Annotated in this window: 52 protein-coding genes (2 of these 52 cut by a window edge); 22 read left to right on the top strand and 30 right to left on the bottom strand. The window is 50.8% G+C overall.

The window, feature by feature from the left end; translation table 11 throughout:
* The 9 genes from AC5JLP_RS04270 to AC5JLP_RS04230 all read right to left on the bottom strand — a co-directional run.
* Positions 1-745, bottom strand: the 5' portion of a protein-coding gene (locus AC5JLP_RS04270) for a hypothetical protein (RefSeq protein ID WP_496066664.1). 104 nt of this gene lie to the left of the window's left edge; 745 of the gene's 849 nt are visible here — the first part of the coding sequence; the start codon lies at positions 743-745; the stop codon falls past the left edge of the window.
* 285 nt (positions 746-1030) lie between these two features.
* On the bottom strand, positions 1031-1195 hold the full coding sequence (locus AC5JLP_RS04265; protein WP_496066663.1) for a hypothetical protein: 165 nt from the start codon (positions 1193-1195) through the stop codon (positions 1031-1033).
* A gap of 734 nt (positions 1196-1929) precedes the next feature.
* Positions 1930-2220, bottom strand: a complete 291-nt coding sequence (locus tag AC5JLP_RS04260) for a type II toxin-antitoxin system RelE/ParE family toxin (protein WP_496066674.1) — start codon at positions 2218-2220, stop codon at positions 1930-1932.
* A 98-nt stretch (positions 2221-2318) separates the two neighbouring features.
* The gene (ureC, locus tag AC5JLP_RS04255; RefSeq protein WP_496066662.1) at positions 2319-4049 is read right to left on the bottom strand and encodes an urease subunit alpha; all 1731 of its coding nucleotides are present in this window, start codon (positions 4047-4049) and stop codon (positions 2319-2321) included.
* Between the two features lie 13 nt (positions 4050-4062).
* On the bottom strand, positions 4063-4242 hold the full coding sequence (locus AC5JLP_RS04250; RefSeq protein ID WP_496066661.1) for a hypothetical protein: 180 nt from the start codon (positions 4240-4242) through the stop codon (positions 4063-4065).
* An 89-nt stretch (positions 4243-4331) separates the two neighbouring features.
* Positions 4332-4937, bottom strand: coding sequence for a hypothetical protein (locus AC5JLP_RS04245; protein WP_496066660.1), 606 nt, complete (start codon positions 4935-4937; stop codon positions 4332-4334).
* A gap of 50 nt (positions 4938-4987) precedes the next feature.
* On the bottom strand, positions 4988-5356 hold the full coding sequence (locus tag AC5JLP_RS04240; RefSeq protein WP_496066659.1) for a DUF2237 family protein: 369 nt from the start codon (positions 5354-5356) through the stop codon (positions 4988-4990).
* Positions 5357-5550: 194 nt separating this feature from the next.
* Positions 5551-6066 carry a rhodanese-like domain-containing protein gene (locus AC5JLP_RS04235; RefSeq protein WP_496066658.1) on the bottom strand — a complete coding sequence of 172 codons (516 nt, stop codon included), beginning with the start codon at positions 6064-6066 and terminating at the stop codon, positions 5551-5553.
* A gap of 126 nt (positions 6067-6192) precedes the next feature.
* On the bottom strand, positions 6193-10851 hold the full coding sequence (locus tag AC5JLP_RS04230; protein ID WP_496066657.1) for a glutamate synthase-related protein: 4659 nt from the start codon (positions 10849-10851) through the stop codon (positions 6193-6195).
* Between the two features lie 533 nt (positions 10852-11384).
* Here AC5JLP_RS04230 and AC5JLP_RS04225 point away from each other — a divergent pair.
* The 14 genes from AC5JLP_RS04225 (at position 11385) to AC5JLP_RS04160 (ending at position 28382) form a co-directional block, all read left to right on the top strand.
* Positions 11385-13253 carry a phosphodiester glycosidase family protein gene (locus AC5JLP_RS04225; protein WP_496066656.1) on the top strand — a complete coding sequence of 623 codons (1869 nt, stop codon included), beginning with the start codon at positions 11385-11387 and terminating at the stop codon, positions 13251-13253.
* A gap of 305 nt (positions 13254-13558) precedes the next feature.
* Positions 13559-13969, top strand: a complete 411-nt coding sequence (locus AC5JLP_RS04220; protein WP_496066655.1) for a phosphomannose isomerase type II C-terminal cupin domain — start codon at positions 13559-13561, stop codon at positions 13967-13969.
* A gap of 150 nt (positions 13970-14119) precedes the next feature.
* Positions 14120-14458, top strand: a complete 339-nt coding sequence (locus tag AC5JLP_RS04215; RefSeq protein ID WP_496066654.1) for a HesB/IscA family protein — start codon at positions 14120-14122, stop codon at positions 14456-14458.
* A 139-nt stretch (positions 14459-14597) separates the two neighbouring features.
* Positions 14598-14972 carry a 30S ribosomal protein S12 gene (gene rpsL, locus AC5JLP_RS04210; protein WP_496066653.1) on the top strand — a complete coding sequence of 125 codons (375 nt, stop codon included), beginning with the start codon at positions 14598-14600 and terminating at the stop codon, positions 14970-14972.
* Between the two features lie 189 nt (positions 14973-15161).
* Positions 15162-15632 carry a 30S ribosomal protein S7 gene (rpsG, locus tag AC5JLP_RS04205; protein ID WP_496066652.1) on the top strand — a complete coding sequence of 157 codons (471 nt, stop codon included), beginning with the start codon at positions 15162-15164 and terminating at the stop codon, positions 15630-15632.
* A 105-nt stretch (positions 15633-15737) separates the two neighbouring features.
* A complete protein-coding gene (fusA, locus tag AC5JLP_RS04200; RefSeq protein ID WP_496066651.1) occupies positions 15738-17813 on the top strand; it encodes an elongation factor G in 2076 nt (691 codons plus the stop codon).
* Between the two features lie 23 nt (positions 17814-17836).
* The gene (tuf, locus tag AC5JLP_RS04195; protein ID WP_496066650.1) at positions 17837-19066 is read left to right on the top strand and encodes an elongation factor Tu; all 1230 of its coding nucleotides are present in this window, start codon (positions 17837-17839) and stop codon (positions 19064-19066) included.
* Between the two features lie 169 nt (positions 19067-19235).
* Complete coding sequence (gene rpsJ / locus AC5JLP_RS04190) at positions 19236-19553, top strand: 30S ribosomal protein S10 (RefSeq protein ID WP_008179644.1); 318 nt, start codon at positions 19236-19238, stop codon at positions 19551-19553.
* Positions 19554-19753: 200 nt separating this feature from the next.
* Entirely contained in the window at positions 19754-20407 is a 654-nt protein-coding gene (locus AC5JLP_RS04185; RefSeq protein WP_496066649.1) for an LON peptidase substrate-binding domain-containing protein, read from the top strand.
* Positions 20408-20687: 280 nt separating this feature from the next.
* Positions 20688-21023, top strand: a complete 336-nt coding sequence (locus AC5JLP_RS04180) for an STAS domain-containing protein (protein ID WP_496066648.1) — start codon at positions 20688-20690, stop codon at positions 21021-21023.
* A 248-nt stretch (positions 21024-21271) separates the two neighbouring features.
* Positions 21272-21817, top strand: a complete 546-nt coding sequence (locus tag AC5JLP_RS04175) for a hypothetical protein (protein ID WP_496066647.1) — start codon at positions 21272-21274, stop codon at positions 21815-21817.
* Between the two features lie 201 nt (positions 21818-22018).
* Positions 22019-24766, top strand: coding sequence for a TIGR03936 family radical SAM-associated protein (locus tag AC5JLP_RS04170; RefSeq protein WP_496066646.1), 2748 nt, complete (start codon positions 22019-22021; stop codon positions 24764-24766).
* A 527-nt stretch (positions 24767-25293) separates the two neighbouring features.
* Complete coding sequence (rne, locus tag AC5JLP_RS04165) at positions 25294-27582, top strand: ribonuclease E (protein WP_496066645.1); 2289 nt, start codon at positions 25294-25296, stop codon at positions 27580-27582.
* A gap of 107 nt (positions 27583-27689) precedes the next feature.
* Entirely contained in the window at positions 27690-28382 is a 693-nt protein-coding gene (locus tag AC5JLP_RS04160) for a ribonuclease HII (protein ID WP_496066644.1), read from the top strand.
* A 61-nt stretch (positions 28383-28443) separates the two neighbouring features.
* Here AC5JLP_RS04160 and AC5JLP_RS04155 read toward each other — a convergent pair whose 3' ends face one another.
* Entirely contained in the window at positions 28444-29028 is a 585-nt protein-coding gene (locus AC5JLP_RS04155; RefSeq protein WP_496066643.1) for a DUF1997 domain-containing protein, read from the bottom strand.
* Positions 29029-29342: 314 nt separating this feature from the next.
* On the opposite strand from AC5JLP_RS04155, the gene pheA reads away from it, so the two are divergent.
* Positions 29343-30197, top strand: coding sequence for a prephenate dehydratase (gene pheA, locus AC5JLP_RS04150; protein WP_496066642.1), 855 nt, complete (start codon positions 29343-29345; stop codon positions 30195-30197).
* Positions 30198-30214: 17 nt separating this feature from the next.
* Here pheA and AC5JLP_RS04145 read toward each other — a convergent pair whose 3' ends face one another.
* The 6 genes from AC5JLP_RS04145 to tig form a co-directional block, all read right to left on the bottom strand.
* Positions 30215-31123 carry an alpha/beta fold hydrolase gene (locus AC5JLP_RS04145; RefSeq protein ID WP_496066641.1) on the bottom strand — a complete coding sequence of 303 codons (909 nt, stop codon included), beginning with the start codon at positions 31121-31123 and terminating at the stop codon, positions 30215-30217.
* 28 nt (positions 31124-31151) lie between these two features.
* On the bottom strand, positions 31152-31307 hold the full coding sequence (locus tag AC5JLP_RS04140; protein ID WP_496066640.1) for a hypothetical protein: 156 nt from the start codon (positions 31305-31307) through the stop codon (positions 31152-31154).
* 596 nt (positions 31308-31903) lie between these two features.
* Complete coding sequence (locus AC5JLP_RS04135; RefSeq protein WP_496066639.1) at positions 31904-32260, bottom strand: hypothetical protein; 357 nt, start codon at positions 32258-32260, stop codon at positions 31904-31906.
* 132 nt (positions 32261-32392) lie between these two features.
* Positions 32393-33739, bottom strand: coding sequence for an ATP-dependent protease ATP-binding subunit ClpX (clpX, locus tag AC5JLP_RS04130; protein ID WP_496066638.1), 1347 nt, complete (start codon positions 33737-33739; stop codon positions 32393-32395).
* Positions 33740-33748: 9 nt separating this feature from the next.
* Positions 33749-34354 (bottom strand): ATP-dependent Clp endopeptidase proteolytic subunit ClpP, encoded by a 606-nt coding sequence (gene clpP, locus AC5JLP_RS04125; protein ID WP_496066673.1) that lies wholly within the window; start codon positions 34352-34354, stop codon positions 33749-33751.
* A 296-nt stretch (positions 34355-34650) separates the two neighbouring features.
* Positions 34651-36249, bottom strand: coding sequence for a trigger factor (gene tig / locus AC5JLP_RS04120; RefSeq protein WP_496066637.1), 1599 nt, complete (start codon positions 36247-36249; stop codon positions 34651-34653).
* 415 nt (positions 36250-36664) lie between these two features.
* Between tig and AC5JLP_RS04115 the strand changes: the two genes are divergently transcribed.
* From AC5JLP_RS04115 to AC5JLP_RS04105, 3 genes are all read left to right on the top strand, one after another.
* Positions 36665-37705 carry an aspartate-semialdehyde dehydrogenase gene (locus AC5JLP_RS04115; RefSeq protein ID WP_496066636.1) on the top strand — a complete coding sequence of 347 codons (1041 nt, stop codon included), beginning with the start codon at positions 36665-36667 and terminating at the stop codon, positions 37703-37705.
* Between the two features lie 120 nt (positions 37706-37825).
* Positions 37826-38707: a 4-hydroxy-tetrahydrodipicolinate synthase gene (gene dapA, locus AC5JLP_RS04110; protein ID WP_496066635.1), complete on the top strand. Its 882-nt coding sequence runs from the start codon at positions 37826-37828 to the stop codon at positions 38705-38707.
* Between the two features lie 380 nt (positions 38708-39087).
* Entirely contained in the window at positions 39088-40851 is a 1764-nt protein-coding gene (locus AC5JLP_RS04105; protein ID WP_496066634.1) for a ribonuclease J, read from the top strand.
* Positions 40852-41057: 206 nt separating this feature from the next.
* On the opposite strand, the gene AC5JLP_RS04100 is transcribed toward AC5JLP_RS04105, so the two are convergent.
* Positions 41058-41261, bottom strand: a complete 204-nt coding sequence (locus tag AC5JLP_RS04100; protein WP_496066633.1) for a hypothetical protein — start codon at positions 41259-41261, stop codon at positions 41058-41060.
* A gap of 314 nt (positions 41262-41575) precedes the next feature.
* Positions 41576-42262, bottom strand: coding sequence for a 5'/3'-nucleotidase SurE (surE, locus tag AC5JLP_RS04095; RefSeq protein ID WP_496066632.1), 687 nt, complete (start codon positions 42260-42262; stop codon positions 41576-41578).
* A 309-nt stretch (positions 42263-42571) separates the two neighbouring features.
* Here surE and era point away from each other — a divergent pair, with 309 nt between their 5' ends.
* Complete coding sequence (gene era / locus AC5JLP_RS04090) at positions 42572-43633, top strand: GTPase Era (RefSeq protein ID WP_496066631.1); 1062 nt, start codon at positions 42572-42574, stop codon at positions 43631-43633.
* 24 nt (positions 43634-43657) lie between these two features.
* On the opposite strand, the gene AC5JLP_RS04085 is transcribed toward era, so the two are convergent.
* On the bottom strand, positions 43658-44014 hold the full coding sequence (locus AC5JLP_RS04085) for a hypothetical protein (RefSeq protein ID WP_496066630.1): 357 nt from the start codon (positions 44012-44014) through the stop codon (positions 43658-43660).
* A 237-nt stretch (positions 44015-44251) separates the two neighbouring features.
* On the opposite strand from AC5JLP_RS04085, the gene AC5JLP_RS04080 reads away from it, so the two are divergent.
* Positions 44252-45250: a zinc-dependent alcohol dehydrogenase family protein gene (locus AC5JLP_RS04080; RefSeq protein WP_496066629.1), complete on the top strand. Its 999-nt coding sequence runs from the start codon at positions 44252-44254 to the stop codon at positions 45248-45250.
* A 314-nt stretch (positions 45251-45564) separates the two neighbouring features.
* The gene (locus AC5JLP_RS04075) at positions 45565-46653 is read left to right on the top strand and encodes an S-layer homology domain-containing protein (protein ID WP_496066628.1); all 1089 of its coding nucleotides are present in this window, start codon (positions 45565-45567) and stop codon (positions 46651-46653) included.
* A 21-nt stretch (positions 46654-46674) separates the two neighbouring features.
* Here AC5JLP_RS04075 and AC5JLP_RS04070 read toward each other — a convergent pair whose 3' ends face one another.
* The gene (locus AC5JLP_RS04070) at positions 46675-47580 is read right to left on the bottom strand and encodes an EI24 domain-containing protein (protein WP_496066627.1); all 906 of its coding nucleotides are present in this window, start codon (positions 47578-47580) and stop codon (positions 46675-46677) included.
* A gap of 293 nt (positions 47581-47873) precedes the next feature.
* On the opposite strand from AC5JLP_RS04070, the gene AC5JLP_RS04065 reads away from it, so the two are divergent.
* Positions 47874-48128: a hypothetical protein gene (locus AC5JLP_RS04065; RefSeq protein ID WP_496066626.1), complete on the top strand. Its 255-nt coding sequence runs from the start codon at positions 47874-47876 to the stop codon at positions 48126-48128.
* Positions 48129-48165: 37 nt separating this feature from the next.
* Here the strand turns inward: AC5JLP_RS04065 and AC5JLP_RS04060 are convergent, their stop codons facing one another.
* The 10 genes from AC5JLP_RS04060 to AC5JLP_RS04015 all read right to left on the bottom strand — a co-directional run.
* Entirely contained in the window at positions 48166-49158 is a 993-nt protein-coding gene (locus AC5JLP_RS04060; RefSeq protein ID WP_496066625.1) for an ABC transporter permease, read from the bottom strand.
* Between the two features lie 58 nt (positions 49159-49216).
* A complete protein-coding gene (locus tag AC5JLP_RS04055; protein WP_496066624.1) occupies positions 49217-49474 on the bottom strand; it encodes a type II toxin-antitoxin system RelN family antitoxin in 258 nt (85 codons plus the stop codon).
* A 662-nt stretch (positions 49475-50136) separates the two neighbouring features.
* Positions 50137-51219, bottom strand: coding sequence for an ABC transporter permease (locus AC5JLP_RS04050; RefSeq protein WP_496066623.1), 1083 nt, complete (start codon positions 51217-51219; stop codon positions 50137-50139).
* 262 nt (positions 51220-51481) lie between these two features.
* Positions 51482-51610 carry a hypothetical protein gene (locus AC5JLP_RS04045; protein WP_496066622.1) on the bottom strand — a complete coding sequence of 43 codons (129 nt, stop codon included), beginning with the start codon at positions 51608-51610 and terminating at the stop codon, positions 51482-51484.
* Positions 51607-52140 carry a caspase family protein gene (locus tag AC5JLP_RS04040; protein ID WP_496066621.1) on the bottom strand — a complete coding sequence of 178 codons (534 nt, stop codon included), beginning with the start codon at positions 52138-52140 and terminating at the stop codon, positions 51607-51609. Before AC5JLP_RS04040 ends, AC5JLP_RS04045 begins: the two co-directional genes overlap by 4 nt.
* A 95-nt stretch (positions 52141-52235) precedes the next feature.
* On the bottom strand, positions 52236-52589 hold the full coding sequence (locus AC5JLP_RS04035; protein WP_496066620.1) for a Pepco domain-containing protein: 354 nt from the start codon (positions 52587-52589) through the stop codon (positions 52236-52238).
* Positions 52590-53081: 492 nt separating this feature from the next.
* The gene (locus AC5JLP_RS04030; protein WP_496066619.1) at positions 53082-54575 is read right to left on the bottom strand and encodes an ABC transporter ATP-binding protein; all 1494 of its coding nucleotides are present in this window, start codon (positions 54573-54575) and stop codon (positions 53082-53084) included.
* A gap of 90 nt (positions 54576-54665) precedes the next feature.
* Positions 54666-55943 (bottom strand): BMP family lipoprotein, encoded by a 1278-nt coding sequence (locus AC5JLP_RS04025; protein ID WP_496066618.1) that lies wholly within the window; start codon positions 55941-55943, stop codon positions 54666-54668.
* Positions 55944-56283: 340 nt separating this feature from the next.
* Positions 56284-56757, bottom strand: a complete 474-nt coding sequence (tsaE, locus tag AC5JLP_RS04020) for a tRNA (adenosine(37)-N6)-threonylcarbamoyltransferase complex ATPase subunit type 1 TsaE (RefSeq protein ID WP_496066617.1) — start codon at positions 56755-56757, stop codon at positions 56284-56286.
* A gap of 147 nt (positions 56758-56904) precedes the next feature.
* On the bottom strand, positions 56905-57671 hold the final stretch of the coding sequence (locus AC5JLP_RS04015) for a DUF8728 domain-containing protein (RefSeq protein ID WP_496066616.1). It continues 859 nt past the right edge of the window; 767 of the gene's 1626 nt are visible here — the last part of the coding sequence; the start codon falls outside the window, past its right edge — the gene reads right to left on this strand; it ends in the stop codon at positions 56905-56907.

Here is a 57671-nt window from a genome sequence, read left to right as displayed (position 1 = left end):
TGTGAACTGGTTGAGCATTCGCGTCTAGTGAACCGCGCAGCGTCTCAACCTGAGACATAATTTGCTTGAGTTGGTCTTGCAACTCTTGCAGCGTGATATTAGCAGCAGACGGCTTTGCGATCGACTGACCATCGTCGTTAGCAGAAACGGCCACATTAGAGCGGGCAAAGCTTAAAAAGGCTTGAGCGGCTGACAGGGTAGAAACCACCGATTGCACAGCAGCCTGAGTCGGTTCCGCATCGAGAACCGATGAACTGGACTGGGTATGAGCTACAGGAGTCGAAGCAACAGGTACTTTCGTTGTCGCCACCATTGACTGAGTCTCGGTTGTCAAAGCATCCACGGCCGGGTTAGCAGATGTTTCATCTTGAAGAAAGAAATCAAGCCCCGATGTTTGCAGACGCTGCTCTGATAGCATTGCCGCCTGTAGATGCAGTTCTTTTTCTTCCAACGTCCGCTGTAAGTTGGAGAGCTTTGCTTCTACATGCTCCGATTTGCGAGAGGACTGTTGCCAACCTGCGATCGCAACCCCAGCAACCCCCATACCAACGCTGAGAATACCGACAACTCCTACATAAGGTGCTGCCAGGTCTTTAATTGTTCCAGAGAAAACTGGCTCCTGGCCTAGTTGAATATCCACAGGTTCTGAACCAAAGATGGCTAGAGGCACCGTCAGTGAGGAGAATACTGCTCCAGCGAGTACAGTAGCGGGTAATACAGAGTGCTTCAGTGGAAAGACTGACATTCTAGGTAACCTCTAGTATGGAATGCGACGATAGGCGTTCAGGTTAAGACAATGGGTAGAACTTTGCACTACGAACCGTTTCATGACTTTAAGTTAGCCTTCGATAATTAGTGACGCTACCAATCAGCTCTACGCTTCTTCATGGCTTGAAAAAATCGATCGGTGGGTAAAGTTCACGTAAATCTACGAAACATTACGTAAGTACGGAAGTCTTTCTCAAGGCGAGGCTTAAAACACCCTTTGCTGAGCTTGAATGCTGTTCTCAAAGTACGGAGCGATCACTAGTCAGCGATCGCCATACTGCGCCTGTTTGGTGGATGGATCAAACACCACAAGGAATGTTGCCTCTGGTTCCAACCGACGCAATGCTTGAGCAAACCCGTCTGCATCCGACTCGTGGACAAATTGAGCGATTGTCACTCGCTGCATGTTTGTAAGCAAGTGAACCACAGCTCATCGCGTGAGGCGATCGCCATAGGCCATAATTAGATGTCGATCGCGCTGTTGTAAATCGCTGGTTTCACGAATAAGTAGACCCCAACGCCGAAACGGTTGCTGATATCGTCAAAGCACTGCACATTCTCAGTCCCACTGCTGCTGAGACGTTTATCAACCTCTGTTTGGGCGATCTAATTTAAGATGAAAGCGAAGATGGGAGCGATCAAACCTTTACTACGCACATTGAAACTTCGCTGGTTAAGGCAAAAGTCTATTCTGCTCTTCGTAAGTCTTAACCAAAAGTTCCAGTATTTTCCGAGCGTTTTTAGTCGCTTCCTCGTAAGTATCACCGTGAGTATGGACGTAAGGACCAAATTCAGGAAGCTCACAATGTATTTTCGATCTTCTCAGACCACTGAATCGAGATGCTGTAGCGAAGTTTCATCTATTCGTGTTCTTGCTCTGCAACTGTCACCGTCAGCTTAAGTCCCAACTCATTGAGCCATTGCGATAGCCCATAGATTACGTCACTCCCCTGTTGAGACAGAATTTGATTTAGCTTCTGAGAGTGATGTTCAGCTTGTTCAGGAGATAATTTCGATCAACTTAAGGCTTCAGATACATTACTTAGTGCCAACTTAAGCAAACCAGGATCAGGGGTTTCTTCTTCTTCAAAGTGTGTTTCTAAATAGAGTGCCGCGTAGCTCTGAGCTTTAAGACGAGAAACAAGGTAATCGTGATAACTATCACTGGTTGGCGTTTTCACGTTCTTCATAATCTGCCCAGTATGCTTTCGCTTTACGAATATCGCGCTCTTGCGTCTTTTTAACTCCTCCATGAAGGAGTACAACAGTTAAGCCTTTCTGACCATAGTAAATTCTGTAGCCAGGACCACTATCAACCTTAAACTCAGAAACTCCTTCACCAAGAGGCTCAGAGTTATTATCAGTTAAAAGACCACGACTAACTTTATCGATTGCCTTGTCAATGAGAGTCTGCGTCTTTTCACTTTTCAGCGAATTAAACCACTCATCAATCGGCGTTATACGACTGCTGACGGCAAGGTTCCTTATTAATGCAATGTGTCAACCCTTTTCGACATTAGGTAATGCCAATTTTGAGTTTCACAGAGCAACTAAAACAAGAAGTAGCGTTGTGCCATGGGTAGGACGGTAGCGGGTTCGCAGGTAAGGAGTTCTCCGTCAGCGCGGACTTCGTAGGTTTCGGGATCGACGTCCATCTTGGGTGTGGCGTCGTTAAGCTTCAGGTCTTTTTTCGTGAGCTTGCGAATGCCAGACACTGCGACGGCTTTCTTCTGCAAACCGAGTTGGTCAGGGATGCCTTTTTTAAGGGCAGTTTTGGAGACAAAGGTAAGAGAGGTTGCCGCGATCGCGCCGCCAAAGCTGGCAAACATGGGACGCATATGGATTGGCTGTGGGGTCGGAATGCTGGCGTTCGCATCGCCCATTTGTGCCCAACCAATTAAGCCACCTTTGATGACCACTTCGGGCTTCACGCCAAACATTGCGGGTCGCCACAGGCACAAATCTGCTAACTTTCCAACTTCAACGGAACCGACGTGGGCAGCAATGCCGTGAGTGATGGCAGGATTGATCGTGTATTTGGCAATGTAGCGTTTGGCGCGGAAGTTGTCGTTGCGGTTGTGGGATTCAACGGTGCCTTCGGTGTGCGGAGCGAGCCAGCCACGATCGAACTTCATTTTGTGAGCGGTTTGCCAGGTGCGGATGATGACTTCGCCAATGCGTCCCATTGCCTGCGAGTCGGACGACAACATGCTGAACGCGCCAATATCGTGCAGGATATCTTCAGCGGCGATCGTCTCACGGCGAATGCGGGACTCAGCAAAGGCTACATCCTCGGCGATTGCCGGATCAAGGTGATGGCAGACCATCAGCATATCCAGGTGTTCGTCGAGCGTGTTTTGGGTATAGGGACGAGTAGGGTTTGTGGAGGATGGCAGCACATTGAGTTCGCCACAGATTTTAATAATGTCGGGTGCATGTCCGCCGCCTGCGCCTTCGGTGTGATAGGTGTGGATGACACGATTTTTGAAGGCTGCGATCGTGTCTTCCACAAAGCCTGCTTCGTTTAGCGTATCGGTGTGGATGGCGACCTGCACATCGTAGTCATCGGCAACGCTCAGGCAGGTGTCGATCGCGGCAGGTGTAGTGCCCCAATCTTCGTGGAGCTTTAGCCCTATCACGCCTGCTTCTACCTGCTCGACCAAACCTCCGGGTTTCGCACTATTGCCTTTGCCCGTAAAGCCAATGTTGATAGGAAAGGCGTCTGCCGCTTGTAGCATCCGATAAATATTCCAGGGACCGGGAGTACAGGTGGTGGCGCTGGTGCCTGCGGCTGGGCCTGTACCGCCACCGACGAGCGTAGTAACACCGGACGCGATCGCCACTTCAATTTGTTGGGGGCAGATAAAGTGAATGTGGGTATCGATGCCGCCAGCCGTGAGAATCATCCCTTCGCCCGCGATCGCCTCGGTACCGGGGCCAATGATGATGTTTACATTGTCTTGAATGTGAGGATTGCCCGCTTTGCCGATCGCATGAATTTTGCCGCCCTTGAGGCCAATATCGGCTTTGACAATGCCCCACCAGTCGAGAATGAGCGCGTTGGTGATCACCGTATCAACGGCACCATCGGCATTGGTAATCGGTGACTGACCCATGCCTTCTCGAATGACTTTGCCGCCGCCGAATTTAACCTCATCGCCGTAGGTGGTGTAGTCCGCCTCGACTTCAATGATTAAATCCGTATCGGCCAAACGGACGCGATCGCCCACGGTAGGGCCATAGGTTTCCGCATAGGCGCGGCGGTTCATTCTGTAGCTCATGGTGACTCCTCACTCAAATTCTCTGCCCCATTGGAAACCCTGCACAGTATTGATGATCACGACGACACACTGCTGTTGGGTCTTCAGCTTCATTAGAATACCGCTCTGCCAATGGCTTTCGAGTTAAATCTACGACAGAATCGACTATAAACTGTAGGTCAACCTCTAAATTGGTTAGCCAAGACTTACGCATTTTGACCAAAACCTCGGAGGTTTGAGCGAGTACCTTTGGTGACGACGCCTGATGCTTGGTTAAAACCTCCGAGGTTTGCGCAAGTCCTATTAGCTTGCTTTACGGCAGGTTTCCTTCAGCACAGGTTGCCAGTCTTTTTTCACCGGATCAGATTGGTCATAGGTGGCTTCAAACGCGCGATCGCCCTTTTTCACGATCGTTTCTCGCAGTCCACTTCTCTGAGTGCCACGCACCACGCTGCCTTCCCAGATCCAACGTTCACCTGACCAACCATCAGAGAGCAGATTGATAAATTGACCGTCGCCTGTCAGAATGGTGCGCCCAAAGCGTTTGGTCAAGGTGTTGTACCCCAAGGTATCGTGCGTAATGGCAACGTTCTGCTTAGTGGCTGCTTGCCCTAAAAACCAAAAGTTATTGAGTTTGCGCTTGATGCTCCACATAAAAGGCTCTGCGGACTTGTCAGCAGGGGCAACCGCTGGTCTGACTGCACACGACCACGTACCCTCAAAGTATTGCAGTTGCTCAAGTTGCGGATCGGGCTTGGGTAAAGCAGTGGCAGGTGGTTCAGCCGCGTGGACAGGAAGGCGCGCAACGGTAAGGGCGATCGCACTGACATAGCTCACCAAGCGGACGAGATCACCGATTGTCAAACTAACTGTTCCCGCCTTAACGCAACCATTCGTTCTGTCGTTCATTGGATCGTCTTAGCTAAATCTTGGTTCAGAGCTTCTACTCACGCTTTCTGCTATGGGGTCATGACGTGTTCTTGCAGAACTTCTAACGGTACTACGTTCAGTGTGGCTTCATGGGTTGCAGATAGGACGATCGGCGGAGCAACGCCTGCATCAAGGGCTTCTTTCCAGCGCGAAACGCACAAACACCACTGGTCACCAGGGTTTAAACCTGGGAAGCTGTAGGCTGGAACGGGTGTACTCAAGTTATTTCCTCTGGCTTTTGTAAAGGCCAGAAACTCTTCGGTGACTTGAGCGCACACGACATGCGTACCTGTATCTTGTGGCCCCGTTTCACATGCGCCATTCCGGTAAAAGCCAGTCATGGGATTGGTGCAGCAAAGCTCAAGTTTTTTTCCCAGCACATTCTTTGCGTCTGTCATGCCCTTGCTCCTGATGAATGGGTTCGCTACGTTGATCGTTAAAGTTAATGCCTGGAAGACGATCGCCTACCATTCTATAAGCCACCCACTTTTGGTAGACCGACTCTGCCGTTTTTGATGCTGTTATTAGAGCCATATTTACATGATCGCACCCTTGATCTGCCCTTTTCAAATCGCTCCAGGATCTCCAATTTTCATAGCTTGGCAGGGGTTGATTCAAACGTAAGCTTTGACTGCTGCGGGTCAATTTGGGGTGCAAGTTCGTAAACATTACGATAGCCGTAATTGTACAGCGCAATGTAGGTTGAGAGATTGAGCGCTGCTGCTGGAGCTTTTGTCGGAAAGGGTGCCTCAGCGTTGACGAAATTATTGTTGCAATAAATGAGAATCCGCGTTGCTTTGTTGGGCAAGGTGCGTTTCAGGCTGTCTACCGTGATGTCTGGAAAACTCAGGTTGATCGCACCTTTGATATGCAAAAGATCATACTTTTCACGACTACGGGCATCCAGGACGATCGTACCTGGTTCACGGCTTATGCGAATGAAATCAGCTTCCGAAAGTCTGCGTGTAGCTCGATGCTTTGCAGCCTCAGACGAAACGCGAAGATACCCATCCATATCGATCGCTGGGTTTTCAGGAGGCTGGGGGGCAGCCAGGATGCCGTCTGAAAAAGCGACGCAAAAAAGGAGCGCGATGACGAGAGGTTTCATAAAGTGACTTTGTTGAACAGGCGTTGACGAGGGCAAAGTCATTCAGCACCAAGAGGCAGAACTACTTCACTATTCCTGCTTCCTGGTGCTCAAATGTTTCTGCCGTTGTCTCAAAATAGCGCATGCTTACTGCACTTGCGTGAGCACTTTTTCAGTGATGGCTTCGGGGTTTGCTTCGGGGGAGTCTTTTTCAGAGGGTGGCACCAGTTGCCAGAACTTAGGTAGGTAGTCTGCCCAGTTCGCCAGGATGGTTTTGGCGTTTTGGCTACCCGTGCGATCGGCGTGCGCCTCAATCAACTCTTTCAACTGTTGCTCTCCGGCAGGTGCTGTCATGCGCTGGACTTTCACAATTTCAGGGTTAACTTTCGTGGGGAACGTGCCATCTTCGTCCAAAAAGTAGGCCAGACCGCCCGTCATGCCTGCACCCACGTTGCGTCCGGTATGACCCAGCACAACGATGATACCCCCCGTCATGTATTCGCAGCAGTGGTCGCCCGCCCCTTCGACGACGGCCTGTGCTTTGGAGTTGCGCACGGCGAAGCGTTCACCCGCCTGACCATAGGCAAAGAGCGTGCCACCCGTTGCGCCGTAAAGGCAGGTGTTGCCAATAATGACGTTTTCGGAGGGGTTGTAGGTGGCAGCAGCAGGCGGGACGATGACGATATCGCCCCCGTGTAAGCCTTTACCCACATAGTCGTTGGCCTCCCCTTCCAAATGGAGCGTCATGCCTGGAAGATTAAAGGCACCAAAGCTCTGACCCACGCTCCCTTTGACGTTCAGCGTAATGTGCCCACCAAAGCCGTTATTGCCGTATTGACGCGCGATCGCACCTGCCAAACGGGTGCCGATCGTCCGATCCGTGTTAACTACATCGATCGTTTTGGTCACGCTGGACTGGTTGGCGATCGCGGCCTGAATGTCTGGATCGCTCAAGAGTTGATCATCCAGCACAAAGCCGTTGCTGTGTACCGATTCATGTACCAGCCAGGAGCGATCGTCCCGCGTATCGGGCAGTTGCGTCAGGCAATCGAGGTTCAAGCGTTGGGTTTTGGGAATGGTGACACCTTCCCGCACTTTCAAGAGGTCAGCGCGACCAATGATGTCATTCAAGGAGCGGTAGCCCAGCTTTGCCAGCAGCGATCGGGCTTCTTCGGCAATGAAAAAGAAGAAATTGACGACCTGCTCTGGCATTCCAGGAAACCGTTTGCGTAGCTCATCGCGCTGGCTGGCAACCCCAACCGGGCAGTTGTTGGTATGGCAAATGCGGGCCATAATGCAGCCTTCGGCAATCATCGCAATGGAGCCAAAGCCAAACTCTTCACCGCCCATTAATGCTGCCATGACAACATCCCAACCCGTTTTAATGCCACCATCGACTCGTAGCAGCACTCGATCGCGCAGTTCGTTTTGCATCAGCGCCCGATGGACTTCTGTTAGCCCCAGTTCCCACGGACTCCCCGCGTGTTTGATCGAACTCAGCGGCGAGGCACCTGTACCGCCGTCGTGCCCCGAGATCTGAATAATGTCCGCATTAGCTTTGGCTACCCCAGCAGCGACTGTGCCAATTCCCACTTCTGCAACGAGCTTGACCGAAACCTGCGCTTCAGGATTGATTTGGTGTAAGTCAAAGATGAGCTGTGCCAGATCCTCGATCGAGTAAATGTCGTGATGAGGCGGTGGCGAAATCAGGGTTACACCGGGCTTTGAGCGACGCAACATGGCAATATACGGACTCACCTTCGGTCCAGGAAGTTGTCCGCCTTCACCGGGTTTTGCACCCTGCGCCATCTTAATTTCAAGCTGTTTGGCGCTCATTAAATATTCGGGTGTCACGCCAAAGCGACCCGATGCCACTTGCTTGATGGCAGAATTCGCGGTGTCACCATTCCGCAAACCGTTGAGATGGGGAAACACGGGAGAATGCCCCTGGTTATCCACATCGCTCAACACCTGGAAGCGCGTCGGATCTTCGCCCCCTTCACCAGAGTTGGATTTGCCACCAATCCGGTTCATGGCGATCGCCAGCGTTTCGTGTGCCTCTCGTGACAACGCGCCTAACGACATGCCACCCGTACAAAAGCGTTGCACGATCGCACTCGCAGGCTCTACTTCGTCTAGCGGAATCGAGGGGCGATCGCTCTTCACATCCAGCAAATCTCGTAAGGCTGTCAACGGACGCTCTTCCAGATACTTCTGGTACAGCGTGTAGTGGTCATAGCTTTTGTCTGCAACGGCTTTGTGCAGATATTTCGCCATTTCGGGGCTGTTCATGTGATATTCGCCGCCGGGACGATAGTTGAAGAAGCCGTAGTTTTCCAGCTTCTTGCCGTGGAGTGCTGGAAACGCCCGCTGGTGAAACGAAACCACTTCTTGCGCCAAATCTGCCACGCTCAAGCCGCCTAAGCGTGAGGCCGTGCCAGAAAAGCCGAGGTGTAGCAAATCGCCACCAATGCCGATCGCTTCAAAAATTTGGGCACCGTGGTAGCTGACCAGGAGCGAAATGCCCATCTTGGAGAGAATTTTGAGCAGTCCGTCTTCGATCGCCTTACGGAAGTTGCCCTGTGCGGCTGACAGGGTAATCGCCTTGAGCTTGCCCCGCTCCATAAAGCTCTGGGTTTTGGGGTCAGTCCACCACTGACGCACCGTTTCTAACGCTAAGTACGGACAAGCGGCACTGGCTCCGTACCCAATGAGACACGCAAAATGATGGGTACTCCAACACTGAGCGGTATCGGCAATCAGCGAGGCTTTCATGCGTAAGCCCTGACGAATCAGATGATGATGCACCGCTCCGATCGCCAGCAGCGGCGGAATGTAGGTATAGTCCTCACTGAGGCCGATATTCCCCGCGTGACCTGAGCGATCGCTCAAGATCAGAATTTTCTTGCCTGCACGAACCGCTTCTGCGGCGTTTTGGCAAAGGGCCGTGACGGCTCGCTGCAACCCATCAGGCCCTTGCGAGAGTTCGAACAGCGTGGAAAGGTCAGCCGTTTCAAACCGAGAGTGACGAATCTGATCGAGTTCGGCATCGTTTAGAACAGGCGATTCCAGCTTGAGCAGATGGGCATACTTCGCACCCTCTTCAAGCAAATTGCCCCGTTCACCTAGTTGAATCGCTAGTGACATTACCAGCTTTTCTCGCAAGGGATCGATCGGTGGGTTTGTCACCTGAGCAAACCGCTGTTTGAAGTAGTCGTACAGCAGGCGCGGTTTTTCAGACAGCACCGCCAGCGGAATATCATCCCCCATACAGAAGGTCGGCTCCTTGCCCTGAGCGCCCATCTCCTGGATAATCATTTCTACGTCCTCTGCGGTGTAGCCAAAGGCTGTTTGATAGCGCAGCAAGTCCCCTTGTAGAATAGAGGGCACATTTTCAGCAAACGGCTCGTGCTTCAGGTCATAGCGATTTTGCTTGAGCCACTCACCGTAAGGCTTGGCGCTGGCAACCCGCTGCTTGATTTCCCAGTTTTTCTGAATTTCGTGCGTCTCCAGATCAACGGCAATCATCTGACCAGGCCCTAAACGCCCCTTCTCAATCACGTCTGCTTCGGGCAGATCGACCACGCCTGCTTCAGAAGCCACGACGATGTAGCCATCTCGCGTAATGCTGTAACGAGCGGGGCGCAACCCGTTGCGATCGAGCGTCGCACCCACTACCTTACCGTCACTAAATACCAATAGCGCTGGCCCATCCCAGGGTTCCTGAATGCCGCTGTAGTATTCGTAGAAGTCAACAATTTCGGGATGATCGGCCAGATCCGGCTGATTTTGATAGGCTTCGGGCACCATGATCATCATTGCTTCTTGAGGGCTGCGACCCGATCGCACCAGCAGTTCAAACACGTTATCCAGGTTCGCAGAGTCGCTATTGTCGAGGTTAACGGCAGGCTTTAAGTCAATGAGGCGATCGCCCCAGCAAGAGTGCTCCAAATCGGCTTCCCGCGCCATCATCCAGTTGACGTTGCCCAACAGTGTATTGATTTCGCCATTGTGCCCCAGCAAGCGCATAGGCTGTGCCAGAGGCCATTTGGGCAGCGTATTGGTGCTAAAGCGACGATGATAGACTGCAAACGTACTTTTGTATTCTGGTTGTTTGAAATCAAGGTAGAACTCACCCAGCACTGCCGATCGCACCATGCCTTTGTAGATGATCGTGCGGTTCGAGAATGAGCAGATATAGAGATCTGAAACCTCATCTTGCAGAGCAGAACCTTGAACCTCGGTAGGTGCCTTCGCATGAGCGCGTTTGCGGGTCAGGTAAAGCTGCCGTTCCAGCGCTTCACCCTCCAGCGACGATCGCACCAGCACCTGTTCAATCTGCGGTAAATTTTCGCGGGCTTGTCTGCCTAAAAGGTTCGGCAACGTCGGTACAACCCGCCAGCCAAGCACAGTCAGCCCTTCCTCTGCGGCAACCTGCTCAAAGACTCGACGGGCGACAACGGCAGCCTCTTCTTTTGCGGGTAGAAAGACCATGCCAACCCCTACCTGCTTTCTGGGCGGCATCTCAAGCCCCTCATTTGTCAGCCACTGAACTAGAAGTTCCCAGGGAATAGCCGTCATTAACCCAGCCCCATCGCCTGAATCCTGATCGGCGCTACAGCCACCGCGATGCTCCAGACAGGCCAAGGCTGAGAGCGCTTTCTCAACGAGATCGTGACTTGTGCGACCCTGGCGATCGACAATGAAGCCTACCCCACAGGCATCGCGTTCTTCTACTAACCAGCGCTGACCAGCATACCCACCTGTTTCCTGCTTTTGGTCTTGATTCACAGTTGTTCTATCCATGAGATGGCTTGGTTCCGTTTGTTGATCAAAGGTGCGGTGTAACTGATTAGCGCTGAGCTAGCGCTTTCATTGCGAGTCCAAAGCTAAACCTTTGGGCAAATCCTCAAAGTGTGGAGAATGTCACCCTATTCTTTCAAAGGATTCAAAATCTGTATATGGGTTCACCTTAAGAGCTGAATGACATCCAACTCTCTCACGTTCTAAACTGCAATGCTCTTCACTGAAAGACTGAAGCACCGTCGATCGCTAGCAGTCTTTGAAACCCACGAGTGAATCTATTCTGATTCTACATAGAATCTATACGGTAAGGAGAACAGCCCCTTTGCCCACGTAGTTTGTGAAAGGTGCTCTAGATTGGTTTGCGGCTTTTAGCGGTTGGACTTCAGCGGTTGAACATCAGCGGTCAGCCCGAAATTTAAAGCTAAAAGCTGAAAGCTAAGCCAAAATCATGCATCAGCGGTCAGCCTGGAATTTAAAGCTGAGAGCTGAAAGCTAAGCCAAAATCATGTTCACAAATCAAATAGGATCGCTATATGAACAATTGGTTTAAACAATTTGAGTCTCCGATCGACGATCGCACGGGGCGATCACCGATTAATTGCTGGTTCTCCCTTACCGCTAGTTTTCTTTGCGTCAGTTGGTTGAGCCAGCCAGGTGCAATGGTCATTGCCGCACCTCGTGATCAATCATCCCCAAGCCATCACAACCGTCTCAGTCAAGTGCCATCACTTCCTGTACAGAGTCAGACAGGCACTCAAATTCTATTGAACGGTCGCCCCTTAACTGCTGCCTGGACACAATGGACTGCGGGTGGGCCACGCTTTGGCATCACAGACGCAGGACTTTCACAGGCGATCGGGGTTGAGTTACTCAACACAGCCGATGCTACCAGGCAACCTGTGCAGTGGTTTTCTGATCCCGTTGCCGCTCCACTGAATCTTGGTACACGGCTTACAGGGGCCTTACGATATCTAGACATCACCGATCTGGCGCAGCGATCAGGCTGGCAATTGCAACCCAACGGTGCCACCCTCCAGATCACTTCACCACCAGCAACCGTGACAGCCGTGCGGCAGGGCAGGCAACCCTGGGGCGATCGTCTCGTGCTTGAACTCGATCGCGCCACACCCTGGCAAGTCGATCAACAAGATCAGCAGGTTGTTTTGACGCTGGACGCTCAAGTTGCCGCTACGGTCTTACAAAGCTTTAAATCGGTTATGGGCAATCGGCTCAGCTCTATCAGTATCGAACCTGGTGCAAGCCAGTCGCGCCTTCGGCTGACGCTCTCCAGTGCTTTGCGTCCGCGCGCGTGGAGCCTACCCAACCCCAACCGACTCATTGTCGATATTCGTCCAGATACACTGGTTGATCGTGACATTCTTTGGGCACCAGGGCTTCGCTGGCGGACTCAAACACTCACCCTTGGAACCGCACGCTTTCCAGTCATCTGGCTAGCCGTTGATCCCCGACAACCTGGTATTAGTCTGAAACCGATTCTGCCAAATCCTGGCACTCTTATCGGCACAGCCCCTCTACTGCGAACCGCTCAACAAGCTCAAGTCGCAGCCGCCATTAACGGTGGGTTTTTCAATCGTAATAATCAATTACCGCTCGGTGCTGTGCGGCTAGATGGACGCTGGCTCTCTGGTCCCATTTTGGGTCGTGGCGCGATCGCCTGGAATACCACAGGTGACACAAAGTTTGCCCGCCTCACCCTCCAGGAAACGATCGTGACTCCGAACGGACAGCGACTACCGCTTACCCATCTCAACAGTGCCTACGTTCAAGCGGGCATCGCCCGGTATACCAGTGATTGGGGTAACAGCTATAGCCCCTTTACAGATAATGAAATTCTGGTTACGGTGCAAAATGACAAAGTGATTAACCAGCAGCCTGCGGGTAGTGCTGGCAGCAATGCTGTACCAGTTCCGGCAAATGGGTATCTGCTAGCCGTGCGATCGAATCGCAATGCCGCTACAGTGCTCACAGTCGGAACAGGGTTGAAACTAGAAACGACTATTACACCACCCGAATTTAGCCGTTACGACCAAATCATTGGCGGTGGGCCGCTGCTGCTCCAAAACCGTCAGATCGTCTTAGATCCCAAAGCCGAACAATTTAGCAATGCCTTTGCGATTGAGAAAGCAAGCCGTAGCGCGATCGGGCAGACCGCTGATGGCAATCTCCTCATCGCTGCTGTACACACAAATTTAGACGGAACCGGAGCCACACTGACTGATATGGCTCAAATTATGCAGCAGTTAGGTGCTGTCAATGCGCTCAATCTCGATGGAGGTAGCTCTACCACGCTATATCTGGGCGGACAACTCCTCGATCGTCTACCTCGGACAGCAGCACGCGTTCATGACGGCATCGGCATCATCGTTCAACCAGGCCGTTAACCCTGCTGCTGTGAACGGTCTGGTAAAAGCAGTCTATTTTTATACCTTCACACATAAATTCTATAAAGATTACGTGTGTATTCAGTTAAGCCAATGAGATACAGGCTTAACAAGGTGGGGGAATTTGCTAGGGTTATCGTCGGAAGTATGTTGATGTCTGTCACCACTACACGCTTACTGTGCCTTTCCATATCCAACTCTAAGCTTTGGTTCATAACTCCGTTTGGACAAAGGCACGGAAACTACGTCCCGCATTCAGCGTCTTGATTACTTCCAGTAGAACACCTCTTAAAGAGACAGCAATCATGGTTCAATCCCAAGACCTCCAAACCTCTTCCCTGGTGCCTCTTGCCAGTACTCAAAAAATAGTTGCAGCCACAGAGTTAAGACCTTGGGGCGCTTTCACGATTTTGGAAGAAGGGCGAGGCTACAAGATTAAGCGTATTGAAGTAAAGCCTGGTCATCGCCTGAGCCTACAGATGCACCATCACCGCAGTGAACACTGGATTGTTGTCTCCGGAACAGCAAAAGTTGTCTGTGGCGATCAAGAACACGTTCTGAGCAGCAACCAATCTACCTACGTACCTCAATGCACGGCTCATCGGCTAGAAAACCCTGGTGTGATTCCCCTCGTCTTGATCGAAGTGCAGAATGGGGAGTATCTAGGAGAAGATGACATTGTGCGGTTTCAAGATGACTACGCTCGCGCCAAATAGCTCACGTACAGCGTTAGCTTAACCTGTGGCTTGTGTTAGCTTCAGTTCTTGTGTCTTCAAAGCTACTCAAAGCGCTTCACCTTAGCAATCCTATCGCCTCAGATTGCTGTAGGGTAAGTTCAGAGTAGCTTTCTTTTTTGACTTCCGGCGATGATACACCTCAGCCAAGCTGCAATTAGCGAGATTCTGCGCCTGAAAGCCAAGCGAAACAATCCCGAACTGTTGTTTCGCCTTGGCATCCAGCCAAGTGCCTGCTTATCGCTCTCCTACGTGATGACCTTCGACATGGTTGTACATTCAAACGACGAGTTGTTTAGCTGTAGCGGGATTCAGGTTGTAATAGACGCTCACAGCCTTTCAGCCGTTACAGGTCTCACATTAGACTACTCAGAAGACTTGATGGGGGGAGGCTTTCGCTTTCACAACCCAAACGCAATCCGAAGCTGTGGGTGCGGAAACGCCTTCTCTCTAGGCGAACCAACCCCTTGAACGGCTTAAGCGTGTTACGCAAGCGCTCCCCTTTGCAGCTTGCACTTCAAATAAATCTTTGGTTGACATTCGCCAGAACTTGTCGGTACTATTATAGTTTGTAAAAAGTTAGCTAACCGCACCGCACGCGTCTCGTACCATGCCCACTATTCAGCAACTCATTCGCACTGAGCGTCAGAAAACGCAGAAGAAGACTAAATCCCCCGCTTTGAAGAGTTGCCCTCAACGCCGTGGTGTTTGCACGCGGGTCTATACAACCACACCCAAGAAGCCTAATTCAGCACTACGCAAAGTGGCTAGGGTTCGATTAACGTCTGGTTACGAGGTTACCGCCTACATTCCAGGGATCGGCCATAACCTGCAAGAGCACTCTGTTGTGATGATTAGAGGTGGTCGCGTAAAGGATCTCCCAGGTGTGCGATATCATATTATCCGCGGTACCCTGGATACGGCTGGTGTTAAAGACCGCAAGCAGGGTCGCTCTAAGTATGGTGCAAAGCGTCCTAAGAAGTAGGTCAGGCTTTTCATACTTTTAATCGTCAACACGTTCCGCAACCTCGTTTTGCGTTTGGCGCAATCTCTGGTCTTAGTAGGCTTTTGTTAGTCTCCAATCGAGTGAGCACTCTGATTGGCTAGACCGTCAGTCCAAATTAATGCTTTATTGCAGCGCTAGTCCTTCACGTTTTACTTTTCAAGGTCTACTATGTCTCGTCGCACTTCCATTCAGAAACGCACTGTTCCCCCTGATCCGGTTCATAATTCTCGTCTGGTCAGCATGATGGTTCGACGCATCATGCACCACGGTAAGAAGTCCGTTGCTTCACACATTATTTACGATGCGTTTGAAGCGATCGCACAACGTACGGGGGCTGATCCGATTGAGGTGTTTGAACGGGCTGTCAAGAATGCGACGCCTTTGGTAGAAGTGAAAGCGCGCCGTGTCGGGGGTGCTACCTATCAAGTGCCGATGGAAGTTCGGTCTGACCGTGGTACGGCGTTGGCACTGCGCTGGCTGATTCAATATTCGCGTCAGCGACCAGGACGTGCGATGGCGAGCAAGCTCGCCAATGAGTTGATGGATGCTGCCAATGAAACGGGCAGTGCTATCCGCAAGCGTGAAGAAACACATCGTATGGCTGAAGCCAACAAGGCATTCGCTCACTACCGCTACTAGGCTCTCTGTGCGGGAATCACCACCCTCAATTCCACTGAGAAAGTATAAAATCTTAATAGAAGCAGTGAAGCAATAGCGACTGCGGCAAAGACTAAGGAGGTAGTTGTGCCACGTACCGTTCCGATCGAGCGAGTCCGCAACATTGGGATCGCCGCTCACATTGATGCTGGCAAAACCACAACGACTGAACGGATTCTGTTTTATTCCGGTGTGGTTCATAAAATTGGAGAGGTTCACGAAGGAACCGCTACTACCGACTGGATGGCGCAAGAGCGGGAGCGTGGAATCACGATTACGGCTGCTGCGATCAGTACGAGCTGGAAGGATCATCAAATCAACATTATTGATACGCCTGGGCACGTTGACTTCACGATCGAAGTCGAGCGTTCGATGCGCGTTTTGGATGGTGTCATTGCTGTTTTCTGCTCGGTTGGCGGCGTGCAGCCACAATCGGAGACTGTTTGGCGGCAAGCTGATCGCTACAAGGTGCCTCGGATCGTGTTTGTGAACAAGATGGATCGCACCGGAGCAAACTTTTACAAGGTTTACGGGCAAATTCGCGATCGTCTGCGTGCAAATGCCGTGCCGATTCAATTACCGATCGGCAGTGAAAATGCTTTAAAAGGGATTGTTGACCTGGTGCGCATGCGTGCGTTCATTTACAACAACGACCTTGGAACCGATATTGAGGAGCTAGAGATTCCTGAAGAGATGCAGGCTCTGGCGGCAGAGTATCGCTTAAAGCTTGTCGAGTCTGTGGCGGAAACGGATGACACCTTAACGGAAAAGTATCTGGAAGGCGAGGAATTAACTGAGGCTGAAATTAAAGCAGCTTTGCGTAAAGGAACCATTGATGGCGCGATCGTGCCGATGCTGTGTGGTTCTGCCTTTAAAAACAAAGGGGTACAACTGCTGCTAGACGCGGTGATTGACTATCTGCCTGCGCCGATCGATGTGCCGCCTATTCAAGGCCATTTAACCGATGGCACGGTGGCTGAACGTCATGCGGATGATGAAGAACCGATGTCTGCTCTGGCCTTCAAAATCATGGCTGACCCTTACGGCCGCCTGACATTCATCCGGGTTTACTCCGGTGTGTTGAAGAAAGGCAGCTATGTGCTGAACTCCACGAAGGATAAGAAAGAGCGGGTGTCCCGTCTGATTATTCTCAAAGCAGACGATCGCATTGAAGTCGATGAAATGCGGGCGGGTGATTTGGGTGCTGTGCTGGGTCTTAAGGACACCTTCACTGGCGATACCATTTGTGATGATCATGCACCGATCATCCTTGAATCGCTCTTTATCCCTGAACCAGTCATCTCAGTCGCGGTAGAACCCAAGACCAAGCAAGACATGGAGAAGCTTTCCAAAGCACTCCAGTCCTTATCCGAGGAAGATCCCACCTTTCGAGTCAACGTTGATCCCGAAACAAACCAAACGGTGATCGCTGGGATGGGCGAACTCCACCTGGAGATTCTCGTCGATCGGATGCTGCGGGAATTTAAGGTCGAAGCGAATGTCGGTGCCCCGCAGGTGGCGTACCGTGAAACGGTTCGTAAGCCAGTTAAGGCCGAAGGTAAGTTTGTACGCCAAAGTGGTGGGAAAGGGCAATACGGTCACGTTGTGATCGAGCTAGAGCCTACTGAACCTGGTAGTGGCTTTGAATTTGTCTCGAAGATTGTCGGTGGTACTGTACCGAAAGAGTACATTGGTCCCGCAGAACAAGGGATGAAAGAAGCTTGCGAATCGGGCATCCTGGCTGGCTATCCTGTCATTGACCTGAAGGCGACTCTGGTTGATGGTTCGTATCATGATGTCGATTCTTCTGAAATGGCGTTTAAGATTGCGGGTTCGATGGCAATCAAGAGCGCTGTGATGAAGGCTTCACCCGTTCTGCTAGAGCCTATGATGAAGGTTGAAGTTGAGGTTCCCGAAGACTTTTTGGGTCCTGTCATGGGCAATTTGATTTCGCGTCGAGGTCAGATTGAAGCACAAGGAGTCGAGCAGGGACTTGCCAAAGTGACCACAAAGGTTCCACTGGCAGAGATGTTTGGATATGCTACAGATATACGGTCAATGACGCAGGGTCGAGGCATATTCACAATGGAGTTTAGCCACTATGATGAGGTGCCTCGCAGTGTGGCTGAGACTATCATTGCTAAAAGTAAAGGGAACGCATAATCAGGAAGAGGAATAAGTAACTCATGGCACGTGCAAAGTTTGAACGGAATAAACCCCACGTCAACATTGGTACCATTGGTCACGTTGACCACGGTAAAACAACGCTGACGGCTGCAATTACAATGACTCTATCGGCTTTGGGTCAGGCGGCTGCTAAAAAGTACGATGAAATCGATGCAGCACCCGAAGAAAAAGCGCGGGGCATCACGATTAATACGGCTCACGTTGAATACGAGACAGCCGATCGTCACTATGCACACGTCGATTGCCCCGGACATGCTGACTACGTGAAGAACATGATCACGGGAGCCGCACAAATGGATGGTGGCATCCTGGTCGTGTCTGCTGCTGATGGTCCCATGCCTCAAACGCGTGAACACATCCTTCTGGCAAGACAGGTCGGCGTACCCCGCCTGGTGGTCTTCCTGAACAAGAAGGATATGGTAGACGACGACGAGCTTTTAGAACTGGTTGAACTGGAAGTACGCGAGCTACTAAGCTCCTATGATTTCCCTGGTGACGACATCCCAATCGTGGCTGGTTCTGCGCTGCAAGCGTTAGAAGCCATGACTGCCAACCCCAAGACAAAGCGTGGCGAAAACGAGTGGGTTGACAAAATCTATGAATTGATGGACAACGTCGATTCCTACATCCCCACTCCAGAGCGTGACATTGACAAGCCCTTCTTGATGGCAGTGGAAGATGTCTTCTCGATTACGGGTCGAGGCACGGTGGCTACAGGCCGGATTGAGCGGGGCGAAGTCAAAGTTGGCGATACTGTTGAGCTGGTTGGTATCCGTGACACTCGTTCGACGACCGTGACGGGTATTGAAATGTTCAAGAAGAGCCTTGAGAAGGGGATGGCTGGCGACAATGCGGGTGTTTTGTTGCGCGGTCTACAAAAAGACGATATTGAGCGCGGCATGGTCATTGCTAAGCCAAAATCGATTACGCCTCACACCAAGTTTGAGTCTGAGGTGTACATCTTGAAGAAGGAAGAAGGTGGCCGTCACACTCCGTTTTTCCCTGGCTACCGCCCTCAATTCTATGTGCGAACCACGGATGTGACGGGTACGATCAGCGACTTCACGACAGATGAAGGTGGCGAAGCCGAAATGGTGATGCCGGGTGATCGCATCAAGATGACTGTTGAACTCATCAACCCGATCGCGATTGAGCAGGGCATGCGCTTTGCCATTCGTGAGGGTGGTCGTACCGTTGGTGCGGGTGTCGTCGCCAAAATTCTCAAATAATAGCTAGCAGCGGTCAGCTAGCAGCGGTCAGCCTTGTTTCTGCCTGCTGCTAGCTGACTGCCTGTTATCGAAACTCCAAAGACGACCATGATACGCTTTTAGCTACATTACTCTGATAGCTGTCAGCTATCGGTTAGGCAGTACCTTGACAATTTAGACTTAACTCCAAATGGCAACTATCCAGCAGCAAAAGATTCGGATTCGACTGAAAGCCTTTGATCGCCGTTTACTTGACACGTCGTGTGAAAAGATTGTTGATACGGCCAATCGGACGAATGCAACCGCGATCGGCCCCATTCCTCTTCCCACAAGGCGACGCATTTATTGCGTGCTTCGTTCGCCTCACGTCGATAAAGATTCCCGTGAGCATTTTGAAACCCGTACACACCAGCGGATTATCGACATTTATCAGCCTTCTTCAAAAACGATCGATGCATTGATGAAGCTGGATTTGCCTGCGGGTGTTGATATCGAAGTGAAGCTTTAGAGGCGGTAGGGTAAGCAATGCTTACTCTGCCTTGGTTTACTAGTCGATTGCCACTAACTACGTACTCACACAAATCGACAAGTCTATTTCGATCTTTTTTATACCTTAAAGGCATCAGCAAGAATCCCGCTACTGCTGCCCCGCTTCAATCTAGATACGGTACAGTAGGTGAAGAAGTACTGTCTCTGACTTGATAACTAATGGCACCTTCTTCATCGATCGCGGTTCGAGAACTCCCTCTTTTTCCCTTGCCTGAAGTGGTTTTATTCCCAGGGCGGCCCCTACCACTCCACATTTTTGAGTTTCGCTATCGAATCATGATGAATACGATCCTCGAAGGTGATCGTCGCTTTGGCGTTGTCATGTGGGATCAAGCTCAAGGTAAACCCGCTGCGATCGGCTGCTGCGCTGAAATTATTGAATTTCAGCGGTTGCCAGACGACCGCATGAAAGTTTTAACGCTAGGACAGCAACGTTTTCGTGTCCTAGAATATGTCCGCGAAAAGCCCTATCGGGTTGGCTTGGTTGAATGGATTGAAGACAACCCTCCCGAAGCTGATTTAGATCCATTAGCAAGCGATGTGTCGCAGTTGCTTCAAGATGTTGTTCGGCTTTCGGCAAAGCTCACCGGGCAAGAGATTGAACTGCCGGAAACCATGCCAGATTTACCGATCGAGCTATCTTACTGGATTGCCAGTAACCTCTACGGCGTAGCAGATGAGCAGCAAGCGCTTTTAGAATTACAGGATACTGCCGCTCGTTTAAACCGCGAAGCGGAGATTCTCACATCAACACGTAACCATCTTGCAGCTAGAACAGTGCTAAAAGATACATTAGACGACACATCGCCTTGAACAATGAACTGTAGGGTTCAAACTTCATCCGTCGCGTTCATTCCTTCTTGTTAATATGCGGTTGGCAATAGGTACTTCGATGCCTACAGCCAGCCGCATCATTGGTATTTTGATATATACTTGCGTGAAATTACTTAGCAAGAACTTTAAATAACTCAGGGTGGCACATAAAGTTTCCGCGAAATGACGGGTAACCACTGGGCATAACCGAGAATCCACGGCTATTGTTGGGTGCATGAGCTGAAAATTTTTGGTTACTACTCCCAGTTAAGGTTTTCTTATGCAGAATGTCCTCGTTCGTCCTCAAACTGCGGTTATTCAACCCTCTGGCCCTCTTCATTCTGGGAACGTGACTGCGTTTCAACAGCAATTAGATATGGCTGTCTTGTCAAATCAGCATTCTAGCCTGCTTGTTGATATGGGTCAGGTCGAATCGATTGATAGTGCTGGTTTGATGGCACTGGTCTCTGCATTAAGCTTGGCTCAGCGACTGAACAAGCGCTTTAGTCTTTGCTCCATCTCACACTCTGTCCGCATTATCTTTGAGTTAACTCAACTTGATCGTGTATTTGATATTTTGGAGGGACGGCACGCTGTTGATGAAGCGATCGCCTAATTAACTTAGCTTATAGCTTTGGCTAGCAGCCAAGACAGAGCCAACAGCTCAAATGCTGAGTTTGAGAAAGCTTTCGACTCGCTTCTGCCACACCTTACATAACGACGGCTATAAGTTCTGACATCTCTATAACCAGCAGGAATGAGCAAATCTGGGTGCTCCTGCTGGTTTTGTTATTTGGAGTTGACGACATATCTTAACCAACGTTAAACGGCAATATTCTACAAAGCGGTAGTAAGGTTTGTGTCATGATGCCAAAATTTGTCGAGCTTATCTGCTTGCCTAAGCGTCAGTGGAAGTCGCTAAGTACTGTACGTTTATTCTCAATCGTTGTAACACTTTGCTTGCCAGCATGCGATTCAAGTCATAAGGCAGAGCCAAATGCTATTGCTAACGTTTCTACTATGAGCCAGCGACAGGTAAATGAGTATACGACTTCGAGACAGTTCTCATCCTCCTTGAAGGGGCGCGCTGACTGCTATCGTTTTTACTCTAATCTTCAAATGGCTCGTGCGTTCAACTACGCTATTCAGGATGAATGTGGTGGAAATTTGGGTGTAAGGATGTCTGCCTATGTGAGCGGTACACTTGTTATTCGTAATCGATATGGGGGACTATCTAGAATCATTACTATCGTCTGTGCTTCAGATGTCGGTAGGCTCAGAAAGGATATTGCTGATTCAGAAAATCCTCGTATTATTTCAAATGGTCGAGCCCAGTGTGCAGATGGCTGGTCGGAAATTAGTTACAAAACGATTGAAGTTGATAAAGTGGTAGAGGGAAGTCGGTCTTGACTCCAGTTGCCAATGAACAAGCTCGTATAGGTTTCTGTACGATTGCTGATAAGGTTTCGGCTGGCAGTCAGCATGCAGCATACCAAGTCGCTGTACTGGAACGCCCAATCTGATGCATTGAGTGTGTAAGTTACCTGCGTCTGGCGAACCTGATTGTGATGCTACAACCCATTAGCGACTGAATGTTAGGAGAGAACGAATGTGGCTGTAGCTGTTGAAGCGTTACTGACTCCAGAAATTCTGAAGCCCGCTCGATATTTGGGCAACGAGTTGGGTGCCGTTCATAAGCCGTGGGAAACAACGTCTATTCGTTGGGTGCTGACGTATCCAGAAGTCTATGAAGTCGGTGCTTCTAATCTAGGGCACATTATCCTCTACAACATTTTGAATGCTCAGCCTCGTCAGTTGTGCGATCGAGCTTACCTACCTGCACCAGATCTGGCACTAAAGCTGCGGGAGACCCAAACACCGCTCTTTGCGGTTGAGTCACGCCGTTCTCTCATCGACTTTGACATTCTGGGCTTTAGTCTGAGCTATGAGCTTGGTGCAACTAATATCCTTGAAATGCTGACGCTGGCGAGTATTCCATTAACCTGGCGAGAGCGGCAGTCGGTAGAAAACCGCAGAGACGCGGAGACGCGGAGTAGCGTTGCAGATGGTTCACACTTGGCGTTAAAGCAGCCAAGTCATAAGGCTTACCCGCTCATTTTTGCTGGGGGACAAACCGCAACGTCGAACCCGGAGCCTTACGCTGATTTTTTTGATTTCATTGCGTTGGGCGATGGGGAGGAATTGCTGCCAGAAATCGGCCTGGTTTTGGAGGAGGGAAAGGCTGCTGGTTTGAACCGAGAGGCACTTTTGCTGGATTTGGCTCAGATTCCCGGTGTGTACGTGCCTCAATTCTATGAGTCTGCGGCAGATGGCTCTGTGCAACCAGTTCGATCGGAGGTGCCTGCCCGTATTTTGCGACGAGTAGCCGATCCAATGCCAGCCTATGCAGTCGGTCTGGTGCCGTATGTGGAAACGGTGCACGATCGTCTGACCGTAGAAATCCGTCGAGGCTGCACGCGGGGTTGTCGCTTCTGCCAACCGGGGATGCTGACGCGGCCTGCACGGGATGTAGAGCCAGCAGCGGTCGTGGATGCGATCGAACAAGGTATGCGTGCAACCGGCTACAACGAGTTCTCACTACTGTCACTGAGTTGTTCAGACTATCTGGCGCTGCCTGCGGTGGGCTTGGAGATTAAAAACCGACTGAAGGACGAAAACATTTCACTCTTGTTGCCAAGCCAACGGGTCGATCGCTTTGATGAAAACATTGCCAATATCCTCGGTGGTACTCGCCAATCTGGGCTAACGTTTGCGCCTGAAGCGGGAACTCAGCGCTTGCGGGACATTATTAACAAGGGCTTAACCAACGAGGAACTTTTGCAAGGAGTGAAAACGGCCTGGGAACAGGGCTGGGAGAAAGTCAAACTGTATTTTATGATTGGCCTTCCTGGTGAGACCGATGTTGATGTGGTAGGGATTGCAGAAACTGTGCGCTGGTTGCAACAGGAATGCAGTACCAAAGGCCGAAAACGGCTGCACTTTAACCTCACGATTTCTAATTTCACACCGAAGCCTCACACGCCCTTTCAATGGCATTCTGTCTCAACCGCAGAATTTGTACGCAAACAACGGTTGCTTCAAGAAGAGTTTCGTCGTCTGCGCGGTTTGAAGGTCAATTTTACCGATGTCCGCATCTCGGCAATGGAAGATTTTGTGGGCAGAGGCGATCGTCGCCTGTCTTCAGTGATTCGGCGAGCCTGGGAACTGGGTGCTGGTATGGATGCCTGGTGGGAAAGCCTGGATCGAGCCTTTGCTGCGTGGACGCAGGCGATCGCAGAATCTGGGCTGGATTGGAAGTATCGCCAAGTTGAGCAGGGTGAGTGGAATGTGTTTGGCAAGGATGAAAGGGATGAAATTGGAGGGATGAAAGATGAAAAGAACATTCATCCCTCATCCCTTATCCCTCATCCCTTTTTCGACGCTCCTCTCCCGTGGGATCATTTGGATACAGGTATTGATAAACAATGGCTGAAAGACGATTTGCAACGGGCGCTACAGGCCGCTACTGTGCCAGATTGCTCGTTTGACGGTTGCTCTCATTGTGGGGTCTGTAGCACCGAATTTGGACACAACGTCGTTGTAACGCCCCCGGCAATGCCACCGTTTGCAGGACATTTTGTTCCTAATCAGCAGCGTGTGCAGCGGTTGCGGGTATGGTTAGGGAAACAGGGCGAAATGGCGCTAGTGAGCCATCTTGATTTGATTCGCTTGTTCGATCGCGTAGTGAGACGGGCCGCCTTGCCGATCGCGTTTACTGGAGGCTTTCATCCAGGGCCACGCATTATTCCTGCCAGTGCATTGCCGCTGGGCTGCACCAGTTCTGGCGAAATTGTTGATTTTGAGCTTACTCAACCAATGGAGTTAGCGGCTTTTTGGTCGAAACTCGAAGCGCAACTTCCGGCTGAAATCCCTGTCTACCAAGTGGAATCAGTAGCGGTTAGTGCGCCTGCTGCCACCCAACTGCTAGAGCAGGCAGAGTACGTGATTACAGTTGGCATTGCAGACGATGAAACTAAGACCGCTGCCCTACCTTCCCTACAGATCTGGCAACAATGGCTAGACGACATACAGAACACCGATGCCATCTGGTTTGAGCACACTACAAAGTCTGGTAAAACGCAGACCATTAATCTACGCGATCGCCTGTTTAGCCTGTCGGTAGATGCACTCAAAGAGGAAGCCTCGATCGCCATTCGTTACATTGGCAGTCACCGCAACGATGGCACGCTGCTACGTCCCGACCATGTTATTTATATGCTAGAGCAGTCGTCTGGACAAGAGTTGCAGTTATTGCATGTACATCGCGATCGTCTGATTTTGGCACCATTGGAGCATTAAGGGAAGGCAGAGGGCAGAAGGCAGGAGGCAGGAAGAAGCAAAGGGTACGGGGGAAAGTCGGGGAAGCAGAGGAAGCTCAACTCAAAACTCCCTACCCCTCACCCCTCTCCTCCCTGCTTTCAGGTATCGATTCTTCAATTTTAGTGGCAGAGAAATCTGTACACGCTATAATGCAACTCAACAGAGGCTGCTGCGGGTTGAAGACTCTTAGGAGTACCGCTCAGTGATCAGCACTTGGTGTTGGATGCAGCTTTCTTAGCCAGACTTCCCGTTCATTTTTTACAGAGCTTGATGCCTACTTACAAGAGAAGGTATCAGGTTAGTCTAATTGATCGTTACTTCAGTGGTCTTTGCCATAATTCACCATTCTGAGGCTGCTAGAGACGGCGTTGCCTCGGAGTCAGCGTCGCTTCGCAGTCACTGCGTCATTTTAGAGCTTATACACGACGCAGGGGCTTATCTGCACGAGCCGCGAGGGGATGACGAACTGACCTCCTCCCGCAGCCGACAACTTTTGAGGAAATTGAATGTCTAAGCAAATTGTTATCGCAGAGCAGCATCGGATTGCTGCGGTTTTTTCGGAAGATCAAATTCAAGAGCTTATTGTTGCGACGGGTAGCCATCAAGTAAGTGATGTCTATCTTGGTATTGTCGAAAACGTTTTACCTGGTATTGATGCGGCGTTTGTCAATATTGGTGACAGTGAACGTAACGGGTTTATCCACGTCACCGATTTAGGCCCGTTAAAACTACGCCGGATGGCTGGCTCGATCACTGAATTGTTGGCTCCCCAGCAAAAAGTGCTGGTGCAGATTATGAAGGAGCCAACGGGGAATAAAGGGCCACGATTGACGGGCAACATTTCACTGCCAGGGCGTTACTTGGTACTGATGCCTTATGGTAAAGGCGTCAATCTTTCTCGTCGCATCCGGAGTGAGAACGAGCGCAATCGGCTACGGGCGCTGGCAATTCTAGTGAAGCCCGAAGGCATGGGCATTGTGGTTCGCACCGAAGCAGAAAACATGCCTGAAGATGCCATTATTGAAGACTTGGAAGCGCTGCAAAAGCAATGGGAAATGGTCTTGCAAGAGGCAAAAACGACTCGCGCACCCGCCTTGTTGAATCGAGATGATGACTTTATTCAACGAGTGCTACGAGATGTATATAGCGCCGATGTGAACCGCATTGTGGTGGACTCTCATACTGGGTTAAAACGGGTTCGGCAACAGCTAACGAATTGGGGTAGCGGTGAGCTACCACGGGGTGTCTTGATTGACCACCATCGCGATCGCGCTCCCATCATGGAGTATTTCCGTATTAATGCAGCGATTCGTGAGGCACTGAAACCTCGAACTGATCTACCATCGGGCGGTTATGTGATTATTGAGCGCACCGAAGCCTTGACGGTGATTGATGTCAACTCTGGCTCTTTTACCCGTTCCGCGACTGCGCGTGAAACCGTTCTCTGGACAAACTGCGAAGCCGCTACTGAAATTGCTCGCCAGCTTCGATTACGCAACATTGCAGGCATCATCGTGGTCGATTTTATCGACATGGATCAGCGCCGTGACCAACTGCAAGTGTTAGAACACTTCAACAAAGCTTTACGAGCAGACAAGTCACGCCCTCAGATTGCACAATTGACTGAACTTGGCCTGGTAGAGCTAACGCGCAAACGCCAGGGCAAGAATATCTACGAAATTTTTGGTCGCCCCTGCCCAACCTGCGGTGGCTTGGGTCATCTGGTTCATCTACCCGGTGAGAGTGAGACGGCAGAGGGAGACATTGTGGAACGTCCGGCTGCTGTGTCGCTGCGAGAATCACGCACGGGCGATCGCAGTGGTAGTGGACGGGGGCGTGGGCGAGATCTTGTCTTACCTAGCCCTTTAAGTGTGCCTGAGCAGACCTGGGAAGACCGTAGCGAAGACCTGGATGATACCGATGATATGCAAGAGCTTGGGCTGAATCATCCGAGCTATCAAGAGCTTGGCGGCAATAATCGTCGCCGTCGCCGTCGTCGTCCCGGTGAGGATGGGCGCACAGAAGGCCGAGCAGATGGTCGGCTTGGCACGCCATCATATCCCAGCGCACCCATGCTCAAGCTTGACCCAGGCAATGATGGAGAACCCTCGCTAGCGACAGATATACCGTTCAGCGGTCGTTCCGATCGTCCAGAACGTCCAGCGCGGGGACGAAGCGGTCGGGGACGAAGCGGCCGCGACAACGGTGTGCCAGAATTACTGCCCAACCGGGATGGTGGATCTGCTAAAGAGTCGGGAGCCGCGCTCGATGCCACCTACGTGCAGGAAGGGACTCCAGAGGTTGGCTATCCCGAAGAGCGGCGTGGTCGATCGAGACGCGAATCATCACGACCACCGCAAGAGCCACCGGAAATCATTGCGGTCGAAATGACTCCAGAAGAGCAAGAAGTTTACGCATGGATGGGCATTTCGCCGCTAGTACTATCTAATCAGGAGGTGAAAAACCCTAAAGCTGCCGTTATCTCGGTGGTCTTACCGGGAGAAGCACCTGTTGCAATGGCAGAACCCGAACAAATGACGCTGGCAACCTCAGTAGAACCAGTTCCAGTAGAACCAGTAGCGTTCTCGTCCAAACCGAAGCAACGGGTGGTCATTGAGCGCCCTGTGATTGACGAACTAGACCCTGCCCCTCCTCAGGTTCAACCAGACGTAGAAGAAGCGCTAAACCTAGAACCAGTTGCAGTAGAGGCATCAGACATCGATTCTGTTGATGCGAATGACACACCTGTGACTCGACGCCGTCGCCGTCGCTCTTCGGCAGCCACCTCTGATTAATGCTGATTAAGCGTCTACTGAAGGCGATGAGATGAGCGTGATAAGAGGCTAGCGCTTTGTCCCAAGCATTCATTTCAAATTGCAGGATAAGCGCCATCTTGTAGGGAATGGAACAGCTACAGATTGATTGTGCTATGAAACGCGTCTGCCAACTTCAGATACAGCAGCTAGAACTCTCTAACGAATTGCAGACGTGCTCTTCGACGATCATGGCAGGTGTGGATGAAGTCGGGCGAGGGGCGCTGTTTGGACCTGTTGTTGCGGCTGCGGTCATTCTATCGCCTGAAACTGCAGCTAGTCTTGCTGAAGCGGGAGTGACTGATAGCAAGCTATTGTCCGCAGAGCGACGGCTTGTGTTGGCTCAGCAAATTCTAGCCAGTGCGGTGGCTGCTCAAGTGCGCTATGCCTCTGTTTGGGAAATCGATCGCTTAAACATTCTGCAAGCCTCGCTCTTAGCGATGAAACGGGCTGTACTCAAGTTATCCGTTGTACCAGAGTTGTGTCTAGTCGATGGGAACCAGCGCATTCCAGGTTTAACTATCCCGCAGCAAACGCTGGTGAAAGGAGACCAACGATCGCTGGCGATCGCGTCTGCCAGCATTCTTGCCAAGGTTTGGCGCGATCAATTAATCACTCGGCTGGCAATCAAGTATCCCCATTACGATCTAGCAGCCAACAAAGGCTACGGCACAACAGCCCATCGGGCAGCGCTGCACGTACATGGCCTATCACGCTGGCATCGCCGCTCCTTTAGCCCGTGTCGTCTAGCCGCAAAGCTAGGAGACGAACCGCTGCTGTGAATAGCTCAATCTTCCATATAGCCTTTCTCCTAGCCAGTTTCTACACCGGGCAAGTTCCACATTATGCAAGTGGGCTATGGGTAGGTAAGACAGAGGCAGGTGCAACTGGAACTGCTGGTGTTGAAACAGCCCAGGCTTCGTAATCCGCCAATAAGTGATGCATCAAGCGTTGTTTAACAGTCAACAGAACACTTTTTAATAAACCGTTTGTTGTGGCTTCAAGGATTGGCTTCGGCGTAAACGCGATCGGGGGTGGTACATCGACCTGCACTTCCAGATCCACCCTGCCTTTAAGAACCGCTGCCCCGTTGCTTTGATGCGGTTGAAGTTTGCCCACTAGGCTGAGCTTAAACCGCTGATTAATATAGTCAACTCCTCGAATTTCACACCCAGTTGACTGCACGTGGACTGTCCCATCGCACTCTGCCCAAACACGCAGATCCACGATCGGCTGGATAGTCAGCATCATAAAATTGAGCGGACGCATTTTGAGGCGAAAGCGTTCATCACCCAATAGCTCAATTTGACTTGAAGCGGCTAAAGCACTCACTACCCGTTGAGGCTGGCGGAGATAGTGTTGAATGGGAATCGGTTGTTTTGAAACCACCATTTCAACCGTCTGAAAGGCAGTGAAGCGACTATACATGGGTGAGCAACCTAAAAATAGGCAGGAGATTTAGATTTCGGTATTCTTTCTAATCTTAAACAAATGTGAAGGAAGTTTTCACATCTTTTTCAGTAGATACACGTTACGTCTTATGACAGATCATTCTTGCAGAATTCTGGCTCACAAAGCTTGTTTATCTGAGAATAATGAGAAGAATTGTTGCTGTCAGCGGTTAGCGGTCAGCCGTCAGCCTGGAATTTAAAGCTGAAAGCTGAAAGCTAACCCAGAAGCATGTTCACAAATCAAATAGGATCACTATTATGTTGAGTTTCAGGCTGTAAGGAGTAAGCGCTTTGACAGTATTGATCGCCCATTTAGGTCCCTCTGGCACCCATACCGAAGCCGCCGCCCTCCAATATGCCGCCTGGTTTACTCAAACCAGTGGTCAAACAACCCAGTTGCGTCCCTATCCCAGCATTGCGCTGTCTTTACGTGCCGTTGCTGAAGGAGACGTGACTGTTGCCGTTGTGCCAGTCGAAAACTCTACCGAAGGCAGCGTTGCCATGACGTTGGATGGCTTGTGGCAGATTGGTAGTCTACAAATTCAGTCAGCGTTGGTTTTACCCATTCGACATGCGCTTTTGTCTTACGCCATCACCACCGAAACGATCGAGACGGTTTACTCTCATCCGCAGGCGTTAGCTCAATGTCAGGGTTGGCTCGAAACCTTTTTGCCTAACGCCAAGTTGATTCCCATTAATTCGACTACTGAAGCGCTGCAATATCTGGCAGAAGACCCCACGATCGCAGCAATTTCTTCCCAACGTGCCGCTCAACTCTACAACTTACCGACTTTGAGCGAGGCAATCAATGACAACCCCGATAACAGCACCCGCTTCTGGGTTCTCAGCCAGCAACCGTCTCCTGGCGGTCACCACACATCTCTAGCCTTCACCGTGCATGATCTACCCGGCTCTTTAGTCAAACCACTGCAAGTTTTTGCCAGTCGGGGGATGAATCTGAGCCATATTGAATCTCGCCCCGCTAAGCGATCGCTCGGTGACTACATGTTTTTTATTGATTTGGAAGCCGATGCCCGTACACCTGCGGTACAAGAGACCTTAGCAGAACTCGCTGAAAGTACCGAAACGCTGAAAGTGTTTGGTAGCTATGACGTTTTGCTAACGGAGGAGAGGGGTGAGGAGTGAGGAGGCAGGGGAGAGAGTTAGGAGTTTTGAGTTAAGAGTTTTGAGTTGTCAGTAACGCCTAAAAACTCTCGCACCAGTTGAAGGTAGGTTGGAGCATCTTCCAGCATGGGAAAATGCGCTGTATCGGGAATGACCACGTATTGAATGCGATCGTTTAGCGCCGCGGCTTGCCGTCCCATTGTGGCAGGGATGATAATGTCACGATCGCCCGAAATCAGTAGCGTTGGCACCGTCAGGCGTGCAAATTCTTGAGGCATGACTTCTGTTGCTTTCTTGCTGACACAGGTAAAAATGGTGCCTAAAGCCGCATCATAGTCTGCCATGAGAAAATCATTCAGGAACGAGCGGCTGATGGCTCCAGGTAAGGAGCGGTGCAGAAAGCGCTGCATGAAGAGCCGATCGACAAACGGCAGCCCATAAAGCCAGCGAGGACGAAACTTGACCACGTAGCCGCCAAATTTGTAGAAGGCGTTAAATGCTTTCTCGTCGTAAGCAAAAATGCCGCTACAGGTGAGGATGGCACGATCGACGCGATCGGCATACAGGTTTAAAAAGAATGTAGCGACCGACGCGCCCATTGAGTGAGCGTTTAGAAACACACGCTGCAACCCAAGCGCATCTAGAAGACCTGCAAGATCATCAGCGTAGCCTTCTAGTTCGTAGCTCAACTCAGCCGCCGTTTCCGGTGGGTCAGACAGAGGCGGTGCTTCATGGGTGTTAGAGCGCGATCGCCCAAAGCCGCGCATGTCGTAGAGAAGGCAGTCGAAGCGATCGCACAATGCTTTAGCCGTACTTTCCCAGTAGCGGGCAGAACCACCCCACCCATGTACAAAAACCAGAACGGGCTTGCCAGAAGGTTCGGCACTTCCCGACGCTGTAATCCATTCGTAGTAATGATTAAAGCCGCGAACGTTAACGTAAGGCATTTCTAAGCAGAATAATTAGCGCTACTTACTACGCGCCGGTACTCCAGGTGAAAAGAGCGTATGCATCCGTTGTTTGTGCAAACAGTTCAAGGTCATTCCGATCACGTCTGATTGCTACCGCCTCGACCAATTCATCAATCACAGAGCGCTGATAACCAATTTCTTCGGGAACAGGCTTGTCCATCCTCGAAAACACTCCAATACGTGCCTGGATTTCGCACATCTAGAGGTACATCCAGAATTTGTACACCTCGCCTGCACGCCTAATGCTTACCGCTTCTAACATCCTTGATCGCATCGACAATCCCACGAGTAATCCGAGATATTTCTTCATGCCATTCATCTTCACTGCACGGCGTGAATACTGCTGCATCTCCGTAACCACCGTTAGCGGCAAATGACTAGAGAAACATTGTCAAGCAAGAAGCGCCTAACTCAAACTCCTCTACCTGTTCTAAGTAACATCGCCAGAGACATACAAAGGCATGTAGCTCATCCTGGCAGTCACTATGTGCGATCCAACGGAATTGAGCATCACACCAAAACTCATCAAACGTACCGAACCAGAGAGTATGAACACGTGGTCTAGATGCTTCCAACCGTTGCCTTACCTCATCCGATCGGGCTTGTAGTTTTGAAAGAGAAAGAGGCATTCAGCTTGTAAGAGTAACAGTAGTGCCACCGAGGGGCGACATTCATCGGCTGCAAATAGCCTTTCAATCCTAGCCGAACGCTTCTAGCAGTCCGGTGCAATGAAGGGTTGAGGGGCGGTGAACGAAACTAGGCTTCACCATATTCCTGCTTAAGGTTCTCGTAGTAACGCCGCTGTTCTTTAGCCACAAAATCAGGATCTCGTCTCTCTTTGCGTATAGGTGGGGTTACTTCATCTGATTCAACAACACGGATTTTGATTGTATCTCCTATCTTGAGAGAACGTTTTACCCAATCTAAATATTCATAGTCGTGCTTCCCATGATGAATAAGCCCGCCAGCTGATAGACAAAGGTCATCATCTTTATTATCTTCATCTTCTGGATCTGCTGCTCTATAAGACAAAATAGCTGTAAGTACTCTAACCTCATCAAAACCAGCAATAATTCTTGGTTCGTTGTTGATGATGACTTCAAAGCGGAGCATTCTGTTCTCCTAGACAAGGATTGTAGTCATGCTGGAATTTCCATACAACTATTGCAGCACCAAAACTGGCTATTTCACAGATAACCTTCAAGTACTGCTCAAGCAAATGACTGAAAGCAGCCCAACTAGCAACTAGGCAGATTCAGGTTTTGGTAACGATGAGGGATGGATGATGAGTTCGGCGGTCGATCGCTTCTCAACCATTTCGCGGGTGATGCTACAGCGAGTCACATCTTTACGCGAAGGCAGCTCGTACATCACATCTAACATCAGTTCTTCGACAATGCTACGGAGGGCACGAGCGCCTGTTTTGCGGCGGTAGGCTTCCTGGGCGATCGCGCGGATTGCGTCTTGCCGGAACTCTAGCGCCACATTGTCCATCTTCAAGAGCTTTTGGTACTGCTTCACCAAGGCATTGCGTGGTTCGGTCAGAATCGCCGTCAAAGCATCCTCATCTAGAGGATTGACAACCGCCATCACGGGCACACGGCCAATGAATTCAGGAATCATGCCAAACTTAACCAGGTCATCTGGCTCCATGTGGCGCAACACGTCTGCGGTTCGTTTTTCCTTCGGCTGTGCTTCGCCCGGTTGAATAAAGCCCATCGACTTCTTTCCAATGCGCTGCTCCACCGCTTTGTCTAGCCCAACAAAGGCACCACCGCAAATAAAGAGAATATTGCTCGTATCAATCTGAATGCAGTCCTGGTAAGGGTGCTTACGGCCTCCTTGAGGGGGCACATTGGCAACCGTACCTTCTAGCATCTTTAGTAGCGCTTGCTGCACCCCTTCACCCGATACATCGCGTGTAATGGAGGGATTTTCGCTCTTCCGCGCAATCTTGTCGATTTCATCAATGTAGATAATGCCGCGTTGGGCTTCTTCGACATCCAGATCGGCCACTTGCAGCAGGCGCAAAAGGATGTTTTCCACATCCTCACCCACATACCCCGCTTCGGTCAGTGTGGTTGCATCGGCAACGGCAAAGGGTACGTCCAGAATCTCTGCCAGAGTTTGCGCCAGCAGCGTTTTGCCACAACCTGTGGGGCCAATGAGAAGAATGTTGGACTTTTGTAGCTCAACGGGATCTTCTGCCTGCGCCTTCCCATTGCTTTTGGACTGAGTAAAGCTCAGACGCTTGTAGTGGTTGTAAACCGCAACTGAGAGTACCTTTTTGGCATCATCTTGCCCAATGACATGCTCATCCAGGTACTTTTTAATCTCTCTTGGCTTTGGGATCTGATTAAGGGAGAGATTGGCAGACCGCGCCTTGCGCTTTTCAGGCGATTGCTCACGGCGCGGCACAGGTTGTGGAGCGGCGGCACTGGAGTCAAACAGCTCTTCATCCAGAATTTCGTTGCAGAGGTCAACACATTCATCACAAATGTAAACTCCCGGTCCGGCTATCAGCTTACGAACCTGCTCCTGCGATTTTCCACAAAAGGAACATTTGAGATGGGAGTCGTACTTGTTAGGCATATCTACCTCTTAGTGAACGGCGGCAACAGCCTCTCCCGCTTTAGGAAGATTTTGTCTGGAAATAACCTGATCAACCAGTCCGTAGTCTTTTGCTTCGGCAGCGGACATAAAAAAGTCGCGTTCTGTGTCTATTTCTACCCGCTCCAACGGCTGCCCTGTATGGTGAGCCAGCAGTTCGCTCAGCTTGCGCTTATGGTAGAGAATTTCTTTGGCCTGAATTTCGATGTCAACGGCTTGCCCCTGTGCACCCCCAAGGGGTTGGTGAATCATGATGCGGGAGTTAGGGAGAGACATGCGCTTGCCCTGTGCTCCTGCCGCTAGTAGAAATGCGCCCATGCTAGCAGCTAAACCAAAGCAGATGGTCACTACATCAGAGCGTACTTGCTGCATGGTGTCGTAAATTGCCATGCCTGCGGTGACAGAACCACCAGGAGAGTTGATATAAAGCTGAATATCCTTTTCAGGCTCCTCAGCTTCGAGAAACAGCAGTTGAGCCACGATCGAATCCGAAACCATGTCGTCGATCGCAGTACCCAGAAACACGATGCGCTCTCTCAGCAGTCGAGAGTAGATGTCGAACGCACGATCACCTCGACCTGACTGTTCGACCACCATCGGTACGACGTTACCGGGGTCTATCGAGGTGACATCCAGGGAGTTGAAGCTGCTGATGGCGTAGTTAGGAGAGCGAGATACAAACATAGTCGGTATTGCCTGAAATCACTGTAAACCGGATTCGCAAGTTAGCGCGAGTGCCTCATGCGTAAAATCGCAGCATCTATTCAAACATTATGCCTCAACTAACCAAGGACTTGTAGGCACCCAGGCGAAATGCTCTGCTATTGTAGCCTTGGTGTTTCAAGGCGTAACGCATTCTATTCAGAGAATAGACAAAATGTTATTTCAAAATATCATTCAATGTCAGAGGATTCTGCTTTGGCCTTCGCTTTACGGGCCTTTTTAGGCTTTTCGGCTTCGATCGCGTCGGGTATTGCTTGGCTGTCGGTTTCAGCGCCCACGACTTCAGGAACAGTTGGTGCTTCAGGCGCATCTTCATCCGGTGCTTCAACGACTGATGATGTCACATCAACGGTAGCAGTAGCGGCTTCGAGATCGCTCGTGGCTGCTTCAATAAACCCTTCGTCCTCTAATGACGCTTCAAGCGCCTCCTCTTCTTCGGGTGTTGCCAGCGTTCCTTCAGGGACAAGCTCAATCGTGGAGTGTTCGATCAGCCAGTTGACAATCTTTTCCTTCAGCAAATCCTCGGCAACAACTGCTTGTAAGCGATCGGGATCAATATCTCGATCGCCCAGTTCTTTAAGCAGTTCGGTTGCTTTGGCGGTAACTTCTGCTGATTCAACTTTGAGCGATTCGCGTTTGGCAACTTCGCCCAAGGCTAAAGTCCGTTTGATGCGATCGAGCGCTTCTGGGCGCGAGCGCTCCTTCAGCATGGGAATGGTGTCCTGGTTGAACAACCGCTTCACATCAATGCCCTGGTTTTGAAGCTGCATCGCGGTCTGATTCAAAAGATAGCTGAGTTCCCGTTCCACCAACGTTTCTGGCAGATCGACCTCAATGTGTTTCAGCAACTCATCCAGAATGGCCTGCTCTTTGTTGGCCGTTGTTTTGGTTTCGGCTTCTTCGGTGTAACGGGTTTCAAGAGACGATCGCAACTCTGCCAGCGTTTCAAACTCGCTAACTTCTTGAGCAAAATCATCGTCAAGGGCAGGCAGTTCTTTTTCCTTAATTTCTTTAAGCGTGATGGTAAAGCGGGCCGATCGACCCGCCAACGTCTCTTGCGGGTAGTCTTCAGGGAAGGGAATCGGCAGATCCTTGGTTTCACCGGGGTTCATACCCACAATGCCGTCAATGAACCCTTCGATAAATTTGCCTTCGGTTAGTTCTACCTGAAAATCTTCGGCCTCACCACCCGGAAAGGGTTCGGGTTCAGTGTCAGGCTCATCGCTGAGAAGCACACCTTTATAGTCAACGATCGTGACATCGCCCAACTGAGCCGCACGCCCTTCTACAGGAATGAGGGTCGCGGTTTGCTCCTGATACTGTTGCAGCACCTTGTCCACCTGCTCCAAGTCTGGCTTGATTTCTTCGGCCTGAAGCTGAAACTCGGTGTACTGAGCAAGGGTAACTTCGGGCTGCACGTCTACCGAGGCGGAGAAGGTGAGGGCTGCTCCCGGCACAAACTGGCTCACCAGATCTTCAAACGACGATCGCAACTGGTAGTTGCCCAACGCATCGATCTTTTCTTGTTCAATCGCCTGTTTCAGCGTTTCGTCAATCAGTTCTTCGAGAGCAGTCGCCTTAAGCTGCACCGAGCCAAAGCGCTGGATAAGTACCTGGCGTGGCACTTTGCCTTTGCGAAACCCAGGAATATTGGCAGAGCGGGTAAATTTTTGGATGACCTGCTCGTAAGCCTTTTGAGACATTTCCGGCGTAATTTCAATTTCCAAGCCAATTTGGCTGGCGGGAAGTTTTTCCTGGGTAACTTTCATCGGTATATTTGCTACAGACAATTACTTTTAGTGGGCCGCTAGCTTTACTCTACTGGGTTGCTAGCGTGACATGTCGCGCAGGAGGCACAAAGTCACTCAACGTCACACAAACAATCGAAATAGGCGATCGCACTCACTGCATCGCCGCAGTAGATCATCGTAACTGATCCTGCTCCAGAATTGCTTACTTAGTCTAAGTGAATCTTAAAAGTGGAACCACAATTGGATTTACGAAAAATTTCGTTAGAATGCTGAAACTCCCTGAAGGCGTATGCTGGAATGATGTCGTTTCGCGCGCCTGACGCTCTACTATTCTGTATACGTTGTTTTTTGTACATTTATGAACGTCTTTATGTCCTAACAATCAGGAACAGGCTTAGAGACAGTCGTTTTTATATTTTTGGAGGAAATTCCATTGGTTCATCCTTATCGGGTCGCCATTTTAGGAGCGACGGGTGCAGTTGGTACCGAGCTTTTGTCACTGCTGGAACAGCGGGATTTTCCGATCGCCGACTTGAAGTTGCTGGCATCGGCGCGATCGGTCGGTCAAACGCTCTCGTTTAAGGGTGAACCGTTGCCCCTTGACGCCGTGGATGACAAGAGCTTCAAAAATGTCGATCTGGTGCTAGCTTCAGCGGGTGCGTCTGTCTCCAAGACCTGGGTGAAAACGGCGATCGCGTCTGGAGCGGTGTTTATTGACAATTCTAGCGCCTTTCGAATGGACCCAACCGTACCGCTGGTAGTGCCAGAAGTGAACCCTCAAGCCGCTGCCACCCACCGGGGACTCATTGCCAATCCCAACTGCACGACGATTTTGATGGCCGTTGCGGTGTATCCTCTCCACCAAGTGCAGCCTATTAAACGCATCGTGGCTGCTACGTATCAATCTGCCAGTGGTGCAGGTGCGCGGGCAATGGAAGAGGTTAAAACGCAAACGCAGGCAATCTTGCAAGGGCAGGAACCCGTTGCAGAGCTTTTCCCCTACCCGCTGGCCTTCAACCTGTTTCCGCACAACTCCACTCTTAACGCTCAGGGGTATTGTGAAGAAGAAATGAAGATGGTGAACGAAACGCGCAAGATTTTTGGTGCCCCTGATTTACGGGTAACAGCCACCTGTATACGGGTTCCCGTACTGCGGGCACACTCAGAAGCGCTTAACCTGGAATTTGACGAACCGTTTGATGTGGCACAAGCACGCGCCCTCTTAGGTCAAGCTCCGGGTATAACGTTAGTGGAAGATTGGCAAGCAAATTACTTCCCCATGCCGATCGATGCTAGTGGCAAAGACAATGTGCTAGTTGGACGTATCCGTCAGGATCTTTCCCATCCATCCGGCCTGGAACTTTGGCTGTGTGGCGATCAGATTCGTAAGGGTGCTGCGCTCAATGCTGTGCAAATTGCCGAACTGTTGGCGCAACAGAATCTCATTCAGCCCTCGGTCGCGCTTGCAAATTAGAGCCGTTAGCGATTAGCTATTAAGCAGTACTCGTCATGTGGACTGGAGACTGCTTCTAATTAGCAATGAAGCGACGTAGCTAGCAACCAACAACTAACAACCAACAACTGTATTCGTGTGGTGAATTTTGGACGTGTTTTAACTGCAATGGTCACGCCGTTTAAGGACGACGGCAATGTTGATTTTGCGATCGCAGCCAAGCTTGCCTCTCATCTCGCCGCCAACGGCACAGACACGCTGGTCGTCTGCGGCACAACAGGCGAATCGCCCACCCTAACCTGGGATGAAGAGTACGAGCTTTTTCAGGTCGTGCAGCATGCAATCGCGGGCAAGGCAAAAATTATTGCAGGCACTGGGTCAAACTCGACGCGAGAGGCGATCGCAGCGACCCAAAAAGCAGCTAAACTAGGGGTAGATGGTTCTTTGCAAGTCGTCCCCTACTACAACAAGCCACCACAGGAAGGGCTTTACCAGCATTTCAAGGCGATCGCAGAAGCTGAGCCAGATCTGCCAATGGTGCTTTACAACATTCCTGGGCGTACTGGGCAGAATATGCAACCCGAAACCATTGCTCGTCTGGCTGCCATTCGTAATATTGTGGCAGTTAAGGAATCAACGGGTAATCTTGATCAAGCAAGTGAGATTCAACGTTTGACACCTCCTGAATTTGCACTCTACTCTGGAGATGACTCTATGACCCTGCCGCTGCTAGCGATCGGTGGAATTGGGGTTGTCAGTGTCGCTAGTCATTTGGTTGGCCCGCAGCTTCAACAAATGGTTCATGCCTTTGAGTCAGGCCAGCATCAACTCGCTACCAAGATCCACCTTGAGCTTTTTCCACTCTTTAAAGCCTTGTTTACGACCGCGAATCCTATTCCTGTGAAGGCAGCCCTGCGGTTGCAAGGTTGGCAAGTCGGCTCTACCCGACTTCCACTGGTAGATGCTTCAGCTGATTTGACAGCAGTTTTAAAGCCAGTAATGACCCACTTATCGTTGCTTTAAGCGCCTGCGGCTCCCTCTCCTTATCGCTACAAAGTTTCTAGACAACTGAATACGTTTACGACCCGCACTCACCGTTGTGCTAGAGGCATTCAACTGACTGGCGATCGACCGTGCTTGTTGATTGATCGAGTCTTCGCACGGTTGTTGCTTTGGTAGGCTCTACGCTCAGATACTTTGACGCTTGACGTAAACAGCTTTTCCAAAAAACGTACAACTGGCTCACCACGGATGCATCGCTGGCTGCACGATTTTCAACCCTTAAGGCTTTCCTCAATGACCCACTCTTCAACTAAGTAGTTCTCAAGCAACCAAACTTTCAACCAAACAAGCTTTCAAGCAACCAATTTTCTTTACTCTGTACACGTTCGATAAGGATGCCCATGACTCAAAACAACTCTTCACCCGCGCTGAAAATCATTCCCCTCGGTGGTTTGCATGAAATCGGCAAAAACACCTGCGTCTTTGAGATTAACGACGAAATTATGTTGCTCGACGCAGGTCTTGCATTCCCAACAGATGGGATGCATGGGGTGAATATCGTCCTGCCAGATATGACCTATCTGCGGGAAAACCGCCATAAAATTAAGGGCATGATTGTCACGCATGGTCACGAAGACCACATCGGCGGCATTGCCTTTCATCTCAAACAATTTGACATTCCCGTCATCTATGGCCCTCGTCTGGCGATGGCGTTACTTAAGGATAAACTGAGTGAGGCAGGTGTCACGAAGCGCACTGAACTTCGCACGGTTGGCCCACGTGAAACCGTCCGGGTTGGTAAGTCCTTTTTTGTAGAGTTCATCCGCAATACGCACTCGATGGCCGATAGCTTTACAGTTGCCATTCGCACCCCTGTAGGGGTTGTCATTCATACGGGTGATTTTAAATTTGACCATACGCCCGTTGATGGCGAGTATTTTGACTTTCAACGCTTGGCAGAATATGGCGAAAAGGGCGTGCAGTGCCTCATTAGCGATTCGACAAACTCTGAAGTGCCAGGTACAACCCCTTCAGAACGAGCGGTGTATCCAAACCTTGATCGCATCTTTGGGCAGGCACAAGGGCGCTTACTGGTGACCACCTTTGCCTCATCGGTACACCGGATCAATATGATTCTGGAACTAGCGAAAAAGCATGGTCGGGTGGTGTCGGTGGTGGGGCGATCGATGCTTAACCTGATTGCTCATGCGCGAAATCTGGGTTACATCAAATGTGACGACAACTTGTTTCAACCGCTTAATGTGCTTCAAAAGCTCTCTGATGAGCATGTGCTGATTCTGACAACAGGTTCTCAAGGCGAACCCATGTCGGCAATGACCCGCATTGCCAACGGCGAACATCGTCAAATTAAAGTGCGGGAAGGCGATACGGTAGTCTTCTCGGCTAATCCGATTCCTGGCAACACGATCGCGGTGGTGAACACGATCGACAAGCTCATGATGAAGGGTGCCAAGGTCATTTACGGGAAAGAGCAGGGTATCCATGTCTCCGGTCATGGCTGTCAGGAAGACCAAAAGCTGATGATTGGTCTGACCCGCCCTAAATTCTTCTTGCCCGTGCACGGTGAACACCGGATGCTGGTCAAGCATGCTCAAACGGCTCAAAGCGTGGGGGTTCCGGCAGAAAACATGGTCATTATCGACAACGGCGATGTGATCGAACTGACGGAAACCAGGATGCGCGTTGCTGGCAAGGTACCCTCCGGTATTGAATTGGTCGATACCTCCCGCTCTGGTGTTGTGAACAACAAAGTGCTGAAAGAGCGCCAGCAGTTGGCGGGGGACGGCGTTGTAACGGTAGCCGCGGCGATCGGTTGGACAGGAGCGCTGATGGCGAAACCCCAAATACATTTGAGCGGTGTGGTGACATCACTGGAGCGATCGAAGCTTCAAGCCAGCATCGAAACTGCCATTGGCATTACCCTGCGCGATCGGTGGAATGAGTTTGCTCGTCCCTTGGGCAACGAAGGGCAGCTTGAGATTGATTGGGTCGGGCTACAAACACAAATTGACCGTGAGATTCAGCGGACGTTGCGGCGTGAACTGCAAAGCAATCCGATGCTGGTGTTTTTGATGCAAAACCAAGAAGAGCCGCCCGTAAGAGATGTTAGCCGTGAGCGCCGAACGACTGCGATCGCCTCTTAGTCTGCTCAGAGCCTGAAGCTCAAACTTCAAACCCAAAAAGCAAGCGGGCCATTCTAATAGGGATGGCCCGCTTGCTGTGTTAAAAGTGATGGTTCGCTAAGGATCGTGGATTGAATCACTTCGACAGTGAGATGTTCTGTAGAGGGCGCACGGCCGTGCGCCCGTACCTCAAGATCACACTTTAATTAATTCTCGTTCCTAAGGCCTCAAACAAGCACGCGATCGCCCCGCCGTTCGCGCGATTCTTGCCGTACAGAGCCAGACATCGCGGCCTGTTGTAGCTGCATAAACGCCTTTAGGTCGTTAGCATCATACTTCGTTCGCAAAAGCTGGCGCAGTTGGTTCTCTGCCTGAATCGTCAGGCAACCAGTGGCGAAGGCATGTTGGACGATTTCACGAATCAGCATCATGGTAGGACCTTGCGTTTACCGACAGTAGAGAGATAAGCAAATCACAGGGGGCTAAAGTTACTTATCACCAGAGAGCAATCAAAGAATGTCATTGCAGCAGGGAACAGATTTATTTGCGTAGAGCCAATAATATAAAGTTTTTCTAAAAAGATCCTGTTAACCAGGTAACAAAACTGTAGGTTGATCAAATCAGCGGCTGAGGCAATAACCTCAAGAATTACATTACCTTGGCAAGAGTTCCTTTAAGTACTCCTAAAGAAAGACCCAGATCATTCTCTAAGAAGACTGTTGACTGCTAACGTATGTGATCCACGTCAAAGCATGATGCGCGTGATGGCAATACGGCCAGAAAAGCACACATCCACATCACTATTTGCATCGCGTCGTCTTTTGGCATACTCCCCTGCGTAATAGAAGTATTCACCCTCTACTCGGTAATTTCCGGGTAACGGCTGAGTACAGGGGGAACAAAAAACGATTTCTGGCATCGGTACGCCCGAAACCAGATGGGGAAGATTGACGTTCCAAAACGTTCCAGGTTCCCAGGTACGATCGAACAGGGTTTGCAACACATAAGTGGTTAATTGGGTCGCAAGCTCCCAGTCGATCGCGCGCCCGCCTTGGCGGTAATGGGAAAGCGCAATGCCAGGAAGTCGGTAAAACGCCGCTTCCCGCACGGCTGCGACCGTGCCGGAGATATAGACATCTGAGCCTAGATTACCGCCAGCATTGATGCCAGAGAGTATCCAACGAGCCTCTGGAGCCAGGTAATTGAGTGCAATCCGCACACAATCGGCGGGTGTTCCCCCGATCGCATATTCCGTTGGCGATCGCGGCTGCACATGCACTGGCTTTGTAGTAGTCACTTGATGACCACAGCCAGAATGGGGAGCTTGAGGTGCAACAATCATCGCTTTTGTGTCAAATTGGCTCACCGCTTGTAGCAAAGCTTGAATGCCTGGCGCATCAATGCCATCGTCGTTGGTCAAAATGAAGGTCATAAGAGTAATACCAGTTTTGAGTTTTGAGTTTGAGTGACGAGCCTACGCATCGTTGGTTGAAGTGCCCCATCTGTAGCTCAATGAGAGGGACTTGGTATAAGAGTCGGTTTAGTGGTCTTCAAGTCAATCACAGTTTCATTGAGACGAGTACTGAATTTAGGGTGCAAGGCATACAAACAAAACTGGTTGTCATGTGAGTGCTGGCGGTTGAGCGTTCGTGCGTAGACTTAAAGTGATCACATGAATGATTAGAAGTGATCAATAGATAAACCGTGCGTTACGCATAAAAAGGAATCGCTGAGGGACTGCATGAGTGAGTTTAACAACAATGAGCAAGCAGACGGCTATGGACTCATTCCCGCCTCTCCACCTGGCTTCCGCTCAGGCTTTGTGGGTATTATCGGTCGCCCAAATGTGGGCAAATCTACCCTCATGAATTATTTGGTGGGGCAGAAAATCGCTATCACATCGCCGATCGCGCAAACAACGCGCAATCGGCTGCGGGGCATTCTGACCACGCCAACTGCCCAACTCATCTTTGTTGATACACCCGGTATTCACAAGCCCCATCACGAATTAGGCAAGGTGCTTGTTAAGAATGCGCAGGTTGCCATTCAGTCAGTGGATGTTTTGCTGTTCGTCGTTGATGGCTCGGTGGCAGCGGGTGGGGGCGATCGCTTCATTGCCAACTTGCTCACCCATTGTCAAACACCCGTTATTTTAGGCATCAATAAGGCGGATCAGCAGGCTGGGCTGGGGGAGGCCGGGGAGGCCAGGGAAGCAGGGGAGGCAGAGGAAGCAGAGGGAGACGCACCCCTCACTCCACACTCCACACTCCACACTCCACACTCCACATCCCACATCCCACATCCCCTCGATCGCACCTACCACGAACTTGCTACTAGTCAGCAATGGCAGGTTGCTAAGTTTTCAGCACTGACTGGAGACGGCGTAGAGGCGCTACAGGAGCAACTTATTCAGTCTTTGGAACCAGGGCCTTACTACTACCCACCCGATCTAGTTACGGATCAGCCAGAGCGGTTCATTATGGGAGAACTGATTCGAGAGCAGGTGCTGTTGTTGACTCGTGAGGAAGTACCGCACTCAACGGCGATCGGCATTGATCGCGTGGAAGAAGAGCCAGCTATTACCCGCATTCTGGCGACTATTTATATTGAGCGTCCGTCCCAAAAAGGCATTCTTATTGGTAAGGGAGGCGAAATGCTTAAAGCGATCGGATCTGCTGCGCGTCAACAAATTCAGAAGCTAGTGGCAGGCAAGGTCTACCTGGAGTTGTTTGTTAAAGTGCAGCCTAAATGGCGACAGTCCAGCGCTCGGCTCGCTGAATTAGGATATCGGGTAGAAGAATAGAACAGCCAATGGATGTGTCAGAACTCAACCAATGCCGAGTTGCTTTAGGGCAGTCGCACGCGCTCGTTCGGATAGCTTATCTAATAAAATATGCTCAGAGTCGTCAATCAGCTCTTCTTTTTGCATCAGTTCAATCATCGTTTGGTGGAGCAAGGCTTCTACTTTTGCCCCTTGTTCCGCCAGCCAAAAGTGAGTTTCAGCATCTTGGGGAAACTGTTCGATACAGGTCATGGTGTAGTTACGAAATGTTCTAACCTGACGCAAAAGTCGGGCCAGGTAGCCAGGGCATTCACAGGCAACAACTTCTGCGGCTCGACAAATTTCGACAAGCGCCTCGTCAGAAACATCAGAGATTTTAATCGTTTGCTTGGTGTCAGTCATTGTGGAGGTTCATTGGGATCATTGTCTATTCAACCCGAATGGGTCTTAAAGCTATCAGAGTCAGAAGGAGTATTTTTTTTTGCTTAAGCCTGTAAATTTAATCACATCAGCAAAACATACTCTCACTAGACTCACGGCTATTGCCTCAACGTAAAAAACAGAGGCTTCATTTTACTTTACATGTAGTTTTTGACCTGTATTACACGTGCAAGACGATCGTTGTTTGGGAGGGGCTTTGTGAAAGCGGCTTTAATGACTGCTGCTGGAGACCCTAGTGTCTTACAGATCGGTGAGTTGCCAGAGCCAACGCTACAGCAAGAAACGGAATTGCTCGTGCGGTTAAAGGCTGCTGGCGTGAATCCAATTGATACCAAGTTACGTCAGCGTGGCACATTCTTCCCTGATCGCTTGCCCACGATTTTAGGCTGCGATGGGGCAGGCATTGTCGAAGCAGTCGGCGCAGCGGTGCATCAGTTCCAACCCGGAGATGAGGTGTATTTCTGCAATGGCGGGTTGGGTGGGCACCCCGGCAATTATGCGGAGTGGGCGATCGTCGATGCCCGTTTTGCCGCTCGTAAGCCAGCAACAATGAGTTTTGCCGAAGCGGCTGCGGCACCGTTGGTATTGATTACGGCTTGGGAAGCGCTGTACGATCGGGTAGCCCTGCAAGCGGAACAACGTATTTTCATCCATGCAGGGGCTGGCGGCGTTGGGCATGTGGCCCTTCAGCTTGCAAAATTGCGTGGTGCTGAGATTTGTACGACCGTCAGTACGGAGGAGAAAGCACTTTTTGCTAGAAATTTAGGGGCGAGTCAGGTCTTTTTCTACCAAGATACAAACGTTGTGCAGGCCGTGATGCACTGGACGCACGGGCAGGGTGTGGATGTGACGTTTGATACGGTGGGTGGCGCAGCTCTGGGCCAATCGTTCGCTGCAACGAAGGTTTACGGTGATATTGTGACTATTCTAGAGGCCGACCCAGCAACGAACTGGAAAATGGCTCGTTCCCGCAATCAACGGGTAAGTTTTGAACTGCTGCTGCTGCCAATGCTGCAAGGGCTGGAGGCGGAACGACAGCGGCAGGCTCACATTCTGCAACAGTGTGCAGAGTTAATCGATGCGGGTCAACTGACGCTGCACATCAGCCAAACGTTTCCTTTAAGTGAGGTGGCAGCGGCGCATCGATCGCTCGAAGCGGGTTCGACAATGGGGAAGCTCGTTTTGGTGATGGCTTAGACAGGAACAGGGAATAGGGGACAAAGAGAAAAGGGAAAAGGGAAAGGGGAGACTGGAGCGATCGGTGCGTGGGCAGAAGATACAGAGCGAGTGGGCTGACCTTGATTGCTGATGCCAGACAGGGCAGGGAAGCAATGTCAATTCAGGTTTCCGTCCTGATGGTTGGGCAAAGTACCGTATTGGGTAGTAGTTCTTGTGCCTTGTTGATTGTTCACGCATGAACCCTGCTGTTTGCCTCTCATGATCATTGCTGGCTGCGAAGGGTCTCGATCGCGCAGCCAGGTTACTTACCTCCCAATACTGGTCTAAGTTTTATGCGTATCTCTACGGCAACCACGCTTGTGTGTAGCTCTCTTGCTACTGTGGCGTTCTATCAAGGCTTTGTAGCACTTTTTCCTCATCTTGCACATCCTGATGATGCAGATTCTCAGTCAAAGCAGGATGGTACTAAAACAGAGGCCGAAAAGACAGCCAAGCCTGCGATCGTCGCACCTGAGTCTATGCCAGCCGTAAGCATTGATGCTGGGGCGAAGGTACCCACTCAAGCAGAACCAGCGGTGGCTCAACGTCAGGCGGTAGCGCTGAGAAAGCTACCGAAGGTCAACCTGCCACCAACGCTGCGCTCGATGCGCTCAACAATGGCTGAGCGTGCAGGGGAGGTTTCTACACAAATGCCAAGTAGCGTTGCCTTGCCGGAAACCATGTCTACTGGTGACACCGATTTTGGGGCTAGCCGGGAAGTCTCTTCGATCACCGCACCTGTCGCCGCTCTCACTGATGTGAAAGGGCATTGGGCAGAAGGATACATTGAGTCGCTAGCAGTCAAGGGAATTGTGCGAGGGTTTGTCGATGGCAAGTTTCACCCGGATGAACCTGTGACATCGGGGCAGTTCACCATGATGGTGGAGAAAGCCTTCCAGGTTGCGCCCATTACCTATGGTGATCTACAGCGGCTTAAGGGCGATCGACCCACGCGTGCCGATGCTGCTGCTTTGATTTACAACACCCTCGCGAAAGCTGGCCCATCGCCTGTCGCAACGGCTGTACAAATTAGTGGTGCAGTGCCTCGCCCTGGCATTTATGCCGTTCCCAGCAGTAGCGCAACGTCACGTCCAACGGTTGGTTTGCCCACGGTTTCACAGGCAATCCAGCAAGCGGGTGGTGCTTTAACGGGGGCTGATCTGCGTCAGGTGCAAATTCATCGAGTGAACGATGTCACCGAACGCCAGGTGATCAATGTGGATGTGGCACACGCGCTGCAAACAGGCGATCGCAATCAAGACCCCGTTTTGCACCAGGGCGATAAGCTCTTTATCCCAGCAGCGACTGCAACCACTAGCGAAGTCACCAGTCCATTACCAAAACCAGCACACTCGATTAGTCTGGCTGAGCCTTCTAAGTAAATAGCGATCGATGCGTGTTGCTCATGCTCTTTCATCGCGTTGCTCTGCCGTTTCAGCACTGCTCTGGGTTACGGGCAAGTAGGGCAACACGCGATCGCTACTAAACAGCGTTCCAGCAACCACGCAAACAGGCACGGCGATTAAGCTGACAAACGGTATGCTTACCAATACCAGGCACGCCCAGCTAAAGGTGGCACTGGCGGGTAGCGATCGAGCAAACAGCCCTAATTTCTGGCGAAAGCGAAAGCGACGGCGTTCTAACGGCGCATCGAGAAAGTCTAGCCCAACTAACAGTGCAGCCAGTGCGGCTCCCCCAACGCTGGCGATCGTCGTGCCCAGTGGTGGCAAGAAATTCAGCATCAACAACGGCACCCCAATCACCACCAGCAACAGCAGCTTTTTAAGCTGAAAGGTGACGGCCCGCCAAATGTCTTGCAGCGCCCGGCTCAAACTGGGTGAACCAACGGGGATCTCTCCTCCCCGTAGTCGTTCGGTTTGTTCTGCCAGGTTGCCATACCAGGGCGCACCCAAAATGGCACCAAACTGTACCAGCAGTAATCCTGTAATGACGAAAAGCGCGATCGCCATGAGAAACCGCAGCACGTCGTCCAGAAACGTTGCGCCTGTGGGTAGCCAGGTCAAAAGACGAGAAGCCCAGGGTGGCAACGTCGCAACCCATTGCGCGAGCCAGGTTGGCACACCCGAAGCCCATTGATCAATGCCTCGCCAGCCAGGAAGCAGTAGCCCAACATAAAGGGCTGCCCCAACCACAAGGTTGACCAGAATGGGAATCACCACCCCACCCCACAGGCGAGAATGCTGATAAATAAACAGCAACGCCTGGAGCGGGTAAGTTGCTCCGGTAACAACGCCAACGGGCAACGCTCCAACGCGATGGAGGATCTCAGAATCTGGCTCTTCTGTCATGGTATTTCTGCAAACGTTTCATTGAGGCTAACTGGGAATGGCAACGATCGCCATTGCGATCTCGGTTAGAACAGAGCGCAATGGCATCTAGATAAAGTGGATAACCCACTTCCAGTTTGCCAGAGTGCCGCTAGAAAGCTGGGTTCTATAGATTTAGTGTGGTCTCTCTCTACAGAAACATGGCAAGCAGAAGCAGTCTTCTCTAAGATGTGCGAACAGGTTCAGCAAAAATGCAATTTGTCAATTGCTTGTAACTGTTGTTTATATTCGCACCTCTCTATTCAGGCTCTCTCATGAACAACAAGCAGGAGATTCAATCGACTCCGGTTTTAGGAGATTTACGGCAAGGCATCTGGTTACTGGGTACTTCTTTTTGGGTGTTTGGCATCCTCGATCGCAGCCTTGCCTCCTTCTCAGATGGTTATCTTTCTGCCATCGATATCGTGCAGTTGCTGACGGCATCATTCTTCTTTGTGAGCTGGCTTTTGCTCAAGCCAGCCAGTCAAGTACCAGCCAGCCAGACAAAGGTCAGCGAAAGCAGCGATTAACCATTTGGGGCACAGTGAGTCAGCGACTGTCCTTTTACTAATCCTGTTCAAACACCCGACCCAGGGCGGCTGGCGGAGTGCTATGAATTGTCTGGGTTGCCGCTCGGCTCAAAGCTGGCGGTAACCGTTTTAATAGTCTCTCCAACCATTCGCTAGATGTCAGCACCAAAAATAGAATCATCAGCACAAACGGCGCGACGGTCAGCACTTGTGTGGGAACGTCGGGTACAGCACTTTGAGCAATGCTAGCAACTGATTGCAAAATGCCGAAGAAGTAGCAGCTTAGTGCCACGCGCAGCGGATTCCAACCGCCAAAGATGACGATCGCCAGTGCAATCCATCCATACCCCCCTGTATGGCGATGGCTCCACCCCGCTTTAAAGTCTAAGGCAAACGCCGCACCAGCGATTCCCATCAAGGCCCCACCAAATGTAGTGTAAAAGTAGCGCATCAAAATAACATTGGTGCCTCTTGCAAAGGCCGCAGCAGGCTGTTCGCCGATCGCCTGCAACATTAACCCTGCGCGAGTACGGTAAAAGTACACCCAGGCCAGCACAATTAACCCAAAGCTGGCATACACCAGCAAATCGCTTTGAAATAGTAGTTTGCCAACAAAGGGAATATCTTGCAGGAATGGCAAGTTTAAATTAGGAACCGTTGGGCCAGGGATGCGCACAAAGGTGTTGCCCAAAAACGACGAAAGATCAGCACACAGCAATGCCAGCACAAACCCGATCGCCACCTGAGACTGTTTTAACGTCAGCGCACTAAACGCCACAATCAGCGCGATCGCCGCCCCTACCAGTGCCGCACTTGCAAAGCCCAACAGCAAACTGGGCGTGTCACCTAACCCTTCAGTTGTTTTCGCCACCGCAAACCCAGTCATCGCCGCCAGCATAATCGTCCCTTCGGCTGACAGATTGATGACACCTCCGCGCTCTGTAATCGTTTCGCCAATGCAGGCAAAGACGAGCGGTGTAGCAGTAGCGATCGCGGTGGCGAGGATAGCAATAATTTGAGCAGTATCCATAGGTGAAGGGGAAGGGAATAGGAAGCAGGGGAAGCAGCGGGGGAAGGGGAGCTACCCATTAATTAATCTGCATCAACACCGTCCCACAGTTGAGAAAGCGGTAGCCGCTCCCTGCCTTTGCTTGCTGAAGCGCTCTTCGCAGACTTGCTTTTACCGACTCAACGGGTGTGTCATCAGGATCATTTTCTGCGCCCTCCGACGACTCCGGGAACAAAACGATGACACGCACACGAGTCTGAGCCGCCCTTGGAAGCGGCTCATCTAGAGACAAATTTCCCTCTTCATCAATCTTGCCTGTGACTTCAACCGCTTTCATCGGTTCATCCTCAATCCGCCTAGAACTCAAGGATAACTGACCTTAACAAGCAATTCTCAGGATTTTGATCAAGGCGTTTTAGAATAGCCAAACCTGTATCCTATCCAGTGCCATAAAATTCATTCAAGATAGTGCGAATCTCATTCACATTAATACCATCTCTGTCTGATTTTGAGTAGATCGTTAAGAGCAGTACGTTTATAGGCGATTCAACTTGATAGATAGCGATCCTATTTGGATTGTGAGAAAGGATTCCACTGGAATCCTTTCTCACAAAGCCTCTCAATCTCACAAATGATTTAGGATTGCTAGATTAGGCGATAATCAGCGCTTTTACCTTTCTGGATATTGCTGTTCCGAACTCTGACCTTGAAGATGAGGTAGCCGTCACCGATCCCGGAGAGACGATCGCCGACAAAGTTTTTAATCTTTAACTCATCAATCACAGGCTGACTATCAGCACGGATACTACGATAGCGCTTTGACGAGATCCGCAACTCCTGCTGAAACTCAGGAGTAAGCTCGATTTGAATTTCAGGCTAGAGTCCTGAGCTTTATTCCTTACTTCCCATTCTCTTTCTGCCTATATCCTTCCATCTGCAAATGCGTCACAATGTCGGACTCTATTGTGGCTCTTCACTCTTTCCAGATTCATCCTTGCACTAAGGCTTCACGCCCAACTGCTCTGTCGGCGATAGCACTTGAGGTTGAGGCGTACCAGAACTGGTATCGGCGGGTTTGCGATCGCTCAGCCCACGACCGAGCAGCACAAACAGCACTAGCATGCCCTGAATGACACCTGCGAGAGACGATTCCAGGTTGAGGGAGAGGGGCAGTTGCAGACTACCGATATTGAGTGCGCTGAAGAAGAAGGCAACAGGCAGAATCAACCAGGCGTTGAAGCCAACCAGCATGGCGATTAGCAGTGCTAGAAAGCCGAGATTACTGGAAATGCTGGGAATCAGCCGATGGAAGACGGCCAGTACCTGTAAGGCTCCAGCAATACCTGCAAAGGCACCGCAGATACCAAAGGCACTGAGCAGTTGGCGAACCGAGGGAATGCCCAAAATGTAGGACGCTCTCAGGTTTTGTCCTACGGCACGAAGCTGTAAGCCGAAGTAAGTCCCGCGCATAACGACCATCGTGATGGCAAGCACTGCGATCGCGATCAGCAATGAAACGGGGCTGGCTTCTGTGTTGCCGATCGTCGGTAGCCAGAGCGATTCACTAAACTGCTCGGTACCACTCATGGAGGCGACCCCTTCGCGTTTCCACGGGCCGAAGATCAGGTACAGCGCGAGTCCCTGTGCGGCAAAGTTGAGTCCCAAGCCCGCAAAAATTTCGTTGATGCGACCGTAGACGTTCAAAATGCCCGCTAGCAGCCCCCACAGCAAGCCGCCGCCTGCACCAACGACGATCGTCAGCAATATCACCAGAGGAGCCGGAAGCAAATCCTGTAACAAGCGCATACTCGCCGTTGCCGCGATCGCCCCTGCCACAATCTGCCCTTCAATGCCCAGGTTGTACAGCCCAGCCGTAAACGTGAACAGCAAACCACAGGTACACAGCAGCAAAGGAGCCAACGTGGCAATCACCCGCGCGAATTGATCAGTTGTGCCAAAGGCACCCGACCACATACTGCTAACAACCTGCACTGGAGACGCGCCCACCAGCGCAATCATGATGGCAATCAAGATCAGCGAAAGGACAACTGAGCCAAGCTGGTAGTAGAGCGTTTTAGACATCAATGACTCATGGGTGCCACGCAACGACTGTAGAAGTAAGCACGATCGGTTTAATTTAGTGGTTCTACTCGATCTTAGATGTGTAAGATTCTACCGTCTTGGCACCATTACATAATTCATTGCTCCGTAGACCTGACCATGCTTAAGCAGAAACGATCGAAACAAGAACATGATTAGTAGGACAGGCGATCACACAGCTTACTGCCAGGTTTCGCTGCGGCTAATGGTTGATAGAGAAGCGCTTGACAGTGTTCAATCCAATCTATGGCGAGAGGGGCGATCGCGCTGTCCGTTTCACTTGGGTGGCATGACGATGGGGATTTCCTGGTTTCGCGGCTTTGCTCAATAGTGCAACCAGTACACCCGTATCCAACAAAATCTGTGGTTTCATGACTTGCCAAAGTCTTTCATGTAGCTCTTATTGGTGGATAGGTCAGGCGGTAATCCTTCCAAACAACCAATTAAGTCTCCAGCAACGTTAAGGAACGACATGGATTCATCTGTCATTTCAGGTTGCTCAGAAGAGAGATCTGAGGTTTCATCAATCACCAACACTACCTTAAACGTTCCAGTAGGTAAATCTTTGGGTAACTGGATTTTGAGTTCTTTGGTGGATGTAATCGAATCCTGCCCGTTGTGCGGAATCCCATGCCCACTGAAAAAGAACCAGAAGTTGTCGCCATCCTTCATGAATGATGCTGCAAAGATTTGTCGCAAGACTCGCAGCAGATTCGCTCGAAACGGTTCCGTCGCTTTACCGCCAACGGGGGGCGAATCATCGGTAAACAAAAAGGTGCGATCGAATATGGCTTCTTGCATCAAAAAACTGTGCATCGCTTCTGCATCCCGCTTGGCGTAGTTCAGCGGTTGTAAGAAGCGGTATTGATTAATGCCAATAACGATCGCCCAATTGCTTGCCATCTCATTCGTTGGAATTGTGAGGAAATAACGTCACGATTGCTTTCGAGGTTTTAGACCTCCGAGGTTTCCGAAACCTCGGAGGTCTTAGTAGCTGATTAAGTTTTGGCATCTGATCGCTTGAATTTGAGCTTGATCGCTCCTTTCCCAGCCGCTTTGCCGCCTGCCACTAATTTAACTTCCCCTTCCCCGCTGATTTCTACGGATAGCTCCACCTCATCTAGCTTCATGCCCGATTCTGCATCAATCTGCTGATCGACTTGCTTGAATAAGCGCCCAACCAGTTGCAAAAACTGATTCATGTTTTGCTCTAGCTGTGAGACAGGCAACCGGACCTCCTTCAGGCTGGCGATGCGTTTACGGACTTCTTCGCTCCAGCCTCGTTGACCGTCGATCGGTGCAAGAGCTTCCTCGGTTTCATCCGTTACAAGCAGAATATAATCTTCCGGCATAAATTGCGTGAGCTGAGAGATTAATCCGATAATAGCCTCCAGCACGTTAATGCGGTGTCTTACTGTTGCGTTAGCAGTTCTTGTTTCTGCAAACGCTGTACCTACTTCTGCATGAACTGTGGTTACTTACGCTCAAGTTGTTCCTACTTCCACTCAAGCAGAAGTAAGGAATGATGAAGCTGCAGTGACTAACGCTAAAGCTGTAGTGACTAACGTTAAAGCGATGATAAAGATCGCTCTTTCGAGCTTTACACCCAGAGCTTTGGATGCGCCCCATGGCCGCTGAGAACGATGACGCGATCGCTGTGCTGCGTATACATCAACCTGCAAACTTTAGATGAGCAATAATCGGTAACTCCAACAAGTTTGCACTAAACAAACGCTTTGAGAAGAACAAAATTTCTAAATTTTCTACTTCACTCGAAGTTGGGTTCAATCGTGCGATGACGTCTTCGCCCAGTTCTTCAGACTCTTGCTCACAGGTGTTTAAAATTAGGTACTGACAGAGAGTTCTTGGGGTCGATCGCCCAGCCGTCCGCCAATCATTTGTCCCAGGCGATCGACGGTCAACTCTGTGGCATCAATGGGTTCGGAAACCGCGTCACCGCTGAAGACGATGATGCGATCGCTGTATTGCATAATTTCGTCCAAATCAGACGAGGTGAAGATAATGGCAGTGCCGCCTTCACAACGGGCAATGAGCTGTTGCCAGACCCACAGCACCGATTCGATGTCTAACCCGCGAGTGGGATGTTCCATGAGCAGGAGGTTGAGCGGCACGGGGAGGAGGGCAAGCTGGGTGCGCTGTTGATTGCCGCCTGAAAGCCGTTCGACGTGGGTTTGGGGTTTACCGCGAATGTTGAAGAGGGCGATCGCGCGCAGGGTTTTTTCTAAGGTGCCTTTCCAATCGACAAACCAGCCTCTGGGCGGGGTACGTAGGGCAACGTGTTCGTGAATAGATAAGCCTCGGATTAACCCATCCCGGAGGCGATCAGCGGGTGAATAGCCAATTCCGGCACGCAAATAATCGCGGTAGGGCTTGGCGGTCATATCAACCCTATGAACGTGGAAGCTGCCTGCCGATGCCTTAAGCAGTCCCGCGCAGAACAAGAGCAGAAGCTGCTGTCCACTGCCTTCCAGCCCTGCCAGTCCAATGACTTCGCCTTGCTGTATGGTGAAATCAGGCATCGTAAGGCTGAGGCGATCGGTCCTGAGGCGAATTTGCTGAAACTCAACGGCGACGGTCTCATGACGAGTGCTTGGCTTGGCAGGTGGTGCCAGTTCACGCCCAAACATCAGTTCGACCAACGTTTCGTCAGGGCAAGGAATTTCCAGATCACCAACTACCTGCCCCTGGCGCATGATGGTGACGCGATCGCACAGTTCGTCTACGTCTTCCAGCTTGTGGGAGACAAAAATGACCGATTTTCCTTGCGATGCCAGTAGCTTTGCGGCGGCAAACAGTTCATCTTTCTGGGAGGCCGAAATGCCTGTCGTCGGTTCATCTAAAATCAGTGTTTTCACCCCTAATGACAGCAGGCGCAAGATCTCAAGCTGTTGGCGTTCGCCTACGGTGAGATTGCTAACCTTTTCGTTGGCGTTGAGGGCAAAGTTAAACTGCACTGCCAGTTGCCGAAACTCTCGAAACGCCTGCCGTCTCCTGGTAAAGAGACTGCCCGACTTGCCCACCAAAAAGTTATCCAGTACCGACAGTGGCGGAAAATCCAGCGGATCTTGGTGCAACATCCCAATACCAGCGGCGATCGCGTCGGCGGGCGTTTTCACCTCAACGGGCTTGCCGTCGAGTAGAAGCGTGCCGCGATCGCGGGTAATAAAGCCGCTGAGAACCTTCACCAAAGTGCTTTTTCCGGCCCCATTCTCACCCAGTAGCCCGTGAATGCTGCCTGCTTCTACCGTTAGCGAAACAGCATCGTTTGCTTGTACAGGCCCAAACCGTTTGCAGATATTTTTCAGCTCAACTTTCATGACAGGGAGGGGAATGGGGAACTCGAAACAGATGAGGCTCAAGGTTCAAAGTACGTCGCTTGAACCTTGAGCTTCCATACTTTAGCCCGTCTACTTACTCGATCCCTCCATCCCTGCTAGCAGTTGTGGCATGTACCAGATTTGTTGATCGGTTGCGGTTTCCCCAGCTTTGACAAACTCGGTTTTACCATCCTGAAACTTGATTGACCCTTTGTAAAGGTTGATGCTGCCGTCTCCAAGCCCTTTGATAAAAGTGTCGATGTACTGTTTGTTGTCGCCCAGCGCACTACCAGGCAAAAAGCCAATCATTGACGTTTCAGAACTGTTGATGTCTTTCCAATCTGGCCCTAACCAGACAAATTCGCTGCTCAGCTTGCCATCGACAGCCTTTTTGACTGCATCAGTATATGGCAGTCCCCAGTTGTAGTAGGGTACACCCAGGCACACATCAGGCGCGAGATTACAGCCAGTTTTCAAGTCATAGTGGACATACTTGACTTTTTTGCCAGCCGCTGCCGCTTTTTTGGTTTCAGTCGCCGCTTCAGGCGTGTCGATACCCGACATCACCACATCATAACCACCGTTAAAGTAGTCATTGACCACTTTAGTGGGATCGAGTGTGACACCAGGAATGTTGAACCAGAAGCCGATCCAGGTCACTTTAAACTTCAGATCGGCTGGCTTCTTTTTAAGATAGTTTTCCCAGCAGTACTTTGCGCCTAGATAAGCAGCCGACACATAGCGACGGGTCTCATCATTAATCAAAGGCCCCAGGTAGCCAATTTTGCCCGTCTGAGTGCCCAGTGCAGCGGCGCAACCGGCCATCATTTTGCCGTATTCCATCCGACCCATAATGTTGCTGAGGTTCGGTTGATTTTTGAAGTTCTTGCCTTCTTTCCAGGCGTAGTCTCCAGAGGCGTGAATGACGCTCACATCAGGATGCTTTTTGGCGGTTTCGAGTGCATCGTCTTTGAAGTCATCGGAGTTAAAAATGACGAGTTTCGCACCTTTCCCAATGAGTTCATCGGCTACCTGAGTACCTTTCACGTTTGGACGATCGGCAGGATTGACCTTATCCACATAGTCAAATTTGACCCCAGATACATTCTTGAGAGCGGTTTGTATCCCTTCATACTGCGCCTGGTTCCAACCACCGTCATCTTTAGGGCCAACGATGACCATACCAACTGTGTATGCCTTACCGCTTGCCTGCGCTGAAGGTGAACTGGAGGCAGACGGAGAGGCCGTGGGAGCGGGGCTACTACACGCGCCGACGAGGACACTTAAGGCGGCAACGTGCCAAAAACGGTGCATTACAGTAAGGGTGCGATCGAAAAGGCTGATGTTACGTGCAATTGGTCGATTCATACGTTTAACGGACTTTAGCTGATCAGGGGTCATGATTTACCGCTCTATGCTTGAGGATTTCGATACACGGCTAGTTTGACGAGTTAGACTCGCACTTTCGGTGGGAGCGAACCACTAGAGACGTTGACTAAGGCGAAACGCTGACATCTGAATACGGCGGCGGACTGTCTACACAGATGCTCAACGATCGCAGCTTCGCTTTCCAATTAAGGCGATCGCTTCTTTCAGAAATGTATAATCGATTACTTTTAGCCGAATGCGCCTTGCAACCGATCGCGTTGCAGTAGCAAGGTTGCTTTAGCTCACGCTTGTAAGTTTGATGGGTTGCGGTGCTATTGAGTCACAGGGTACGCATGACGTCACGCAGGTTATCTTGCCCGATCGCGCGCAAACAGGCTTGACGACTCGCTTGGGCTGTATACGTAAGCTGAATTGCCAAATAGCTAGATGGTTTATAACGCAAACGTTCTGACCATTCGATCGCCACAATACCCGGTTTCACTTCAGTTCCGTTCCAGTAGGTCTCCGGGTAAAGCGCGGCGGCGGCTGTTGCGTCCAAACGATACAAATCAAAGTGGTAAAGCGGTACTCGCCCATCTAAATATTCATTGATTAATGTGAATGTGGGACTGTCGATCGCCTCTTGAATTCCCAGTCCTTCACCAATCCCCTGCACCAGCGTCGTTTTGCCACTGCCCAGATCCCCTTCTAGCAAAAGCGTACTTTCCGCTGGCAACAAACGACCCAGCCTCACGCCGAGCGATCGTGTGGCGGCTGCATCCGGCAGAAAAATGGTTTTCGCATGATCACGCATTGCCTAAGCTCAAGTTGGAAGGTCGTAGAGATAAAAAGGCTCATTGAACAAATGGCTCGCCTCCATTCACCGCTCAATGCTTCGGGCGTAGGGCCAAAAGCGATCGTGAAGAAAGCTGGCTCAAGATTCAAGGTCCATCGACTTTTTTCATGACTTGCAGCTCATCACGTCAAATTGAGTATCGCCGTTCGCCACTGTAAGTCCCCAATGGGTAAGCGTAGAGCGTCCTGAAACCTGTGGAACATTGGTGCGGAATGATTTTGCGACGGTACAGCGCGCAGCGGCGGTTGGATAGTTCTTCTTCAACCGTTCAAATTCTATTGGTCGTAGCACCAGCCACTCTGGTTGCAATCGGTTAATCATGGCATCCAGAGAACGGTGCTCTGGTGGCAGTTGCTTTAAAGCTTGCAGCGCTGTTGGAGAGGTCAAGCCCGGAAAGTCGTACAGCTTCGCGCGTGAGTAGTAGCCCACGTAGCCTGCCGATTCGGAAACAACGGCTTCTCCATGCGGCACGACCTGACCCAGATACTCACCCAGCGGTTTCCTAACATGGTTTTCGATCTGTTGCACCTGCGCTTGAATGGGGAAGGAAAACGGGATGTGGACTGCAAAAAGGATGGCTAGTGTCACCGCTAACAAATTAGACCCTGCCACAGAGAGCCTTTGTAACCGATGAAGCCCAGCAGCAGCAAACAGAACAACCAACGCCATGAAGGGGATCACATACCAGGAAAAGTAGTCGTTCCCAACCCAGGCAAAGTAGTAGATGGTAAAAATCACGACATAGGCGATCGCCACCCACAAACCCCTGACCTTACGAGTTGACCATATCCCTAAGAGCGCCAGCGACAGGATCAGCACGGCAACGGCAGCAAGAATCGGCTGAGGAATGGGGGTACTCAAGACGAAATGAG

Source organism: Stenomitos rutilans (assembly GCF_059505485.1).
Note: the sequence above shows the minus strand (reverse complement) of the source record. Positions and strands in the feature narration are given on the sequence as shown.

Bases quoted from the DNA above. Each gene is read 5' to 3' on its own strand.
- ureC (WP_496066662.1), bottom strand. From the start codon at position 4,049: ATGAGCTACAGAATGAACCGCCGCGCCTATGCGGAAACCTATGGCCCT.
- AC5JLP_RS04250 (WP_496066661.1), bottom strand. From the start codon at position 4,242: ATGCGTAAGTCTTGGCTAACCAATTTAGAGGTTGACCTACAGTTTATA.
- AC5JLP_RS04245 (WP_496066660.1), bottom strand. From the start codon at position 4,937: ATGAACGACAGAACGAATGGTTGCGTTAAGGCGGGAACAGTTAGTTTG.
- AC5JLP_RS04240 (WP_496066659.1), bottom strand. From the start codon at position 5,356: ATGACAGACGCAAAGAATGTGCTGGGAAAAAAACTTGAGCTTTGCTGC.
- AC5JLP_RS04235 (WP_496066658.1), bottom strand. From the start codon at position 6,066: ATGAAACCTCTCGTCATCGCGCTCCTTTTTTGCGTCGCTTTTTCAGAC.
- AC5JLP_RS04230 (WP_496066657.1), bottom strand. From the start codon at position 10,851: ATGGATAGAACAACTGTGAATCAAGACCAAAAGCAGGAAACAGGTGGG.
- AC5JLP_RS04225 (WP_496066656.1), top strand. From the start codon at position 11,385: ATGAACAATTGGTTTAAACAATTTGAGTCTCCGATCGACGATCGCACG.
- AC5JLP_RS04220 (WP_496066655.1), top strand. From the start codon at position 13,559: ATGGTTCAATCCCAAGACCTCCAAACCTCTTCCCTGGTGCCTCTTGCC.
- AC5JLP_RS04215 (WP_496066654.1), top strand. From the start codon at position 14,120: ATGATACACCTCAGCCAAGCTGCAATTAGCGAGATTCTGCGCCTGAAA.
- rpsL (WP_496066653.1), top strand. From the start codon at position 14,598: ATGCCCACTATTCAGCAACTCATTCGCACTGAGCGTCAGAAAACGCAG.
- rpsG (WP_496066652.1), top strand. From the start codon at position 15,162: ATGTCTCGTCGCACTTCCATTCAGAAACGCACTGTTCCCCCTGATCCG.
- tuf (WP_496066650.1), top strand. From the start codon at position 17,837: ATGGCACGTGCAAAGTTTGAACGGAATAAACCCCACGTCAACATTGGT.
- rpsJ (WP_008179644.1), top strand. From the start codon at position 19,236: ATGGCAACTATCCAGCAGCAAAAGATTCGGATTCGACTGAAAGCCTTT.
- AC5JLP_RS04185 (WP_496066649.1), top strand. From the start codon at position 19,754: ATGGCACCTTCTTCATCGATCGCGGTTCGAGAACTCCCTCTTTTTCCC.
- AC5JLP_RS04180 (WP_496066648.1), top strand. From the start codon at position 20,688: ATGCAGAATGTCCTCGTTCGTCCTCAAACTGCGGTTATTCAACCCTCT.
- AC5JLP_RS04175 (WP_496066647.1), top strand. From the start codon at position 21,272: ATGATGCCAAAATTTGTCGAGCTTATCTGCTTGCCTAAGCGTCAGTGG.
- rne (WP_496066645.1), top strand. From the start codon at position 25,294: ATGTCTAAGCAAATTGTTATCGCAGAGCAGCATCGGATTGCTGCGGTT.
- AC5JLP_RS04160 (WP_496066644.1), top strand. From the start codon at position 27,690: ATGGAACAGCTACAGATTGATTGTGCTATGAAACGCGTCTGCCAACTT.
- AC5JLP_RS04155 (WP_496066643.1), bottom strand. From the start codon at position 29,028: ATGTATAGTCGCTTCACTGCCTTTCAGACGGTTGAAATGGTGGTTTCA.
- AC5JLP_RS04145 (WP_496066641.1), bottom strand. From the start codon at position 31,123: ATGCCTTACGTTAACGTTCGCGGCTTTAATCATTACTACGAATGGATT.
- AC5JLP_RS04140 (WP_496066640.1), bottom strand. From the start codon at position 31,307: ATGGACAAGCCTGTTCCCGAAGAAATTGGTTATCAGCGCTCTGTGATT.
- AC5JLP_RS04135 (WP_496066639.1), bottom strand. From the start codon at position 32,260: ATGCTCCGCTTTGAAGTCATCATCAACAACGAACCAAGAATTATTGCT.
- clpX (WP_496066638.1), bottom strand. From the start codon at position 33,739: ATGCCTAACAAGTACGACTCCCATCTCAAATGTTCCTTTTGTGGAAAA.
- clpP (WP_496066673.1), bottom strand. From the start codon at position 34,354: ATGGTGGTCGAACAGTCAGGTCGAGGTGATCGTGCGTTCGACATCTAC.
- tig (WP_496066637.1), bottom strand. From the start codon at position 36,249: ATGAAAGTTACCCAGGAAAAACTTCCCGCCAGCCAAATTGGCTTGGAA.
- AC5JLP_RS04105 (WP_496066634.1), top strand. From the start codon at position 39,088: ATGACTCAAAACAACTCTTCACCCGCGCTGAAAATCATTCCCCTCGGT.
- AC5JLP_RS04100 (WP_496066633.1), bottom strand. From the start codon at position 41,261: ATGATGCTGATTCGTGAAATCGTCCAACATGCCTTCGCCACTGGTTGC.
- surE (WP_496066632.1), bottom strand. From the start codon at position 42,262: ATGACCTTCATTTTGACCAACGACGATGGCATTGATGCGCCAGGCATT.
- era (WP_496066631.1), top strand. From the start codon at position 42,572: ATGAGTGAGTTTAACAACAATGAGCAAGCAGACGGCTATGGACTCATT.
- AC5JLP_RS04085 (WP_496066630.1), bottom strand. From the start codon at position 44,014: ATGACTGACACCAAGCAAACGATTAAAATCTCTGATGTTTCTGACGAG.
- AC5JLP_RS04075 (WP_496066628.1), top strand. From the start codon at position 45,565: ATGCGTATCTCTACGGCAACCACGCTTGTGTGTAGCTCTCTTGCTACT.
- AC5JLP_RS04070 (WP_496066627.1), bottom strand. From the start codon at position 47,580: ATGACAGAAGAGCCAGATTCTGAGATCCTCCATCGCGTTGGAGCGTTG.
- AC5JLP_RS04065 (WP_496066626.1), top strand. From the start codon at position 47,874: ATGAACAACAAGCAGGAGATTCAATCGACTCCGGTTTTAGGAGATTTA.
- AC5JLP_RS04060 (WP_496066625.1), bottom strand. From the start codon at position 49,158: ATGGATACTGCTCAAATTATTGCTATCCTCGCCACCGCGATCGCTACT.
- AC5JLP_RS04055 (WP_496066624.1), bottom strand. From the start codon at position 49,474: ATGAAAGCGGTTGAAGTCACAGGCAAGATTGATGAAGAGGGAAATTTG.
- AC5JLP_RS04050 (WP_496066623.1), bottom strand. From the start codon at position 51,219: ATGTCTAAAACGCTCTACTACCAGCTTGGCTCAGTTGTCCTTTCGCTG.
- AC5JLP_RS04045 (WP_496066622.1), bottom strand. From the start codon at position 51,610: ATGAAACCACAGATTTTGTTGGATACGGGTGTACTGGTTGCACTATTG.
- AC5JLP_RS04040 (WP_496066621.1), bottom strand. From the start codon at position 52,140: ATGGCAAGCAATTGGGCGATCGTTATTGGCATTAATCAATACCGCTTC.
- AC5JLP_RS04035 (WP_496066620.1), bottom strand. From the start codon at position 52,589: ATGCCGGAAGATTATATTCTGCTTGTAACGGATGAAACCGAGGAAGCT.
- AC5JLP_RS04030 (WP_496066619.1), bottom strand. From the start codon at position 54,575: ATGAAAGTTGAGCTGAAAAATATCTGCAAACGGTTTGGGCCTGTACAA.
- AC5JLP_RS04025 (WP_496066618.1), bottom strand. From the start codon at position 55,943: ATGAATCGACCAATTGCACGTAACATCAGCCTTTTCGATCGCACCCTT.
- tsaE (WP_496066617.1), bottom strand. From the start codon at position 56,757: ATGCGTGATCATGCGAAAACCATTTTTCTGCCGGATGCAGCCGCCACA.